At 63.0% G+C, this 55,512-nt stretch carries 55 protein-coding genes and 4 pseudogenes; 46 read left to right on the top strand and 13 right to left on the bottom strand.

Translation table 11 applies throughout. The features are described 5' to 3' along the window. Positions 1–510: M23 family metallopeptidase (locus BM162_RS15880; protein WP_143096172.1), on the top strand; the 510-nt coding region annotated here is incomplete at its 5' end. A 471-nt stretch (positions 511–981) separates the two neighbouring features. On the opposite strand, the gene BM162_RS15870 is transcribed toward BM162_RS15880, so the two are convergent. Continuing rightward, positions 982–1,647 carry a L,D-transpeptidase gene (locus BM162_RS15870; RefSeq protein WP_093424091.1) on the bottom strand — a complete coding sequence of 222 codons (666 nt, stop codon included), beginning with the start codon at positions 1,645–1,647 and terminating at the stop codon, positions 982–984. Positions 1,648–1,898: 251 nt separating this feature from the next. On the opposite strand from BM162_RS15870, the gene BM162_RS15865 reads away from it, so the two are divergent. Genes BM162_RS15865 through BM162_RS15840 form a run of 6 tightly spaced genes read left to right on the top strand, consistent with a single transcriptional unit; the run spans position 1,899 to position 7,856 of the window. Then, the gene (locus tag BM162_RS15865) at positions 1,899–2,681 is read left to right on the top strand and encodes a ZIP family metal transporter (RefSeq protein ID WP_093424088.1); all 783 of its coding nucleotides are present in this window, start codon (positions 1,899–1,901) and stop codon (positions 2,679–2,681) included. 4 nt (positions 2,682–2,685) lie between these two features. Beyond that, a complete protein-coding gene (gene lspA / locus BM162_RS15860; protein ID WP_093424085.1) occupies positions 2,686–3,168 on the top strand; it encodes a signal peptidase II in 483 nt (160 codons plus the stop codon). 32 nt (positions 3,169–3,200) lie between these two features. Continuing rightward, the gene (gene lnt / locus BM162_RS15855; RefSeq protein WP_093424114.1) at positions 3,201–4,748 is read left to right on the top strand and encodes an apolipoprotein N-acyltransferase; all 1,548 of its coding nucleotides are present in this window, start codon (positions 3,201–3,203) and stop codon (positions 4,746–4,748) included. Further along, the gene (locus tag BM162_RS22865; protein ID WP_093424082.1) at positions 4,745–4,912 is read left to right on the top strand and encodes a hypothetical protein; all 168 of its coding nucleotides are present in this window, start codon (positions 4,745–4,747) and stop codon (positions 4,910–4,912) included. The genes lnt and BM162_RS22865 overlap by 4 nt, the downstream gene beginning before the upstream one ends. Positions 4,913–4,932: 20 nt before the next feature. Then, on the top strand, positions 4,933–6,843 hold the full coding sequence (locus BM162_RS15845) for a penicillin acylase family protein (protein ID WP_093424080.1): 1,911 nt from the start codon (positions 4,933–4,935) through the stop codon (positions 6,841–6,843). A 17-nt stretch (positions 6,844–6,860) separates the two neighbouring features. After that, positions 6,861–7,856 carry a cytochrome c oxidase assembly protein gene (locus BM162_RS15840; RefSeq protein ID WP_093424077.1) on the top strand — a complete coding sequence of 332 codons (996 nt, stop codon included), beginning with the start codon at positions 6,861–6,863 and terminating at the stop codon, positions 7,854–7,856. Positions 7,857–7,976: 120 nt separating this feature from the next. Here BM162_RS15840 and BM162_RS15835 read toward each other — a convergent pair whose 3' ends face one another. Together BM162_RS15835 and BM162_RS15830 are read right to left on the bottom strand one after the other, a co-directional pair. Then, positions 7,977–8,450 carry a DUF411 domain-containing protein gene (locus BM162_RS15835; RefSeq protein ID WP_093424074.1) on the bottom strand — a complete coding sequence of 158 codons (474 nt, stop codon included), beginning with the start codon at positions 8,448–8,450 and terminating at the stop codon, positions 7,977–7,979. A 22-nt stretch (positions 8,451–8,472) separates the two neighbouring features. Continuing rightward, positions 8,473–10,779: a heavy metal translocating P-type ATPase gene (locus BM162_RS15830; RefSeq protein WP_093424070.1), complete on the bottom strand. Its 2,307-nt coding sequence runs from the start codon at positions 10,777–10,779 to the stop codon at positions 8,473–8,475. Between the two features lie 216 nt (positions 10,780–10,995). On the opposite strand from BM162_RS15830, the gene BM162_RS15825 reads away from it, so the two are divergent. From BM162_RS15825 to BM162_RS15790, 8 genes are all read left to right on the top strand, one after another. Continuing rightward, entirely contained in the window at positions 10,996–11,424 is a 429-nt protein-coding gene (locus tag BM162_RS15825) for a MerR family transcriptional regulator (protein ID WP_093424068.1), read from the top strand. A 480-nt stretch (positions 11,425–11,904) separates the two neighbouring features. Further along, the gene (locus BM162_RS15820; protein WP_218153105.1) at positions 11,905–12,810 is read left to right on the top strand and encodes a cytochrome c oxidase subunit II; all 906 of its coding nucleotides are present in this window, start codon (positions 11,905–11,907) and stop codon (positions 12,808–12,810) included. Continuing rightward, entirely contained in the window at positions 12,789–15,353 is a 2,565-nt protein-coding gene (gene ctaD, locus BM162_RS15815; protein WP_093424062.1) for a cytochrome c oxidase subunit I, read from the top strand. The genes BM162_RS15820 and ctaD overlap by 22 nt, the downstream gene beginning before the upstream one ends. Before the next feature lie 7 nt (positions 15,354–15,360). Continuing rightward, on the top strand, positions 15,361–15,738 hold the full coding sequence (locus BM162_RS15810) for a hypothetical protein (protein ID WP_093424059.1): 378 nt from the start codon (positions 15,361–15,363) through the stop codon (positions 15,736–15,738). Positions 15,739–15,765: 27 nt separating this feature from the next. Then, positions 15,766–17,151, top strand: a complete 1,386-nt coding sequence (locus BM162_RS15805; RefSeq protein ID WP_093424056.1) for a c-type cytochrome — start codon at positions 15,766–15,768, stop codon at positions 17,149–17,151. A gap of 66 nt (positions 17,152–17,217) precedes the next feature. Further along, positions 17,218–18,030 carry a ZIP family metal transporter gene (locus tag BM162_RS15800; RefSeq protein ID WP_218153104.1) on the top strand — a complete coding sequence of 271 codons (813 nt, stop codon included), beginning with the start codon at positions 17,218–17,220 and terminating at the stop codon, positions 18,028–18,030. Next, positions 18,020–18,964, top strand: a complete 945-nt coding sequence (locus tag BM162_RS15795; protein ID WP_093424053.1) for a cation diffusion facilitator family transporter — start codon at positions 18,020–18,022, stop codon at positions 18,962–18,964. Before BM162_RS15800 ends, BM162_RS15795 begins: the two co-directional genes overlap by 11 nt. Further along, the gene (locus BM162_RS15790) at positions 18,954–19,316 is read left to right on the top strand and encodes a SpoIIAA family protein (protein ID WP_093424051.1); all 363 of its coding nucleotides are present in this window, start codon (positions 18,954–18,956) and stop codon (positions 19,314–19,316) included. The genes BM162_RS15795 and BM162_RS15790 overlap by 11 nt, the downstream gene beginning before the upstream one ends. A gap of 256 nt (positions 19,317–19,572) precedes the next feature. Here the strand turns inward: BM162_RS15790 and BM162_RS15785 are convergent. Continuing rightward, positions 19,573–19,800, bottom strand: a pseudogene (locus BM162_RS15785) (HupE/UreJ family protein); the annotation flags it as partial. A 501-nt stretch (positions 19,801–20,301) separates the two neighbouring features. Here BM162_RS15785 and BM162_RS23555 point away from each other — a divergent pair. Then, positions 20,302–20,622, top strand: a pseudogene (locus BM162_RS23555) (AAA family ATPase); the annotation flags it as partial. Positions 20,623–20,985: 363 nt separating this feature from the next. On the opposite strand, the gene BM162_RS15775 reads toward BM162_RS23555, so the two are convergent. The 5 genes and pseudogenes from BM162_RS15775 to BM162_RS15755 form a co-directional block, all read right to left on the bottom strand. After that, entirely contained in the window at positions 20,986–21,339 is a 354-nt protein-coding gene (locus BM162_RS15775; protein WP_093424048.1) for a TVP38/TMEM64 family protein, read from the bottom strand. A gap of 1 nt (position 21,340) precedes the next feature. Further along, positions 21,341–21,538 (bottom strand): heavy-metal-associated domain-containing protein, encoded by a 198-nt coding sequence (locus BM162_RS15770; protein ID WP_093424044.1) that lies wholly within the window; start codon positions 21,536–21,538, stop codon positions 21,341–21,343. A gap of 93 nt (positions 21,539–21,631) precedes the next feature. After that, on the bottom strand, positions 21,632–21,979 hold the full coding sequence (locus BM162_RS23285) for a DUF302 domain-containing protein (protein ID WP_245759293.1): 348 nt from the start codon (positions 21,977–21,979) through the stop codon (positions 21,632–21,634). Between the two features lie 41 nt (positions 21,980–22,020). Then, positions 22,021–22,353 (bottom strand): MerR family transcriptional regulator, encoded by a 333-nt coding sequence (locus BM162_RS15760; protein WP_093424042.1) that lies wholly within the window; start codon positions 22,351–22,353, stop codon positions 22,021–22,023. A 10-nt stretch (positions 22,354–22,363) separates the two neighbouring features. After that, positions 22,364–24,858, bottom strand: a pseudogene (locus tag BM162_RS15755) (heavy metal translocating P-type ATPase). Between BM162_RS15755 and BM162_RS15750 the strand changes: the two are divergent. From BM162_RS15750 to lgt, 13 genes and pseudogenes are all read left to right on the top strand, one after another. Further along, positions 24,814–25,134 (top strand): annotated as a pseudogene (locus BM162_RS15750) (c-type cytochrome); the annotation flags it as partial. The pseudogenes BM162_RS15755 and BM162_RS15750 sit on opposite strands and share 45 nt — an antisense overlap. Continuing rightward, the gene (locus tag BM162_RS15745; protein WP_177215191.1) at positions 25,131–25,709 is read left to right on the top strand and encodes a DsbE family thiol:disulfide interchange protein; all 579 of its coding nucleotides are present in this window, start codon (positions 25,131–25,133) and stop codon (positions 25,707–25,709) included. The pseudogene BM162_RS15750 and the gene BM162_RS15745, both read left to right, overlap by 4 nt. Further along, positions 25,706–26,233: a TlpA family protein disulfide reductase gene (locus BM162_RS15740; protein ID WP_093424040.1), complete on the top strand. Its 528-nt coding sequence runs from the start codon at positions 25,706–25,708 to the stop codon at positions 26,231–26,233. The genes BM162_RS15745 and BM162_RS15740 overlap by 4 nt, the downstream gene beginning before the upstream one ends. After that, positions 26,230–26,502, top strand: a complete 273-nt coding sequence (locus tag BM162_RS15735) for a hypothetical protein (protein ID WP_093424038.1) — start codon at positions 26,230–26,232, stop codon at positions 26,500–26,502. The genes BM162_RS15740 and BM162_RS15735 overlap by 4 nt, the downstream gene beginning before the upstream one ends. A 23-nt stretch (positions 26,503–26,525) precedes the next feature. Further along, complete coding sequence (locus tag BM162_RS15730) at positions 26,526–26,813, top strand: hypothetical protein (RefSeq protein ID WP_093424036.1); 288 nt, start codon at positions 26,526–26,528, stop codon at positions 26,811–26,813. Positions 26,814–26,871: 58 nt separating this feature from the next. Continuing rightward, positions 26,872–27,519 (top strand): SCO family protein, encoded by a 648-nt coding sequence (locus BM162_RS15725; RefSeq protein ID WP_093424034.1) that lies wholly within the window; start codon positions 26,872–26,874, stop codon positions 27,517–27,519. Further along, complete coding sequence (locus BM162_RS15720) at positions 27,519–27,959, top strand: copper chaperone PCu(A)C (protein WP_177215190.1); 441 nt, start codon at positions 27,519–27,521, stop codon at positions 27,957–27,959. Before BM162_RS15725 ends, BM162_RS15720 begins: the two co-directional genes overlap by 1 nt. Continuing rightward, a complete protein-coding gene (locus tag BM162_RS15715; protein ID WP_093424032.1) occupies positions 27,956–28,573 on the top strand; it encodes an SCO family protein in 618 nt (205 codons plus the stop codon). Before BM162_RS15720 ends, BM162_RS15715 begins: the two co-directional genes overlap by 4 nt. After that, positions 28,570–29,064: a hypothetical protein gene (locus BM162_RS15710; RefSeq protein ID WP_093424029.1), complete on the top strand. Its 495-nt coding sequence runs from the start codon at positions 28,570–28,572 to the stop codon at positions 29,062–29,064. The genes BM162_RS15715 and BM162_RS15710 overlap by 4 nt, the downstream gene beginning before the upstream one ends. Continuing rightward, positions 29,057–29,785 carry a cytochrome c biogenesis CcdA family protein gene (locus BM162_RS15705; RefSeq protein WP_093424027.1) on the top strand — a complete coding sequence of 243 codons (729 nt, stop codon included), beginning with the start codon at positions 29,057–29,059 and terminating at the stop codon, positions 29,783–29,785. Before BM162_RS15710 ends, BM162_RS15705 begins: the two co-directional genes overlap by 8 nt. Positions 29,786–30,257: 472 nt before the next feature. Beyond that, the gene (gene mepK, locus BM162_RS15700) at positions 30,258–30,821 is read left to right on the top strand and encodes a peptidoglycan L,D-endopeptidase MepK (protein ID WP_093424024.1); all 564 of its coding nucleotides are present in this window, start codon (positions 30,258–30,260) and stop codon (positions 30,819–30,821) included. Between the two features lie 102 nt (positions 30,822–30,923). Then, the gene (gene secY / locus BM162_RS15695) at positions 30,924–32,282 is read left to right on the top strand and encodes a preprotein translocase subunit SecY (RefSeq protein WP_093424020.1); all 1,359 of its coding nucleotides are present in this window, start codon (positions 30,924–30,926) and stop codon (positions 32,280–32,282) included. A gap of 304 nt (positions 32,283–32,586) precedes the next feature. Beyond that, entirely contained in the window at positions 32,587–33,519 is a 933-nt protein-coding gene (gene lgt / locus BM162_RS15690; RefSeq protein ID WP_093424017.1) for a prolipoprotein diacylglyceryl transferase, read from the top strand. Positions 33,520–33,673: 154 nt separating this feature from the next. Here lgt and BM162_RS15685 read toward each other — a convergent pair whose 3' ends face one another. Next, positions 33,674–34,213 (bottom strand): recombinase family protein, encoded by a 540-nt coding sequence (locus BM162_RS15685; RefSeq protein ID WP_093424014.1) that lies wholly within the window; start codon positions 34,211–34,213, stop codon positions 33,674–33,676. 505 nt (positions 34,214–34,718) lie between these two features. Between BM162_RS15685 and BM162_RS15680 the strand changes: the two genes are divergently transcribed. Further along, positions 34,719–36,077 (top strand): MATE family Na+-driven efflux transporter, encoded by a 1,359-nt coding sequence (locus tag BM162_RS15680; protein WP_093424011.1) that lies wholly within the window; start codon positions 34,719–34,721, stop codon positions 36,075–36,077. A gap of 304 nt (positions 36,078–36,381) precedes the next feature. On the opposite strand, the gene darG is transcribed toward BM162_RS15680, so the two are convergent. After that, positions 36,382–37,374 carry a type II toxin-antitoxin system antitoxin DNA ADP-ribosyl glycohydrolase DarG gene (gene darG / locus BM162_RS15675; RefSeq protein WP_093424008.1) on the bottom strand — a complete coding sequence of 331 codons (993 nt, stop codon included), beginning with the start codon at positions 37,372–37,374 and terminating at the stop codon, positions 36,382–36,384. 80 nt (positions 37,375–37,454) lie between these two features. Between darG and BM162_RS22860 the strand changes: the two genes are divergently transcribed. The 3 genes from BM162_RS22860 to BM162_RS15660 are packed head-to-tail and all read left to right on the top strand — an operon-like array spanning position 37,455 to position 39,371. Further along, entirely contained in the window at positions 37,455–37,919 is a 465-nt protein-coding gene (locus tag BM162_RS22860; RefSeq protein ID WP_177215189.1) for a hypothetical protein, read from the top strand. Continuing rightward, positions 37,906–38,562 (top strand): hypothetical protein, encoded by a 657-nt coding sequence (locus tag BM162_RS15665; protein WP_093424006.1) that lies wholly within the window; start codon positions 37,906–37,908, stop codon positions 38,560–38,562. Before BM162_RS22860 ends, BM162_RS15665 begins: the two co-directional genes overlap by 14 nt. Next, positions 38,562–39,371 carry a GIY-YIG nuclease family protein gene (locus BM162_RS15660; RefSeq protein ID WP_093424003.1) on the top strand — a complete coding sequence of 270 codons (810 nt, stop codon included), beginning with the start codon at positions 38,562–38,564 and terminating at the stop codon, positions 39,369–39,371. The genes BM162_RS15665 and BM162_RS15660 overlap by 1 nt, the downstream gene beginning before the upstream one ends. 10 nt (positions 39,372–39,381) lie before the next feature. On the opposite strand, the gene BM162_RS15655 is transcribed toward BM162_RS15660, so the two are convergent. Next, positions 39,382–40,056 carry a DUF6998 domain-containing protein gene (locus BM162_RS15655; protein WP_093424000.1) on the bottom strand — a complete coding sequence of 225 codons (675 nt, stop codon included), beginning with the start codon at positions 40,054–40,056 and terminating at the stop codon, positions 39,382–39,384. A 236-nt stretch (positions 40,057–40,292) separates the two neighbouring features. Continuing rightward, positions 40,293–40,961, bottom strand: coding sequence for a GntR family transcriptional regulator (locus BM162_RS15650; protein ID WP_177215187.1), 669 nt, complete (start codon positions 40,959–40,961; stop codon positions 40,293–40,295). Between the two features lie 264 nt (positions 40,962–41,225). Here BM162_RS15650 and BM162_RS15645 point away from each other — a divergent pair, with 264 nt between their 5' ends. The 13 genes from BM162_RS15645 to BM162_RS15585 all read left to right on the top strand — a co-directional run bounded on the left by BM162_RS15645 (position 41,226) and on the right by BM162_RS15585 (position 55,197). After that, positions 41,226–42,065, top strand: coding sequence for a carbon-nitrogen hydrolase family protein (locus tag BM162_RS15645; protein WP_093423995.1), 840 nt, complete (start codon positions 41,226–41,228; stop codon positions 42,063–42,065). Further along, positions 42,062–42,796: an HpcH/HpaI aldolase family protein gene (locus BM162_RS15640; RefSeq protein WP_093423992.1), complete on the top strand. Its 735-nt coding sequence runs from the start codon at positions 42,062–42,064 to the stop codon at positions 42,794–42,796. The genes BM162_RS15645 and BM162_RS15640 overlap by 4 nt, the downstream gene beginning before the upstream one ends. Further along, positions 42,789–43,328, top strand: coding sequence for a TRAP transporter small permease subunit (locus tag BM162_RS15635; protein WP_093423989.1), 540 nt, complete (start codon positions 42,789–42,791; stop codon positions 43,326–43,328). The genes BM162_RS15640 and BM162_RS15635 overlap by 8 nt, the downstream gene beginning before the upstream one ends. A 74-nt stretch (positions 43,329–43,402) precedes the next feature. Then, the gene (locus BM162_RS15630) at positions 43,403–44,686 is read left to right on the top strand and encodes a TRAP transporter large permease (protein ID WP_245759291.1); all 1,284 of its coding nucleotides are present in this window, start codon (positions 43,403–43,405) and stop codon (positions 44,684–44,686) included. 14 nt (positions 44,687–44,700) lie between these two features. Beyond that, entirely contained in the window at positions 44,701–45,681 is a 981-nt protein-coding gene (locus BM162_RS15625) for a TRAP transporter substrate-binding protein (protein WP_093423983.1), read from the top strand. Between the two features lie 271 nt (positions 45,682–45,952). Then, on the top strand, positions 45,953–47,998 hold the full coding sequence (locus tag BM162_RS15620) for a sensor histidine kinase (protein WP_093423980.1): 2,046 nt from the start codon (positions 45,953–45,955) through the stop codon (positions 47,996–47,998). 566 nt (positions 47,999–48,564) lie between these two features. Further along, positions 48,565–49,317: an IclR family transcriptional regulator gene (locus BM162_RS15615; protein WP_093423977.1), complete on the top strand. Its 753-nt coding sequence runs from the start codon at positions 48,565–48,567 to the stop codon at positions 49,315–49,317. Positions 49,318–49,355: 38 nt separating this feature from the next. Beyond that, the gene (locus BM162_RS15610; protein ID WP_245759289.1) at positions 49,356–50,315 is read left to right on the top strand and encodes a Bug family tripartite tricarboxylate transporter substrate binding protein; all 960 of its coding nucleotides are present in this window, start codon (positions 49,356–49,358) and stop codon (positions 50,313–50,315) included. An 80-nt stretch (positions 50,316–50,395) separates the two neighbouring features. Beyond that, positions 50,396–50,839 (top strand): tripartite tricarboxylate transporter TctB family protein, encoded by a 444-nt coding sequence (locus tag BM162_RS15605; RefSeq protein WP_177215186.1) that lies wholly within the window; start codon positions 50,396–50,398, stop codon positions 50,837–50,839. 23 nt (positions 50,840–50,862) lie between these two features. After that, entirely contained in the window at positions 50,863–52,368 is a 1,506-nt protein-coding gene (locus BM162_RS15600) for a tripartite tricarboxylate transporter permease (protein WP_245759288.1), read from the top strand. A 100-nt stretch (positions 52,369–52,468) separates the two neighbouring features. Then, complete coding sequence (locus tag BM162_RS15595; RefSeq protein ID WP_093423965.1) at positions 52,469–53,716, top strand: CaiB/BaiF CoA transferase family protein; 1,248 nt, start codon at positions 52,469–52,471, stop codon at positions 53,714–53,716. Next, the gene (locus tag BM162_RS15590; protein ID WP_093423962.1) at positions 53,713–54,543 is read left to right on the top strand and encodes an HpcH/HpaI aldolase/citrate lyase family protein; all 831 of its coding nucleotides are present in this window, start codon (positions 53,713–53,715) and stop codon (positions 54,541–54,543) included. The genes BM162_RS15595 and BM162_RS15590 overlap by 4 nt, the downstream gene beginning before the upstream one ends. Positions 54,544–54,969: 426 nt before the next feature. Then, positions 54,970–55,197, top strand: a complete 228-nt coding sequence (locus BM162_RS15585; RefSeq protein ID WP_093423960.1) for a DUF6429 family protein — start codon at positions 54,970–54,972, stop codon at positions 55,195–55,197. Positions 55,198–55,512: the final 315 nt, after the last annotated feature.

Here is a 55,512-nt window from a genome sequence, read left to right as displayed (position 1 = left end):
TTCGCCCAGCCGGTCGAGGGTGCGCGGCTGAGTTCGGTATTCGGCCGCCGCAAGCATCCGGTCTACGGCAACGTGCGGATGCATACCGGCGTTGATTTTGCAGCCGCCCGCGGAACCTCCGTTCGCGCAACTGCCCCCGGCCGCATCTCCTTCATCGGGTGGCGGGGCGGCTACGGTCGCGTGGTGGAAATCGCACACGGTGCCGACACGCTGACCCGCTATGCCCATCTCAGTGCCGTTCCGAAGGGACTGGCCAAAGGGCAGCGTGTAATGGCCGGTGACATGATCGGTCGTGTCGGCGCGACGGGGACGGCCACCGGACCGAACCTGCACTACGAAGTGCGTGTGGACGGCCGGCCGACCGACCCACTCTCCGACGAGCGGCTCGCAGAGGCCGCGGAACGCGACGCGCAGGACGATGCAGCACTTGTCCGGCTGAGCGGTGCGCGGTCGCTTCTTGAAGAGCACCTGGCGAGCGACGTTGCCAGCACGACCATGGAAAAACTCTGAACATGCAACGACCGCACCGCATCCGAGCTTCGGCATCGGCCGCCTACCTCTCGTTCCCCCTGAGAGTCGGCGGGAGTCTGTCGGCCGCCCTTGTGGCACTGACCGCTTGTACTGCACCGATCGATCGGCCCGCAGACCCTGAGCAAGGTTTCCTGGAGGAACTGCCGCAAGGACTGGCCGCTCTTGCGGCTCCGGGCCAGAACCTTCAGGCCGTGCGCTTGAGGCCGGAGGATGGATGCTACTGGTACCGCTACGTGGGACCGGTGGAGATCACGATGCTGCCCCTGCGGACCATCGACGGGCAACCGATCTGCAACCGGACCCAAGTTGCGCCGACGGCGGGGAGCTGACTGCATGATCGTCATTTCCGCTGCGCGATGGCCGTCTCTCAGAGGCGGGCGCCGGGACCGCCTGCCCGGACGGGACAGCGGGTACTCCGCCGGTCAGCCCCGCCCGCTTCCGTGCGTCAGATCAGCTCTGCAAGGATGCGCCACGCTCCGCGGGATAGAGGTACGCCGTCACACCGGTCTCGACGTCGTCATAAAGGTCGTTGATGTGCGGCATGACCATGCGGACGCATCCGGAGCTCGCCCGACTGCCGATCGAGCGCGGGTAGGGCGTCCCATGAATGCGCAGATATGTGTCCCGGTCGCCGACATAGAGGTAGAGCGCGCGCGAGCCCAGTGCGTTCTGGGGTCCGGGTTCCATGCCGTCCGCATACTGCGCGTAGACCTCGGGCTCCCGGCGGATCATGGCTTGCGTGGGCGTCCAACTCGGCCATTTCGCTTTCCGGCGGATCGTGTAGGTGCCGGGCTCGTAAAGGCCGCCGCGTCCGATGGCGACGCCGTACCGCATTGCCGTCCCGTCACCTCGGATATGATAAAGATAGCGCGCAACGGCATCCACGTGGATGTCTCCGGGGGTAAGGCCGTCTCGCGCCTCAACGCGGGTCGGCAAGAACCGCGGATGCAGGCCCCACGGGTTCGTCGTCGCGGGATTGTAGTTCGGCGGCGTCACCTGAGCATCCCAAACCGCCCATTGCTCGTGCATGGAGGACGACGCGGCCAACACCGGAGTCGCGATCGGCGGGGAGAAGATCGCGGCTGTCGTCAGAATGAAATGGCGCCTGGTCAACATGAGTGTGCGCTGCTCCGTTCTTTTCTTCGCATTCCGTTGCTCTCTGAGAAGGACTCCAGGATAGGCCGCCACGGGAAGATAAAACGGCAGTATTTTCCAGCAGTTCCCTCTGCGACACTTCAACGCGCAAGCCATGCGTCATGCGCATCGGCGACTTCTACCCGACGCGAACTGACCGGTGAATATCGCCCTGCGACCGCTCCGGCTCTGCAGTATTTCAGGTGGATCTGGCTGCGTCCCGAGGTGCGCTCATGACAAGCCTTTCTCCCCTGGCGCTCGGCTTTCTGGGCAGCCTCGCCGCCGGCTCTCTGACCGCAGTCGGGGCGGCGCCGGTACTGCTTGGACATCTTCCTTCCCGGGCCACGCGAGATCTTTCCCTTGGCTTCGCGGCCGGCGTCATGTTGGCGGCCTCTTTCTTTTCACTGATCATCCCTGCGCTGGATGCGGCGGAGCCCAGGTACGACGCCGGAGCGGCTCCGGCGGCCATCGTCTGTGTTGCCATCCTTCTGGGTATGGGCGCCGTTGCACTGATGAACGAAAAGCTCCCGCACGAGCACTTCAGGACCGGACGCGAGGGACCGGAGGCGGCTTCGCTTCGGCGCGTCTGGCTCTTCATCATCGCGATCACGATCCACAACTTCCCGGAAGGACTTGCTGTTGGTGTGGGATTTGGGGCCGATGGTCTTTCCGGAGGAATGCCGCTCGCGATCGGAATCGGTCTGCAGAACGCGCCCGAAGGACTTGCCGTCGCTGTCGCGCTGCTTGGCGAAGGGTATTCCAGAGGTCGGGCCTGGGGTATCGCCGCCCTGACGGGGCTCGTGGAACCGGCCGGCGGCCTTCTCGGCGCGGGCATCATCGCTCTGTCGCAACCGCTTCTGCCTTGGGGACTGGCCTTCGCGGCCGGCGCGATGCTCTACGTTATCAGCCACGAGATCATTCCCGAGACGCATCGTAGCGGACATCAGAACAAGGCAACGCTCGGCCTCTCGATCGGCCTCGTCCTCATGTTATTTCTCGACGTCTGGCTGGGGTGACAGAATGAAAACGAAGAAACTTTCCGTGACGTTCGGAGCCACCGCTGCTATTGGCGCCTTTCTGGTCGACCAGGCGACGAAATCTTTGATCCTGGCTCACGTAGCCCCCCTGAGCGCCGGTGTGCCGGTTTTTCCGGGATTCAACCTTGTCTTCCTGCGCAACGACGGCGTGACCTTCGGCTTGCTGAGTGGCGCGCCAATGTGGAGCTTGACAGCTCTTGCACTCGCAGTCTGCGGCTGGCTGGTCGTGGCGCTTGTCCGCGCGAACAGCCGGATGGAGGCGCTTGCTTACGGCATGATCATTGGCGGCGCCTTGGGAAATGTTGCCGATCGCCTGCGTCATGGCGCCGTGACCGATTTCCTCGACGTCTATGCAGGCTCCCTGCACTGGCCGGCGTTCAACATGGCCGATGTCTTCGTGGTCTGCGGAGCGATGGCAGTGCTCTTTTCGTCGTCGACGGGTGCGCGACAGCGGCGTGCGGAGTGATCGTGAAAGCCACCTCCGAAGACGACGTCCGGATGCAGAGCACGCGCCTGCCGTTGCGCATGCTGTTGGCGGCCGCCGCCGGTGCGGTGTCGGTTCTCGCCATCCCCCCATTTTCCCTTCTGTTTCTGGTTCCGCTCGCGTTTTCGAGCCTCTTCGTCATGGTCCAGCGCGTCTCCCTCTGGCGCGGCTTTCTCATCGGCTGGAGTTTCGGGCTCGGTCAGTTCGGATTTGGCATCTCCTGGATCGCCGAGAGCTTCTATGTCGATGCCGAACGCTTCGGCATGCTTGCGATCCCCTCCGTGGCAGGGCTCTCCGCCGTGCTTGCGTTCTTTCCGGGCCTCGCCGTCGTTCTCTTCGCTCAGTTCAACCGGCTTACCGCCGACAGGCCGCTCGCGAGCAGCCTGCTGCTCGGGACCTGCTGGGCTGGAGCAGAGTGGCTGCGCGGCCACCTCCTGACTGGCTTTCCCTGGAACCTCGCCGGATACGCCCTCGTCGACTACGACGCCCTGCGGCAGCCCGCCGCCTGGATCGGAAGCTATGGACTGAGCTTCATTGCCGTCTTTGCCGGCGCCTTGCCGGGTGCGGCTTTTCTGGCACAGAGACCGGCGCGACCAAAAAGCCTGGTCATGTTCGGTGGCGTCGTGCTCGCGGCTTGGAGTGCCGGCATGTTCCGGATCGCCTCCGACGCACCAGCCGCGCCCGGAATAGATCTGCGTCTCGTCCAGGGCAATGTTCCTCAAGATGAGAAATGGGTTCCTGGAAGCCGGGAGCGCACGCTCACGCGCTATCTCAACCTCTCGGACCGTCCCGGCAAGTTCGACCTCCTGCTCTGGCCGGAGACGGCATTTCCCGGCTTCCTTGACGAGGATGCCGCGGCAGGCAGGCGCATCGCCGGGGTCCTGCCGGACGGTGCGCTGCTCCTGACGGGGGCGCCGGACCGCGTCGAGACCGACGACGGTACCCTCTACTTCAACGCGTTGCAGGCCTACGACAGCTCGGGCCGCATTCTCGCCGGGTACGCCAAGCACCATCTCGTTCCGTTTGGCGAGTACGTTCCCCTGTCCGGTTGGCTCCCGTTCGAGCGGATGACGGAAGGTCTCGGGGATTTCGCGCCCGGCCCGGGGCCGCGCACGCTCGCCCTTCCCGGCGCGCCGCTGGTTGCGGCGGCGATCTGCTACGAGATCATCTTTCCCGGGCACGTGATCGACGCCGAGGCCCGGCCCGACTGGATCTACAATGCCACGAACGATGCCTGGTTCGGCAACAGCATCGGTCCCGAACAGCATCTGGCTTCGGCCCGAATGCGTGCCGTCGAGGAAGGCCTGCCCGTAGTGCGCGCCGCGAACACTGGCATTTCCGCGGTGATCGACGCCACGGGCGCGGTCCTGGAGCGGCTCGACACCGGTACTACAGGGATCATAGACGCCCCGCTCCCGGGTGCCCGCGCAGCGACGCCCTATTCGCGATTTGGTGACTGGACATTGCTGGTGGTCATCGCGACGTGCTGGATCTTCTTGTGGGGTATAACGGCGGTGGGTGCGCGACCGAAAGCACACGCGAGAAAGGATAAGCGCGGATGATCGTACTTGCCGGCGTCTTCGGAGGCGCAATCAGGGGCGGGCTTCTGGCGAAGCGACGGGGCGGAAAGCGCCTTGACATTCTGCAGTACGCAGCCGCGCATGGCATCGCGTTCGGCCTGCTCGGCTTCTTTGTGACGATCGCCATGGCACGTCTCTTCGGGTGAGCGGGCCGTAGCGGGACGTCATGAACACGGTGTTCGGCGTGACGCTGAGGGTGTTCCTCACGATGGCCGCCGCCGCGGTCGCGGCGACGGCGGTGGTCGGATATCTGCTGCTGGCTTCTGTTCCGGATTATGACGAAGATTTCACCGTGCCGGGCATCCGGGGGCCTGTCGACATCCTCAGGGATGCTTCCGCGATTCCACACATTTCGGCGGCCTCCACCGCCGACGTCTACTTCGCACTTGGCTTCGTTCATGCACAAGACCGGCTTGGCCAGATGCTGAGAGCCCGGCGGTCCGCCGCGGCTGAAGCGATGCGACAGAGGCGCGTGACGTTCGGCCGCCCTGTCTCCGCTGCTCTTGATGCCTACGCAGATGGCGTCAACGCATGGATATCAGAACTTTCCAGAGGAGGCCGGGGCGGCGGAGGGCCGGAGCTGCTCATGCTCGACGCCCCGATCCAGCCGTGGGAGGCTTCCGACAGCTTGGCACTTGTCCGCGCATTCCTGGAAAACCTGCAGATCGCCCATTCTTCGGATGAGGGCAAGATCATGGGAGTGCAGGTTCCGGCAGGTCGACCGAATAATGCGCCGGGACTTCTTTCTCATCGACGGGACGCGGACCTCGACGTGTGGGCGGTCCCTGCAAGCCGGACAGTTTCCGGTGCTCCGATCCTCGCTGCCGATGCCACAGGTCCCCTTGCGCTGCCGTCGCAGTGGTATCTGGCTGATCTTCAGCTTCCCTCGGGCCCGGTCATAGGTGCCACGCTGCCGGGCGTTCCTTTCGTCTTAATCGGCCGATCCGAGAACCTTGCGTGGGGCTTCAGGTCGTCCGAACTTACTGCGACCGCCTTGCCTGACGCCGCCGCCGAAGCATTTCTGGCAGTTCTCGACCGCCTGACCCGGTCGTCCAGCGCAAGCGGCGCGGTAAAGAAGCTCGCCGACCTTCCGCTCACCGGTCTGCAGCTTGTCGCGGCGGATGTGCAGGCTGTCGAAACCTGGCCTCGCTGCGCTCGACCGGCTTGCAAACCTGCTCAAGATTTCCGGGATATTCGCCGCGGCGTCCTTGACGAGCGTCAGACCATCTATTCGATTGAAAGCGCCGTGGCGGTGCAGCAGGATGTCATCAGCGCCGTCGCCCGCATCCTTCTGCCTCTGATGGCGCGGGAAATGTGGTTCGATGCCCCCGCCGCACGCGGAGAAGGCAGTACGTCGAGCACCCTTCGTTCGAGGGTCCTGGATCGGCTCGCAAGCTGGAACGGCGAGATGGAGCGCCTGGCGCCCGAACCGCTTGTGTTCTGGGCTTGGATCCGCGCTTTTCAGCAACGCATTCTGCAGGACGAGTATCCTGCGGCGGATCATCTGTGGAGGCGCCTGAGGCCCGACTTCTTGCACGCCGTCCTCAGCGACCGCGAAGGAAGTGCGATCTGGTGCGACATCCGGCTCTCGGAGCGGAGAGAAACCTGCGACGAGATGCTCCTCGCTTCTTTCGACGACGCGCTGAGCTGGATCACCCGCCGATATGGTGATGACCCGTCCTCGTGGGCCTGGGGATCGGAGCACGTCATGGTCATGAAGTGGTCCGCGATCCGGCCCGGAAGCGCACTGGACGGCTTTGCTGATCTCAAGGCATTCGCAGCGGGAGGTCCGGATACGCAGAAGTCCACGCTCTTTGAGGCGGGAGAAACCGATCCCTTCGAGTTCAGGAGCGGCACGAATTTCCAAGCCGTGATGACACTCGGCGAAGACACGGCATCCTATTTCATCGCACCCGCAGGGCAATCCGGTCACCCGCTTTCGCGTTTCTACGACAATCTCTTTTCAAGGTGGAAGCAGGCCGATTATCTGGACATGTCCTCGGATCTCTCCATCGCGAGAAGCGCTGCGGCGGGACTCTCGCGATTGACGCCACTGCCTCGCACCAATTCCGATTGAAAGGACGCCCCAGCTCGATGATCGATGCCATGATCCCCTACGATCCCTTCGGATACGTCCTCTCGCCCGTCATGATCGCACTCGTCCTTCTGGCTGCAGCGCTCTACTGGCGCGGCCTCTCGCTCCCAAGGCGGCTGGGGCCGCGTCCGGCGCCATGGCGGCAGGCCATGTTCTTCTTGGGCCTCGCCTGCATCCTCGTGGCTACGAACGGACCGCTGGCCCCGCTCGGACACAACCTCTTTTCGGCCCATCAAGGCGAACATCTTCTGCTGCGGTTGCTTGGCCCGTTTCTGATCGCGGTCTCCCGGCCCTGGCGCCAGCTCACTGCCGCCTTGGCGCGTCCGTGGCGGCAGAGGGTTGCGGTGGTTGGTCAAGGGCAGTTCGCTCGATGGCTGGCCCACCCCGCGGTGGCAACCGCGACACTCATAGGCGCGCTCTACATGTGGCAGGTGCCGGGGCTCTATGGGCTTGCCCAGCGAATTGCCATTATCGAAGTTGCAGCGCACCTGATCATGGCAGCGGCGGGCGTCTGGTACTTTGGAGTTCTCCTCGACCTGCGCGACCCGCCCGAGGGCGCCCGGCGTGGCGCACGCCTGATGTCGGGCTTCGTGGTCATCGTGTCGAACATCCTTCTGGGAGCGCTGACGACACTGAAGGAGAGCGTGATCTACGCAGGCTATCAGGCAGGCACATGGCCCGGTCGCTTTAGTGCGCTGGCAGACGAGACCACAGGCGGATACATAATCTGGGTCCCGTCCTCGATGATCATGATCGCGGCGATCATCCTCATTATCCACGGCTGGGACGTATCGGAGGACCGACGCTGGAATGCTCGCTACGCGCGCCCATTTTCCAACTCAGCAGCGTTGGAGTTTCCAGAAACTGCAGAAGAACTGCGTTTGAAAGTGGCTATGCCGAACCAGCGGATGGGCCGCACTCTCGCCTTTGGCGTTCTGTCAATGTTCGCCATCTTGATGGCGACGGCACTTGCCCTCCTGTCGCTGGGGGAATGAGCGGGAGGCGGTGTACTTCTTTGTGCTTTTTTGCCCGCCCGGTCGCCCGTGCCCCGCAGCGAATAGCAGTTTTGCCAGCGGCGTCGCTGTACACCAGCGTCGCGCCGCTCACCTACATGATCAGGCCGCGTCGTACCTCGTAAAGACTTCCGTCGTCCCGTCTGAGAGGATCAAGAACACGGTGAATGCCTCCCGCTCGTCCTCCGGCCCCATCCCGGGGGAGCCGTAGGGCATGCCCGGCACGGCAAGACCGACGGCATCGGGGCGCTCGGCGAGGAGACGACGGATGTCGGCGGGCGGCACGTGGCCCTCAACCATGTAGCCCTCGATTTCGCCGGTATGGCAGGAGTGCATCTCCTGCGGAATGCCGTTCTCCAGCTTGTGACGGATCAGCAGCGTGCCGTAGCTTGCCTCGGTCGTCACCTCGAAGCCGGCGTCGCGCAGGATGTCGACCCAGGCGGTGCAGCATCCGCAGTTCCGGTCCCTCACGACGTGGATCGCGGGCGCGGCGGCTTGTGCCGGAGAGGCAAGCGGGGCGAGTGCGGCGCAGCTTGTGGCCGTGGCGAGCATGTGGCGTCGGGTGATGGTTCTCATCGTGGTGCTCCTCGTGATTTCGTCATACCTGTTCGGGGGCGACACGTGTATCAACGTCGCGAGGCGTCGCTGAAGCCCATCGACCGAGACCGACGCGGCCTTCCCGCTCGGGGCGGAAAGCGAGCAGTCGCAGTGCGTTGAGCGTGACGAGCACGGTTGCCCCGGTATCCGCGAGGATCGCGATCCAGAGGCCGGTGATCCCGAAGATCGTCGTCACGAGGAACACGCTCTTCAGCCCGAGCGCGATCGCGACATTCTGCCGAATGTTGGTCATCGTCGCGCGGGCGAGGCGGATCTTGCCTGGCACATCGCCGACCCGGTCACGCAGAATCGCGGCATGTGCGGTCTCGAGCGCCACGTCGGTGCCCGAGCCCATCGCCACGCCGACATGCGCCGCGGCGAGCGCGGGCGCATCGTTGATCCCGTCGCCCACCATTATCACCCGCGCCTCGCCCGTGAGCGCCCGAACCTCGCGCACCTTATCCTCAGGCAGCAATCCAGCACGGTACTCGATCCCGAGGCCGTCGGAAATCGCCGCGGCCGTGCGCGCGTTGTCACCGGTCAGCATGACGGGCGCGATGCCCATCGCCCGGAGCTGACGCACGGCGTCGGCCGCGTCCGCCCGGGGCTCGTCCCGCAGCGCGATCAGGCCAAGAGGGGTGTTTCCGCGCCAGACCAGCACCACCGTCTTGCCCTCCGCCTCGAGCGAAGCGGCCTGCGCGCGAATGTCCTCGCCGAGGACGCCGGCCTCTTCGGCCAAGCGGGGTGAGCCGACTGTCACAGTTGCGCCGTCGATCGTCGCTTCGGCTCCCTTGCCGGGGATGGCCCGGGCCGAGGTCGAGGTTGGAACGGTCATGCCGCCCGCTTCTGCACGCGCCACAATGGCCTTGCCCAGCGGATGGCTTGCCCCCGTTTCGACGCCTGCCGCCAACGCCAGAACTTCGGGCTCAGAACCGACGAGAGGCACGATGTCTGTCACGCGCGGTCGTCCATGGGTCAGCGTGCCGGTCTTGTCGAAGGCGACATGGGTGACCCGTGCCGCCGCCTCGATCACCGCACCACCCTTCATCAGGAGACCGTTTCGAGCTCCCGCCGAGAGTGCGGAGGCGATGGAGGCGGGAACCGAGATCACCAGTGCACAGGGACAGCCGATCAGAAGAAGTGCCAGCGCCCGATATGTCCATTCGCCCCAGGGTTGCCCGAAGGCGAGCGGCGGGATAAGCGCTACGAGCAGGGCGGCACCCACGACCGCGGGCATGTAGACGCGGCTGAACCGGTCGATAAAGCGCTCGGTCGGCGCGCGGGCGCTCTCAGCCTCCTCCACGAGGCGCACGATGCGCGAGATCGTGTTGTCCTCTGCCGTCTTTTTGACACGTACACGCAGGGCGGCCTCCGTGTTGATGGAGCCCGCGAAAACCTCGCTTCCCGGCTCCTTGAGGATGGGAACGCTCTCACCGGTCACCGGGCTTTCGTCGATGCCGGACGTGCCCTCGATGACCTCGCCGTCGGCCGGTACGCGGTCGCCGGGGCGGACGAGCACGACCTGGTCGACCTTCAGGCTTCGCGCCGGAACCTCGCGTGTCCGGCCGCCGACTTCCAGAAGTGCCGTCTTCGGCACCAGGGCCGCCAGCGCCCGGATGCCGTTGCGCGCATTGTTCGCGGCGAGCCCCTCGAGCATTTCGCCGACGGCGAAGAGGAAAACGACCAGCGCCGCCTCCTCGGCCGCCCCGATCACCAGGGCACCGCCGGCGGCGATTGTCATCAACATCTCGATCGTGAAGGGCATCCCCACGCGCGCCATGGCGAAGGCCCGCCGCGCGATCGGGACGAGGCCGATCAGCGTGGCCAGCACGAAGGCCCACTGCGCGATCTCCTCCGAAAACGTCAGGTGCACCGCCCAGGCCGCCGCCAGCAGAACCCCGGTTCCGAGCAGAAGCCGGCCCTTGGAGGTGTCGTACCAGGCAGGCGTCGCATCCTCCTGATGCCGGGACTGCTGCAGCGGCTCCTCGTCGGGCGGCTGCCGGTCGGCAGACGCGGCGCCTGGGGCCGGGAACGCACCGTCGGGCAGAATGAAGCCGCCTTTCGGCTTTTCTGGCGCAGCCCCCTTTGACGAGATGCCGAAGCCGATCGCCCGCACCGCCTTCTCCACCCGGTCGGGAGGAGTGCGGCTGTCGTCGAGCGTCAGGCGCAGGCGCTCTGCCATGAGCGCGACGTCGACTTCTTCGACGCCCGGCAGCCGCTCGACGGCGCCGCGCACCTTGCCGGCGCAGGCCCCGCAGTCCATGCCGGTCACGCGCCATTCGATCTGCCTCGCTCCGCCGTCCGCCATCTCCGTCCTCCTGCCGACTCGTCTTCCGTTGTGAGTCGCAGAGATAGGACCTCTACCGGCTGTAGGTTCAAGTTCCATGTCCTCAGAAGACATGAAAACAGCCCGCGTGGCTCGGATGGGCGCGGCGGGAGCGGCACGTCGGCTAAGAGATGTTGCTCTTGTCCGGAAGGCGCCAGCATCCTACAGCCGCTATAGGTAAGATAGAGGTGGCCAGTCATGCTCTCCATTGGTGCGCTTGCGAAGAGAACCGGCACGAAGGTGCAGACGATCCGCTACTACGAGCAGATCGGTCTCATGCCCGAGCCCGGCCGGACCATTGGCGGACAGCGCCGCTATGGAGATGGGGAACTCGACCGCCTGGCCTTCATCCGGCACGCCCGGCAGCTCGGCTTCTCGCTCGAAGCGATTCGAGAGCTGATGGAGCTCGCCGACAACCCCGAATGCCCCTGCGCCCAGATAGACGCGGTGGCACAGCGGCAACTGCGAGGGGTCGAAGCGCGGATCGCCCGGCTGGAGGCGCTGCGGACTGAACTGCGCCGGATGGTCAGCGAGTGCGGTCAGGGCAAAGTGGCGGACTGCCGCGTTCTGGAGGTGCTTCGCGACCACGAGGAATGTCTGTCCGATCACGGTCGGGATGGCGCCTGACGCCGGTCGCGCCCGTCTGGCTTCTCGCCCAGGACCGGGTCGGTTTCGCCGCCCACGGCGGCGTCTACATCGCCGCATCAGTGTCGGGGAGATGTCGGCCGGCCGAAGGACCGGGGTCCGACTGATGGGACGCCGGCAGCACGCCGATCTGCCTGCTCGGCGGGGACATGATCCTTTTTTCGCCCAGAGCGTAAAACTCCGCTTGAACCTAAAGCCGCTGTAGAAGCTTCTCCTTGAAGATCAGCAGCTCGCCGGTCTGCTCATGATGTCGGTCGGTTCGATGATGTATGTGGTGGCTGCGGTAATCGTGATCGCCGCCTGGCTGGGTAATTTGGAAAAGGCCCACCCTTCGCAAGGGCAGAACGGAACCGCGGCAACGGTGAAGGGTAGGGCCGAATGACTGCAACGCGACTGGCGCTCTCGACCACGTTCGCGTTGTCGGCCTGCCAAGGCTCACAGACGGCTTTCGATCCGGCAGGGGTGGAGGCGGAGCGCGTCCTCACGCTGTTCTGGATCATGCTGGCGGGGGGGGGCGCGATCTGGGCCGTCGTGGTCGGGCTGGGTTTCTATGCAACGCGGGTCGCGCCTGAGCAGCACTCCGAAAAGGCGGGCCTGAGACTCATCATCTGGGGCGGCTGCGGATTCACGACAATCGTCCTCGCCGCGCTGCTGTTCTGGGGCCTCAAGATGATGCCCGAACTCCGCCGACCCGCCGACGGCCCCACGGTTGCGGTCTCAGGCGAACAATTCTGGTGGCGCGTTGCCTACGGTGTCGAGGGTGATCCAGGCGTGGTGCGCAACCTTCCTATGGGCGGCGTCCCGAGCGCCAATGAGATCCGGATCCCGCTGGGACAGCGTACCGAGATCCTTCTCAGTAGTCCGGACGTGATCCACTCCTTTTGGGTGCCGCAACTCGCCGGGAAAATGGACGCGATTCCCGGACGGGTGAACCGTCTCATACTCGAGCCGACGGAGGCTGGGGTGTTCAATGGGGCCTGCGCGGAATTCTGCGGCACGGCCCATGCGCAGATGGGTTTCCGCGTGGTGGTGGTAAGCGAGAGCGAGTTCGAGGCCTACGTTCAGGCGCAGGCCGAACCGGCAGCGGTTGTCGATAGTGCAGGCCTCGATCTCTTCCTGCAGAACGGGTGTGCGGCGTGCCATTCGGTCCGCGGCACACCGGCCGATGGAGACGTCGGGCCGGACCTCACGCACCTCGCCAGCCGGCGCACAATCGCCGCCGGTCTGCTTCCGACGACGGAGGAGAACATCGCCGCCTTCATCGCCTCTCCCGATCACCTCAAGCCGGGCGTCGAAATGCCCGCCTTCGGCATGCTGCCGAACGAACAGATCGCCCAGATCGCGGCATGGCTCGGGAGCCTCGAGTGACCGATCGCAGGACCAACGCAACCGGAGAGCCAAATCAAGAGGACGAGGAGGTCCGCCGGGGTCAGGAGGAACGGCTCCGAACGGTCTGGGCGGCACCGAGGAGCTGGCGGTACTGGTCCGCTGTCAACAACACGGAGGTCGGTGTCTGGTACACTGCAGCGGCATTCGGCTTCATGCTCTTCGCAGGCGTTCTCGCGTTGATGATGCGGGTGCAGCTTGCTGTTCCGGAAAACGACTTCCTGTCGGCCACGTTCTACAACCAAGTCTACACCCTTCACGGCACGGCAATGATGTTTCTTTTCGCGGTGCCGATCTTCGAAGCCGTTGCGATCATACTCCTGCCGCAGATGCTGGGCGCGCGGGACCTTCCGTTTCCCCGGCTGTCCGCCTTCGGGTTCTGGTGCTTCGTCATCGGCGGCGTCTTCGTCTGCGGTTCGATCTTCTTCGGTGCCGCGCCCAATGCTGGATGGTTCATGTACCCGCCGCTGACCACGAACGAGCAGTACACGCCGGGCTACGGGCCGGACATCTGGCTGCTCGGCCTGTCGTTCATCGAGGTGGCGTCGATTGCCGCGGCGGTGGAGCTGATCGTCGGGACCCTCAAGTGTCGCCCGCCAGGCATGCGGCTGAACCTGATGCCGCTCTACGGCTGGTATGTGCTGGTGGTGGCGGGGATGATCCTTTTTGCCTTCCCGCCGTTGATCGCGGGCGACATCCTGTTCGAGCTGGAGCGGATGTTCGACTGGCCGTTCTTCGATCCGAGCCGTGGCGGAGACCCCCTTCTTTGGCAGCACTTGTTCTGGATTTTCGGCCACCCGGAGGTCTACATCGTGTTCCTGCCCGCCGTTGCGCTCGTTGCGATGATCGTGCCGACGTTCGCGCAGCGCCCGATCCTCGGGTATTCCTGGATCGTGCTCGCGGCGGTGGGTACCGGTTTCATCTCCTTCGGCCTCTGGGTGCACCACATGTATACCACGGGCCTGCCGTCTATTTCGCTCGGCTTTTTCTCGGCGGCCTCCGAGGCGGTGGCAATCCCGACCGGAGTGCAGATATTCGTGTTCCTGGCCACGCTCCTGACCGGACGCGTGATCTATTCGGTGCCGATGCTGTTCGTCTCGGGTGCGTTGGCCATCTTCGTCATCGGCGGCCTGACGGGCGTGATGGTCGCGCTGGTGCCTTTCGACTGGCAGGCGCATGACACCTACTTCGTGGTGGGCCACCTGCATTGCGTGCTGATCGGCGGCATGCTGTTCCCACTGGCGGCGGGGATCTACTACTACTGGCCGATCGTCGGGGGACGGCGCCTTTCGGACAAGCTGGGCCGGGTGGCCTTCTGGCTCATGTTCGCCGGGTTCAACCTCGCCTTCCTGCCGATGCATTATTCCGGACTTGCCGGCATGGCGCGCCGCGTCTGGACCTATTCCGAGGAGCTGGGCGTCGGGATGGCGAATTTCGCCTCCAGCATCGGCGCCTTCGTCTTCGCCGCCGGTTTTCTCGTGATCGTCTGGGACGTGCTACGTCCCCGCGGCAAGGAAGCTCATGCAAGGCGCAACCCCTGGAATGCCGGGACGCTCGAGTGGCTGACCGAGATGCCGGGCGAAAGCTGGGGCGTTCGATCTGTGCCAATCGTAACGACGCGCTACCCGCTCTGGGAGCAGCCGAATTTCATCGACGACGTCGACAAAGGACGCTTCTATCTTCCCGACGCGGAGGAAATGAAGCGCGAGACGATTATAACGTCGGTGCTCGACGGGGAGCCACTGCAGTGTCTTCGCGTGCCGGGGCCGAGCTTCATGCCGATGATCGCCGCAGTGCTGACCGGAGCTGTCTTCATCTTCGCCACCTTCCACTGGTGGGCCGCAACATTTGCCGCGATGGGCCTTTCGGTCGCATCGATCATCGTCTGGCTCTGGCGCGGTACTGCCGAAATCCCTGAAAAAGCGGAGAAGAACGTCGGCCTCGGCCTGAAGCTGCCGCTCTACAAGTCGGGCCCGCACTCGATCGGCTGGTGGGCGATGTTCATCACGATGACCGGGGATGCGATGGCTTTCATCGGCCTGATCTTCGGATACTACTATTTCTTCACGATACACGCCGATTTCCCACCGCCGGCGGCGGTCGGTCCGGGCGTGTTCTGGCCCGGTGTCGCGCTCGCGATGTTCGCGCTCGCCTGGGGCGCAGCGCTCTTCGGTGGCATCTCAAATCGCGCCGAACGGATCGGCACATCACGCGCGCTGATGGCCGCCGGGACGCTGACGTCGCTCGCGGGTAGCGCGGCACTGCTCTGGGGACCCTACGTCACCGGCCTCGATCCCACGGCACACGTCTATCCGGCGACGGTCTGGGTGCTGGCGATCTGGACAGCGGTTCACGGAGGCGTGGGTGGCCTGATGCTCGGCTATTGCCTGGGCCGATCCTTTGCGGGACGGCTGACCCCTGCGCATGACGTCGATATCTCGAACGTCACACTCTACTGGCACTTCATGGGCGGCACGGCGCTCCTGACGGTCACCACGCTCGCGCTCTTCCCCATACTCACATGAGGTCTGGATGCAGGTATTCGGAAAGACGCAGGATAACCTCTGGACCTTGATCGCCGCACCGACGATCTGGGGGGGGCACTTCCTCTTCAGCTATTTACTTGCCGCCTATCGATGCGCGCCCAATGCCGATCCCTTCAGGGGGATCGGTGGCACCCGAATCGCAATTGCGGTGGCGACGCTCGTCTCGCTGGCCCTGATTGCGCTGATCCTGCGCCGGTCGTGGCGCGAGTGGCGCGCCGATGGGGGCGGGTTTCGCAACAGCCAAGACACGCCGGAGGCGCGCGAGCGCTTCCTCGAGTTCTCGACTCTGCTGCTGGCCTGCCTTTCGTTCGCTGCGGTAGCGTTCGAGACCATGCCGATCCTGCTGATCGGTGACTGCCGGTGAGCATCAACTGAATGGGGATCGCGGCAGATGCGGATAAGACTCGTCCTGACCTGGAAGAAGGTCGCCGGTCTGATCGTACTGGGGATAGCAGGTGCTCTACTCGTCGGCTGGTCGGGCTTGGTTTCCATCGCAGCTTCATCTGGCCACTTCGCCATCACGCGCTGGTTCCTCGGCTGGACCATGGAAAATGCAGTCGAAACGCAGTCAATGCTGATCAAGAAGCCTGAGCACATCGAGCTCGACGACCCGGCCCTCATCCGGAGATCCGCCGGACATTATGCGACCGGCTGCGCAGCCTGCCACGGCGCGCCGGGGGTCCCGCAGTCGCCCGTGGTTGAGCAGATGACCCCGAGCCCGCCTCGCCTCGAAGAGAAGGTTGGCGACTGGAGCGACGAGGAACTGTTCTGGATCGTCAAGAACGGGATTAAGTATTCTGGCATGCCGGCCTGGCCCGCACCGGAGCGCGAGGACGAGGTTTGGGCGCAGGTGGCCTTCCTGCGGGCCCTGCCCGGCATGACGCGCGCCGAGTACGCGGAATTGGCCTTGGGCGGCGGACTTGCGGACAGTGATGTCGCAGCGGGGGGAGAGACCACTGCCGCCTTGGACGGCATCGTCGAAAATGCGCTGGCCGACTGTGCCCGTTGTCATGGTCGGGACGGGCTCGGTCGGGGCGCAGGCAAGGCGGGGGACGCCTTTCCCGTCATCGCCGGACAGCCCGCGGCCTATCTTTACGCCACCTTGCGGGCGTTCGCGCTCGGCCGGCGGGAAAGCGGTTTCATGGAGCCCCCCGCAAACCGCTACACGCCTGAGGTGCTCGAGGCGCTGGCGCAGCATTATGCGGCGCGGCCTGGGCGGGAGATCGCGGCGGCCGGGGGCGCGAAACCGGCAGCCACGGCCTCCGGCGCGGCGGGCCATCCATTCGAGGACGCTCCTGTCGCTGGCGAGCCATACAACGGTCGCGCGCCTGAGAACTCTCTCCTGTCATTGGAGAGTTGGCAGGACCAGGCCGGCGTCCTCGAAGGCGAAGGCGAGCTTTCTTATGCCGAGGTTCCCTTGGCAGCGGCTGCAGGGCCGCCGACCAGCCGCGAGGGAATCCTCCGGCTCGGAAGGCGCATAGCCCTTGAAGGCATCGGATTCAGGAAGGTTCCCGCCTGCCAGAGCTGCCATGGTCAGGCGGGATGGGCGAGGAATCCGTACTACCCCTACTTGGCTGGTCAGGCGGAGTGGTACCTCTCGGAGCAGCTCAGCCTCTGGCAGGAGGGGAGGCGCGGGGGCACCGAATATGCGCACGTCATGAACGAGATCGCGCGAAACATGACGGATGAGCAGATCGAGGCGGTCTCTGCCTGGTATTCTGAGCTACCCGAACCGGTTCAAGATGAAAGAGAAACTTCCCCTCCGTCCTCGCGTTGAGCGGCAACCACGGGCTGCGACTCTGCTATCTCGGGCGAGCGGCATTGGCTTCAGGGAGGACGACGCATGAACAATCTGTGGCTGGTTGTCGCTCTGGCATTGCTTCCCGGACTGGGAAATTTTGCTGGCGCGATGGTCGCCGAATTCATCCGAACGACGCCGCGGCTTCTTAATTTTGCGCTCCATACCGCCTCCGGCATCGTCATCGGCGTCGTCGCAATCGAACTCATGCCGGAAGCGCTCAACAACCTCGCCGGCTGGTGGATTGCGCTGTCTTTCGCCGCCGGCGGTGCTGTCTACATCGGCATGGAGACGCTGCTCGAAAAGAAGCAGAGTGCGAAGAGCGGCGGCGGCAGCACCGGCATGTGGATGATCTACGTGGCTGTTGCCGTTGATCTCTCCGGCGATGGCCTGATGATCGGCTCGGGCTCTGCGGTGGGCATCTCACTGGCCATTGTGCTGGCCGCTGGGCAGGTGCTTGCCGATTTTCCCGAAGGCTACTCGGTCGTGGCGAACCTCAGAGAGAACGGTGTTGCCCGGAAGCGGCGGATTGCGGTCTCGTTGTCGTTCCCTCTCTACTGCCTCGGAGCAGCTTTGCTCGCGTGGTTTCTGCTGCGGAGTGCACCGGACGCCGCCAAATACGTCGCCTTGAGTTTCGTTGCCGGACTGCTGTCAGTTGCCGCAGTCGAGGACATGCTTGAGGAGGCGCATGAGGCTGCGAATGACAATCGTTCATCGGCGCTGGCCTTCGTCGGCGGCTTCGTCCTTTTTACCTTGGTCTCATCCGGACTGGAGACAGTCTTGAGCGAAGGTGGCGCTTCGGGTGGGCAGGGCGGCTCAGGAAGCCAGGAAACCGGGGAAGCTTCGAATGCCACATGACCACGGGCACAGCCACATTGATCCCAAGTCCGGAGATCGGCGGGTATCGGTCGCCATCTGGGCGAACGGTCTTCTGACCGTTGCGCAGGTCGTCGGAGGAGTCCTTTCTGGCAGCCTCGCCTTGATCGCAGATGCGTTGCATAATTTCTCCGATATGGCTTCGCTGGTCATTGCCTTCGCCGCGCGGAAGATTGCACGTCGCCCGGCAGACGAGCGCATGACGTTCGGCTACGGCCGGATCGAGATCGTCGCCGCACTCATCAACTACACCACGCTCATCCTCGTCGGCTTCTATCTGATCTATGAGGGGGTGATGCGTATGATTGATCCGCCCGAGGTTGAGGGCTGGACGGTCGTGATCCTCGGTGGCGTTGCCCTGTTCGTAGACGCCCTGACGGCGCTGCTCACCTACTCGATGCAGAAGGGCAGCGTGAACATTCGCGCGCTCTTTCTGCACAACCTGTCGGACGCTTTGGCGTCTGTTGGTGTGATCGTCGGCGGCGCCCTGATCCTCCTCTACGATATGCGGTGGGTCGATCCAGCGATCACGATCGGTATCGCGCTCTATATCCTCTACCTGGCCTTCACGGAAATCGGCGGCCCGATCCGTTCTCTCATGCTCGGCAGCCCGCCCGACATCGACAGCAGGGCCGTCATCGAGACCATGCGTTGCGTCGACGGCGTTGATGACGTCCATCACGTGCACCTTTGGCAGATGCAGGAGCACGAGGCCGCGCTCGACTGCCACGTCGTCCTCACCGAGGAAGGCTGGACCCGCATCGAGACGATCAAGGGCACGATCAAGGACAAGTTGGAAGCCGACTTCGGCATCACCCATTCCAGCCTCGAGTTCGAGAACATCCATCGCGCCCATCGGGACGCCGAGCTCTTCGGCCACGGAGACGGACGGAAGGAGGACAATCATGTTCATTGAGACGCTCAAGGATGATGATGAAGTCGTCGGCATCGTCTGCCGCGGCAAGCTGACCGCAGAGGACATGAAGCGCATGCACGTGCTGCTGCACGAAAAGCTGGTATCGGCGGAGCGGCCGGGCCTGGTCGTCGACCTGACGGAGTTCAAAGGCTACGAAGATGCGGACGCCCTTCGCGAGGACATGAAAATGGATATCTCGCACCGCAACGACTTCTCCCGCATCGCCGTCATTGGGGACAGGAAGTGGATCGAATGGGGAATGTCGCTGGCCGGTGCAATCACCCGCGCCGAAATGCGCTGGTTCGACAGCAGCGAAGCTGAGGCGGCGCAGGTCTGGGCGCGACGACAGTAGAGCCATTTCCCGGATGACGCAGCCAGGCACGAGCAGCTCGTGTCGGACAATTTCAAGCGGGCGCGACGACAGTAGAGCCATTTCCCGGATGACGCAGCCAGGCACGAGCAGCTCGTGTCGGACAATTTCAAGCGGGCGTGACGAAGACCTGCTTCCACGTTACAAGCCGCTCCGAGATTGTGAGAACGGCGATGAGCGCCCCGGCCTCGGCCCCGAGAATCACCCAGAGGGTGTTCCACAGGTGGCCATAGGCCGCCAGGAACAGGATGTGGTCGTACCCGGTCACCATGTGCTTGGCGCCGAGATACATGAAGGGAATGAGGTTCACCCCCCAGATCTCCTGGATGTAGCCCGCGCCACCGGGGGTGACGTTGTGGGCCAGCGCAAGTCCGGCACTCAGCAAAAGCGCGGCCAGCGCAAGAAGGGACAGGGCAGCGGTCCGGCGCATGCCGGGATCGCTCCAGCCCCGATGACTTGTGGTCATGGATTGGACTCCGCTTGGGTCTTTCAGGATCGGTGTGTTGCGCACGCGGCGCAGCCGATTCAGACGCGCGGAGGTCGCTCTACACGGAAGACCCGGTGCGGGCCGTCGACCGACACCGGAAGGCGCGACAGGTCCCGGCAGCCGGGAATCGGCTCGGGAGTTTGCGCAAGCGACAGGACCGCCGGGCTGTGGTCATGGTCGGCGGCGTCATGGCCATGGCCATGCATCGCCCAGTTTCCCCCGCCAACCGCACGGGGAAACCCGCGCGAGATTTTTGGGGGAAGCTACACCCGGGCTTCGCCCGGCTTCCGCTTCCCCCAAAATCACCACCTGCAATGTCGCGCAGTTTCACCAGCGGTGTCGCTGCACAGCAGATGGCACTTTTCAGCGGTCGCTCGAGGGTGGCCCAACTGTGCATATGGGAAGTCCGGCTTTCTGTTGTGCGACATATTTAATAGGTGCATACTAACCCAAAAGTCGTTTTGAGAGGGCGCTGCCAACATGCCATCAATGATCCTCAAGCTGAAGATCCGGAATTTCCGCGGCGTTCAAGAACTTGATTGGCATCCCTCAGCCGGACTGAATTTTATATTAGGGGGCGGGGACACAGGAAAGACCACGGTGTTAGACGCCATAGACCTTCTGTTCTCTCCATCCAGCTCTTTCACTGTTTCTGAAACGGATTACTGGATGAGAGATACCACAAATGGCTTCAGTGTTGAGGCCGTAGTTCGCCTGAGTGAAGATATAGCAATCAATACCCAACCCAATATGGCTTACCCTTGGCATTGGGACGGAAAGGAAGCTGTGCTTCCTAACAATAGTGAAGAGAACGCTGAAAACGATGAGGTGTATCGATTCCGGTTCACAGCAAACGATCAGCAAGAAACCTTGTGGGAAATTGTGCAGCCGGACGGAAACACGATTCGTTTTTCTGTGGGGCTCAGGCGACAGATTGGATTGGTTTCGCTCCCAAGTGATGACCGAAACGATAAGGATCTCAGGTTGGTGCACGGATCTGCTCTGGATCGGCACATAGGCGATCCATCCTTGCGCTACCGCATCGGCAAACAGGTTGCCAGCATAAATCTTCAAGACGAACTGTCGGATGAGGCGCACCTGTTTAACAGTAGAGCCATTTCCCGGATGACGCAGCCAGGCACGAGCAGCTCGTGTCGGACAATTTCAAGCGGGCGTGACGAAGACCTGCTTCCACGTTACAAGCCGCTCCGAGATTGTGAGAACGGCGACGAGCGCCCCGGCCTCGGCCCCGAGAATCACCCAGAGGGTGTTCCACAGGTGGCCATAGGCCGCCCCCGAGGCCATCGCGATCGGCGCGCTCGGGATTGGGCTCGCCACCACGGCGAGGGTTATCAGCCCGACGACCAGCAGAGGGCCGAATACGCCAGCCTCGGCCACCATTCGATCGAGCGCCTTGCGGTCGAAACGGGCGGCGAGATCGGGCGAGCCCCAGAGCAGCCAAGCGCCGACGAGGATGGCGGCGAGCGCCGCGAGAGCAATTGCGGCGCGCCTGTTCACGTCAGGCGGCAGCCGGTTCGTAGCCCGCCTCGCGAATTGCGTTCCGGATGGCGTCGTCGTCCAGCGCGCTGTCGACCTGAACGGTCCGGTCGGACAGGTCGCAGTCCACCTGTGCCGCGGGATCGACGGACCGGATCGACTTTTCGATGGCGGAGGTGCAGTGGCCGCAGCTCATCTTCTCAACCTTGTACTTTGTCATGTCGCGTCTCCTTTCCCGCGTCAGGTGGGAGTTCCCGCGCGGGAAGGTCAAGGCCCCGGCAAGCTTCCGGCGCTTCGGATCCACATGCGTCGGTCAGGCGGCCTCCGCGGCCTCCTTCAACAGACCCCGCACGCTGATCTCGACGCCGCCGGCCACCTGCTGCAAGATGACGTTGCAAGACAGCATTGCGCCCACACGCGGCTCGATCTTGATGGCCTGAGCGACGGCCTTGAAGATCGAGATCGCGCCGACGGCGCCTATAAAGGTGGCCACCGGCGCTGCGATCCAGATCAGCGCGCCAGCGATCATGAGGAAATCCGCCAGCGCCTCAGGGAAGGGGCACAGATAGCCGTAGCGCACCCGGCGCCGCGCCAGGAGGCCGTAGTTCAGGAAGGTGGTTTTCCGGGTCGTCCACGAGACGTCGGACGATCTGCATGCCACGCGGACCTTCCTGACGCTTGAGCAGGAACTCTTTACCTTGTTCAGCCGCCCAAGGCTCGGCTGAGCGCATCCTTCATTGCCTTCAGACTTTCTGTCTTCCGATCTATCTCGCGAATGTGCTCCTTGGCGGCGCACTCAATATCGGCGCGGGTACGGCCGTCGCCCTCATAGAGACCCAAGAGGCTGCGGCATTCTTCGATTGAGAATCCAAGGGAGCGGGCGCGGCCCAGGAAGCATATCTTGTGCAGGTCGGATTCGCTGAAGTGCCGGTAGCCATTGGGCTCGCGCTCTGATCGGACAAGGCCGACCTCCTCGTAATAGCGGATGGTTTTCGCAGGGAGGCCCGAACGAGCAGCCACCTCTCCGATATTCATGTTCCGCTCCTTATTCAGCCGGTTTCAGGGCAGGTGCGTCACGGGACACATCGGCGGTCTCGTCCATCGTCGGACGCAGCCCTCGCAGTCTCAGCGCATTACTCAGAACGAAGACGGAAGAAAGCGCCATCGCTCCAGCGGCCAGGACGGGAGAAAGCAAAAGGCCGAGGGCCGGATATAGAACGCCGGCAGCTACAGGTATCAGCGCCGTGTTGTAGCCAAAGGCCCAGAACAGGTTCTGCCGGATGTTCCGCATGGTGCTGCGCGAGACCTCGAAGGCGTTCACCACACCGCGCAAGTCGCCGGACATCAGCACCACGTCGGCAGACTCGATTGCCACGTCGGCGCCTGTTCCAATGGCGATACCCACGTCCGCATGGGCGAGAGCGGGCGCGTCATTGATCCCGTCGCCGACGAAGGCAATGCTGATGCCATCTTTCCGCAGTTCATCCAGTGCTGCCACCTTTCCATCGGGCAGTACTCCTGCCACGACATGATCGATACCGGTCTCGCGTGCGATAGCTTCGGCCGTCTCACGTTTGTCGCCGGTGATCATCGCGACCTTGAGGCCAAGATCGTGTAGCGCGGCGATGGCGGCACGGCTCGCCGGTTTCACCGGATCGGCCACGGCGATCAGTGCGGCGGCGCGGCCGTCGATGGCAGCGAAAAGCGCTGTTCGTCCTTTTCGGGCGAGCTCCGTTTCCGTCGCGCCGAGAGCAGAGATGTCGACGCCTTCCCTGACCATGAACCGGTCAGCACCCACCAGCACCTCACGCCCCGCCACGCGGGCCTTCACGCCATATCCGGTGACCGAGCTAAAGCTTTCAACTTCAGGCAGCCGGATGCCCTCTGCCCGGGCGGCGCGAACGACGGCCTCGGCAATAGGGTGCTCCGAACGAGCCTCCACGGCGGCGACGAGGGAAAGCACTTCGGCTCGAGCGAAACCCTCGACCGGAGTGAGATCTGTCAGTTCCGGTCGCCCCTGTGTAACCGTGCCGGTCTTATCGAGTGCAACGACCGCGACCCCTGAGAGAGTCTGCAAGGCGTCGCCTTTTCGAAAGAGAACTCCCATTTCAGCCGCGCGTCCGGTACCCACCATGATCGAAGTCGGTGTCGCCAAGCCCATGGCGCAAGGGCAGGCGATGATCATGACGGAAACCCCGGCCACGAGCGCGAAGCTGAGTGCCGGCGCCGGACCGAAGGAGAGCCAGCCGAAGACCGCAAGCAGCGCCACGCCGATCACCGCCGGCACGAACCACAGCGTCACACGGTCCACGAGTCCCTGGATTGGAAGTTTGGCGCCTTGTGCCTCTTCGACCATTCGGATGATCTGGGCGAGCGTCGTATCGGCGCCGACACGTGTCGCGCGGAAGCGGAAGCCGCCCGGTCCGTTTACAGTGCCGCCCGTGACCGGGTCGCCCGGCTTCTTTGCCACGGGGATTGGCTCGCCGGTGATCATGCTTTCATCGACGTGGCTCGTGCCGTCGGCCACCTCACCGTCCACCGCGATGCGCTCTCCGGGCCGGACGACCAGCACGTCGCCCGCGGCGAGCTCTTCGATCGGCACCTCGACCGTGTCTCCGTTTCGTTCGACACGAGCGGTCTTCACCTGCATGCCGAGCAGCTTTCTGATTGCGGCGCCGGTGCGGCCCCTGGCGCGCGCCTCCAACCAGCGTCCGAGCAGGATCAATGTCGCGATGACGGCCGCCGCCTCGTAGTAAACAACACGGGTGCCCTCCGGGAGCAGTCCTGGCGCGAACGTCGCGATGACGGAGAAGAGCCAAGCCGCGGCCGTGCCGAGCGCGACCAAGGAGTTCATGTCGGGCGCCCCCCGCAGGAGGGTGGGAACGCCCTTGATGTAGAAACGCCGACCGGGACCGGCGAGAATGGCAGTGGTCAATACGAACTGCAGCAGCCAGATCGTCTGTTGCCCGACCCTGTGTGCGAGCCAATCGTGGAAGCCGGGAAGCGTATGGCCGCCCATCTCGACGAGGAAGACCGGGAGAGTGAGAATGCTGGCGATCACCACGTCGCGACGAAGAATGCGCGCTTCTTCCTCCTTGCGTGCGGAGTTGTCCTGCGGCGATTCGGCACCTGCCAATTTCGCGGGGTAGCCGGCTTCGGCCGCGGCCGCGACAAGCGCCCGAGGCGTCGTCGCCCCTTCGACATAGGTGACAGTAGCGGTCTCCGTGGCGAAATTGACAGAGGCCTCGAGAACGCCCGGCACTGCCGCCAGCGCCTTGTCCACCCTGCCGACGCATGAGGCGCAGGACATCGACGCGATGGACAAGGTGACCTTTTGCCTGCGAGCCGGGTACCCCGTCTCGCGCAGCACGTCTGCAAGGCTCGAAGGCGTCGCGGGCCCGCTGCCGCAATTTCCGTGGCGAGGTTCACATTCACTTCCTTCACCCCCGGCAATGCGGCCAGCGCCTTGTCCACCCGGCCGACACAGGAGGCGCAGGACATGCCCTCGATGGAAAACCTGATCTGCTGCAGCTCGCTCATGTCGCTCTCCGCATCTCTGAGTGGCACCGGAGATGGGGGCTCCCACACGATGAGACCGGCCACACCTGGCATCATTCGGACGCCGATCTCTTCACCATCACCAAGCATGGCGTCGAAGCGGTGGTGCCGGGCTATGAGAGCGACATGCCCGCCTTCGAAGGCGTGCTGAGCGACGCGGAGATCGAGGCCGTCCTCGCCTACATCAAGAGCACCTGGCCCGAACGTCAGCGCACCTTCCAGGCCGAGGTGACAGCCAACGACGAGAGCGAGCCATGAGCGGGGAAGAGCAGGTCGCCGATAGATCGCGCCGATTGAGCCTCCTGCTGGTGCTCCCGGTGGCCCTGTTCCTGGCGCTCGCCGGAGCCTTCTTCTGGGGGCTCATGAACACCGACGACAAGCTGCCGAGCACCATGATCGGGCGCGCGGTGCCGGAGTTCGACCTGCCGCCGCTCGAGGGGCGTGACAACGGGCTGTCGTCGGAGGATCTGCGCGGGGAGGTCTCGATCGTGAACGTCTGGGCGTCGTGGTGCGCGCCGTGCCGGGTCGAGATGCCGCTCCTCGTCGAACTGGCGGAGGCGGGCACGGTGCCGATCCACGGCATCAACTACAAGGACGACCCCGCGGCCGCGGAGAGGTTCCTGGCCGAGCTGGGCGATCCCTATACCCGCATCGGGGTGGACCGCTCCGGCCGGACCTCGATCGACTGGGGCGTCTATGGCCTGCCCGAGACCTTCGTCATCGATGCCGAGGGACGCATCGCACACAAGCATGTCGGCGCCTTCGACCGGCGCATGCTGGAAGAGGACATCCTTCCCGTGGTTCGCCGCCTTCAGGCGGAGGACGGCGCATGAGACGCCGTGGCTTCCTCGCGGGAGCGCTTGCGATGGGTGCGACGCCGGTCAGCGCGCGGCCGGTCATGCCGCTGCACGAGAGCCCGCGTCAGCTCCTGTCGCCGTCCTTCGTGGACGGTTCGGGGCAGGAGCGGACGCTCGAGGAGTTCCGCGGCCGCACGGTGCTCCTCAATGTCTGGGCCACCTGGTGCGTCCCGTGCCGCGAGGAGATGCCGGCGCTCGACCGCCTGCAGGCCCGGCTGGGCGGGCCCGGCTTCCACGTCCTCGCGCTCTCGATCGACCGGGCCGGCATGGACGCAGTCCGCAGGTTCTACCGGGACATCGGCATCCGGCATCTCGATCTCTACCTCATCGAGGAGATGAAGGGGATGTTGGGCTTCGGCATCATCGGCCTTCCCACCACCATCCTGATCGATCCGCGCGGGCTGGAGATCGCCCGGCGGGTCGGCCCGGCGGAATGGGACAGCGCCGCGGCCCTCTCGTATTTCCAGGACATCATCGCAGAAGGACACAACAGCCGATGACCGATTTCTCTCATACCGATCAGCCGAAGCGGCCCGCTCTTCGCCTGCCGGGCAGGAGGCAAACCCTCATGCTGACCGCATTGGCGGTCGTCGGGGGCGGGGCGGCTCTCAACTGGGGCTGGCTCACGGCGATCGGCGCGGCACCGCTGATCCTCAGTCTCGCTCCATGCGCAGCCATGTGCGCGCTGGGGCTGTGCATGCGCGGGGGCTCGTCCGCCTGCGCCAAGTCCAAGACTCCGGCAGCAAAGCCGGACGACCACATCGACTAACCCTCATACCGAAAGGACACGACATGACCATCACGACCAAGCTCGCCTCCGCCACAGCTCTGGCCCTGCTGCTCGCGGCTCCTGTCGTTCACGCCCAGGACACCGCCCAGGAGACCGGCGGCGGCCAGGCGGAAGGCGGCCACATGAACATGCAAGGCGGCGCCATGGCCGGCATGGAAGGCATGGAGGGCATGATGCCAATGATGAAGATGATGGCGCAGATGGGCCCGATGATGGAGGCGTGCACCGAGATGATGCAGGCGATGAACGCCGAGATGGATGCGCCCGAGGCCGAAGGCGACAACGGCTGACGGTGAGCGTCCGCCCGGACCGCCCGGGCCGGGCGGACGCGCCGAAGAAGGAAATCCCATGAACAAGCCCCGAGCCACATCCGTCCGTCGCTTCCACATCGTCCTGTGGAGCGGCACCATCGCGTTCGCGCTCCTGGCCGCGGGCCTTTTCGCCCTGCGCATGCAGACCGAGCCGGAACCGAAGATCACCTACCAGGGCGAAGCCGACATCCGCTCCGAATTCTCTCTCGTGGATCATACCGGGCGCGCCGTCACCGAGGAGGATTATGCCGATCGCTGGCAGCTCGTCTTCTTCGGCTTCACCTACTGCCCCGACATCTGCCCCACCACGCTGGCCTACATGGGCACCGTGCTGGATCTGCTCGGCGAGAAGGCCGATCGCGTGGCGCCGCTCTTCGTCACCGTCGATCCGGAGCGCGACACGCCGGAGGTGCTTTCGGACTACGTCGCCGCCTTCCATCCCCGCCTCACCGGGCTGACCGGCACCGAAGCCCAGGTGGCCGCGGCCGCCGAAGCGTTCAAGGTCTATTACGAGCGGCTCGAGGACGAGAGCGCGCCGGACGGATACCTCATGGCTCATTCCGGACACATCTACCTGATGCGCCCCGACGGGCGCTTCGAGGCGGTGTTTCTCGAGGGAGATCAGTCCCCGGAGGCTCTCGCCGAAGAGATTTCCAGGCGCATCGCCAAGGAGGATAGATCGTGATGATCCGACCGCTGCTGATCGCAGCCCTGCTCACCGCCTCACCGGCCCTGGCCGAAGTCTCGGTTGCCGCCCCCTGGGCGCGGGCGAGCATCATCGCCGCCCGCCCTGGCGCGGCCTACCTGAGGCTCGCGACGACCGAGGCCGACAGGCTCCTCTCCGTCACCACGCCCATCGCGGACCGCGTCATGATCCACGCGGTCGAGGCGGGGGATGACGGCGTTGCCCGCATGCGTCCGCTCGATGCGCTCGATCTGCAGCCGGACGTGCCGGTGACACTGGAACCGGGCGGCATGCATATCATGCTCATGGGCCTGACCGAGCGACTGGTGGAGGGCACCAGCTTTCCCCTGACCTTGACCTTCGAAATGGCGGGCGAAGTCGTGGTCGATGTCCCGGTGCTCGGCATCGCGGCAACCGGACCCGGGGATGACGCGCGATGAGAACCCTTTTCTTCTCGCTCCTGCTTCTCGGCGCGACGCCGGCCGTCGCCGATCACCCCGGCGACGACCTCAACTTCGTGATGGCCGGAAAGGAGGCGGCGTTCGAGCCGCTCGAGCCGCAGGCAGCGCTCGACCTGGCGCTCGTGGATGCAGAAGGTCGCGCACTCGATGCCGGCGATGTCTCGGGTCGGATCCTCGCGGTTAGCTTCGCGCCGGGAGCATGCGGCGCGCCCTGCGCGGCTCAGCAGGCCCAACTCGCCGAGGTCCTCGCCTCGCTGAACGACACGCCCATGCGCGACATGGTCAGCTTTGTCACCGTGTCCGACAGCGCCGAAACGGCAGAAGGCCGCGCACCCGATAACTGGATCACAGCAAGCCCGGCGGATGGCCGGGCGGTATCCGATCTGAGGGATGCCTTCGGCCAGCGCAGCGAACGGCCGGGCAGCGCGCCGATGATCCACCTGCTCGACCGGGACGGCCGGCAGGTCGGCATCTTCCATGGGTCGGGGTTTCAGCCGATGAACCTGCTGCTCTACATCAACGGCCTGACCAACAGGCATCCCACTCCCGAGCCAGCCGGCCTGCTGGAGCGGATGCTCGGGTGGTTGCGATGATCATGGCATCGTCGAGTTTGGCGGGCGCGCGGCCGGACTGGCTCGCGGCCCTGCGCCGCTTCGCCGTCTTCACTCTGTTCGGGCATCTGCTCTGGGAGATGGCGCACGTCCCGCTTTACACCATCTGGGCTGAGGGCAGCGCAGGCGAGATCGCCTTTGCGGTCGTGCATTGCACCGGTGGCGATCTTCTCATCGCGATGAGCACGCTGCTTCTGGCCCTCTTCACGGTCGGCTCTCGGTCCTGGCCGGATGAGAAGATCGGCACGGTTCTTCTGGCGGCGATCCTCCTCGGTGTCGGCTACACCATCTTCAGCGAGTGGCTGAACATCGTCGTGCGCGAGGCCTGGGCGTACCGGGACATCATGCCGGTCATTCCGGTCATCGACGCGGGCCTCACGCCGGTGCTGCAATGGATCGTGGTGCCCACGCTGGCCTATGCCGCGGCGCTAAGACGGTGGCCGTGGGCTGGGCGGGGAGAGGCTCATGCTTGACGCCACGTCCCTTGGCGCCATCGCGGCTCTCGCCGCCGGCGCGATCTCCTTCGTCTCACCTTGCGTCCTGCCGCTGGTCCCCGGCTACGTCTCCTACATCGCCGGCCGCACCGGGCCCGCAGGGCGAACCGGTCCCCGCTGGGAAGCTGTCTGGCTCAGCTTCTGCTTCGTTCTCGGCTTCTCGACGATCTTCATGGCGCTCGGTGCCTCGGCCACGGCGCTGGGACAGGTTCTGCTGCGCTGGCGCTACGAGTTGAACCTGCTGGGCGGCGCCATCGTGATCCTGTTCGGCCTGTTCATGCTGGGCGCGGCGCGCATCCAGATGATGGAGCGCGACCTGCGCTTCCACCTCGATCTGCCCGGCGGCCGCCCGGTCGCCTCCTACGTCCTCGGTCTCGCCTTCGGCTTCGGCTGGACGCCCTGCATCGGTCCGATCCTGGGCGCCATCCTCACCGCCAGCGCCGCCAGCGCCACGGTCTCCGAGGGGGTTGCTCTGTTGGCAATCTATTCGGCCGGCCTCGGCATTCCGTTCCTGATCGTGGCGGGCTTCACCGATAGGATCGCCGGAAAGATCCGGGCCATCGGCCGCATCGGGCGCCGCCTGCACCAGGGCGCGGGACTGGTGATGATCGTGATGGGATTGGCGATGATGACCGGACAGCTCAGCGCGTTTTCCTGGTGGTTGCTCGAGACCTTTCCGGTTCTGGGGCGGATCGGATGATCGTTCGCCATGACCGGATGACCTATGGCGGGCCCGGAAGCTCGGGGCGCCGAGGAGGCTGCAAAAATCGCCTGGCGCTCCGCAGGGAGCGGAAATCTTCGCTGGAAAGCATCCCCGCCGGGGACGGTCCCCGCGCAAGCGATTCCCCAAGTCCAGAGGCTGGGTCACCAATTCCTATCCCGCTTCCGGGAGGACCATTGGCGCCTGGACCAGGCGCGAGCTTCATCCTCCATTGCCGCGTCCCGGTGGAGGGGCAACAGCGGCGCGCAATAGAAGGGGATCGGGTTCGAGAATTGCCAGCGTCAGAAATGCAGCGTTCCTCGCGGCAGCCATCAGCGAAATTCCGCTGAAAGAGGCGCAGCCCGGTATTGTTGGCGTTAATCCTTTTTTCGCGCCAATCCGATTTGGTAAAAGAAGCCACTGCTCTCGATGAGAGTGAACTGAAAGTAGAAGTGGGACGACTTCCTTGAGGATGTGGAAAAATGGCGGCCTGACCCGCCGGGGATTGATGCGTGCGTTCGCGGCCGCTGCGGTAGTTGCGGCGCCGACCTACGCCAACGCATTCGGATTCCTCCGGGGTGCAGGCGACATACGTGCAATGAAGATGTATTCCGCGCGGACCGGTGAGCAGATCAACATGATCTACTGGGCTGACGGAAAATACATACCGGAAGCGCTTCAAGAAATCAGCCGATTCATGCGAGACTGGCGGAACGGAGAAATCAAAGAGATCGACAAGCAGGCGATCGACATCGTGTCTGCGACGCATGGGCTTCTGGATGTTTCGGAGCCGTACCTCCTGATATCCGGATATCGCTCGCCCGAGACCAACGAAATGCTTCGCAGGCGGTCCAAAGGCGTCGCGAAGAATTCTCTGCATCTTTCCGGTAAAGCGGCGGATCTACGGCTCAAGTCACGAGACGTACAGCAGTTGGCGCGAGCGGCGGCGTCGCTGGGCGCCGGCGGAGTCGGTCGCTATAGCAGATCGAACTTTGTCCATATGGACAGCGGGAACGTCAGAAGCTGGGGTTCATAATAAGGATCACTCGCCCGCGGACATTGAAATGACGTAGGTCCTGATCGCCGACAATATGAGCTGAATTGCCGCTGGTGTGGCACCTGAACGGAAGAGGAAGACATGGCATCAGCAGCCGAACAGATGGCGGCCAACATGAGCTGGAGCGCCTTGGGGAAGGCGGCGGAGTTGCGCAGGCGTATCCTCTTCACGCTGGCGCTTCTCTGCGTCTACCGGCTTGGAACCTATATTCCCGTTCCAGGTATCGACGGAAATGCGCTCCGAGACTTCATGGAGCAGGCCTCCGCCGGAATCGGTGGTATCCTCAACATGTTCACCGGCGGCGCGATCTCGCGAATGGGAATCTTCGCGCTCGGGATCATGCCCTATATTTCAGCCTCCATCATCGTGCAGTTGATGACAGCCATGGTGCCGCAACTCGAGCAGATGAAGAAGGAGGGCGAGGCCGGACGCAAGAAGATCAACCAGTACACACGCTACGGGACCGTTCTTCTGGCGACGGTCCAAGCCTACGGGCTTGCGGTATCCCTTGAGGCCGGTGACCTCGCGACCGACCCAGGGTTCTTCTTCCGCGCGTCCTCCGTCATCACCCTCGTGGGCGGCACGATGTTCCTGATGTGGCTCGGTGAGCAAATCACGCATCGCGGGATCGGTAACGGAATCTCCTTGATCATCTTTGTTGGCATCATCGCCGAGGTCCCGGGGGCGCTGGCGCAGTTTTTCGCTTCCGGCAGATCGGGAGCGATCAGTCCCGCCGTCATTGTCGGCATTGTGGTGATGGTCGTGGTGGTAATCGCGTTCGTCGTCTTCATGGAGCGGTCCTTGCGAAAAATCCACATTCAGTACCCACGGCGGCAGGTGGGAATGAAGGTGTATGACGGGGGCTCCTCGCATCTGCCGATCAAGGTGAATCCGGCAGGTGTGGTTCCGGCGATCTTCGCGTCGTCGCTGCTGTTGTTGCCAACGACCTTCGCGACTTTCTCAGGCGGCCAGGCCGGTCCGGTGATGTCGGCGGTTCTCGCCTACTTCGGGCCCGGCCAGCCGCTGTATCTGTTGTTTTTCGGTGCCATGATCGTCTTCTTCACGTACTTCTACACCTCCAATGTCGCGTTCAAGTCTGAAGACGTCGCCGAGAACTTGAAAAACCAGAATGGCTTCATTCCGGGCATCCGACCAGGCAGTCGCACCAAGGAGTACCTCGACTATGTGGTGGTGCGGCTTCTGGTACTTGGATCGGCTTACCTGGCGGCCGTGGCTCTGCTGCCGGAGATTCTTCGCGCCCAGTACGCCGTCCCATTTTACTTCGGCGGCACAAGCGTGCTTATCGTGGTCAGCGTCTCGATGGACACGATTCAGCAAGTCCAATCGCACCTGCTTGCGCATCAATACGAGGGTCTGATCGAGAAGTCTCAACTCCGCGGTAAAAGTCGCGTACGGAAAACGGGCGGGTCCCGTCGGTGAGAGCCGCCAATGCCACCCAAAGACCTCGTTACCCGCACCAAAAGCCGGACAATCCGCGTCCGAGAAAACGCCCTTTGGTCGGGCGCATTCAAAATGCGCTCGGCTCCGGAACACCTCGCGAAGCCTTTCCTGGTCTGCGGCGAGGGACGGTCGACTTTTATTCGCTCCAGTCCGCCCCACTTTGGCCTACGCCTGGTGCGGTGCGCTTGTCGCAGTCGGCGCTTGCGATACGGGAAACGGATCGTCCAGAACCACACCTATTCGCGCCTAAGCTAACGGCCCTTGGTGCCAGAAAGATCGCTTGATGCTGCCAGAAGCTATTCCGTTCCCTAATCTCGATCCGGAACTCTTCTCGATCCACATCGGGACGTTCACCTTTTCGCTGCGCTGGTACGCTCTTGCGTATATCGCCGGGATTTTGCTCGGCTGGCGCCTCTGCGTCATCGCCCTTCGGGATGCGGATCTGTGGCCGCCGAGTGGACCACCGATGTCGAGGCCACAGTTGGATGATCTCGTGACCTGGGTCATCCTCGGCATCGTGATCGGGGGGCGCTTGGGTTTTGTTCTGTTTTATCAGCCCGAGTATTACCTCCAGCATCCGCTCGAGATCATCAAGGTGTGGCACGGTGGCATGTCGTTCCACGGTGGCTTCCTCGGCGTGGCGCTTGCCGTGCTCGTCTTTTGCACGCGCCAGAACATTCGGCTGCTGAGCACGGCAGATTTGCTTGCATTGGCAACACCTCCGGGCCTGTTGTTCGGTCGTCTGGCGAACTTCATTAACGCCGAACTCTGGGGCCGCCCCACGGAACTTCCGTGGGGTGTGATTTTCCCAGGTGAAGCGGCGCAATCCTGCGCCCAGTTTGCCGGCCCCTGTGCCCGTCATCCCTCGCAGCTCTACGAGGCCTTGCTGGAGGGCGTCGTCCTGGGTGGCGTGATGATCTATCTCGCTTGGCGCCGCGGATGGTTCAGAACACCGGGAGCGATGACGGGTACATTCTTGGCCGCTTACGGCACGGCAAGAAGTCTCGTTGAGCTGGTTCGCCAGCCGGATGCCCAGTTCGTCTCTGAGGGGAATCCGGTTGGTTATGCGCTCCAGTTCGGAAGCTGGGGGCTGACCATGGGGCAAATTCTGTCTCTGCCTATGATCGTCACGGGGATCGGGTTGATCGGGTGGGCGCGCCGCCGGAGTTCCGCATCCTCCAGAGGGGGTGGAGTTTCGAGCCGGTTCGGGCGCTAAGCGTGAGCGCGCCGGGTACTTCATCTCGGTTGCTCAAGCAGCGGCTTAGGTCGCAGGCAGAGGCGCGCATCGGCACCACCAAAGCATGGAGGGTCGACTACAGTGACGACCGACCGCGTTCGGTGCTCAAGAACGTGGCCCAGCAAGCGCTTTTCTACGCCCGTCGGATAGTATTAGGGCTGACCTGGAATAGGCGCGCAAGCTCAGCCACGCTTCGTCCCTCGTGATCGCGCATGCGTTGGACTTCGGCGCGGCGCTCCTTGGAGAGGGCAGGGGGGCGACCGCCAACCCGCCCGCGCCTGCGCGCAGCGGCGAGGCCCTCCTTGGTCCTCTCAGCGATCCTCTCGCGCTCGAACTGAGCAATCGAGGCGAAGACATGAAAGACCAGACGCCCAGAGGGCGTCGTGGTATCGATATCCTCGGCCAAAGATCGGAAGCCCGCGCCCTTGCTCCGGATTGTGTCTACGATCATCAGCAGGTCCTGGAGGGATCGACTGAGCCGATCATATTTCGCGACGACGATGACGTCACCCGGACGGAGCTGATCGAGGAGCCGGTCGAGCTCTGGCCTGACCATCTTCGATCCGGAAATCTTTTCACCATAGATCCGCTCGACGCCGGCCGCCTTGAGCGCCTCGACCTGCGCATCGAGGCTCTGGTCCTCGGTCGAGACACGTGCATAGCCCAGGATCATGTCGGCTGACCTGCCAAAAACCCTCAACAACCGATACGGTTTTGACCCGGGATTTTGGCAGCGTCAACGCCCTGGATTGCCGGGGTGAAAGATTGCCTTCCAAAAACGACCGTTTTCGGGACGCGGCCTGCGAAGTCTAATCAACCTGAGGGCGAAGTGTGTTGCGCACCGAGGGTCCGCTCCGAGCCCACAGTGACCGCGGAGATCCAGTTCCGGTTCGCGTGTGCAGCGAGGCGCGCCCCATCACGGATCGCCCCAGAGCCGCCATTCATCGACCGGTTGGTCGCTGCAGCGCAGCTCGCCGAAGCCGAAGTTGCGGTGCGAGACGCCGGAAACGCTCGGATTCGGCTGTACGGCCGCGGGTGTTCATCATTGCGCTGCTCCGATGCGGACGTTTAGAAGAGCCTTGAAACCAATCGTTTCTGCAGTAGCGAGGGGCGAAGGGTGAAGAGTGAGCCTCTGCCGATCACGTCCGACGTCGAAGCAAATTGGATAGGCACAATAAATGTCAGGCCTTCGCAACATCGATTACCGGCTCTGGTTCGCAATCACGCTTACCACTCTTCTACCGACGCTGTATTCGACAGTCCGCATCTACTTCCTTAACAGCCTCCCGGACACCTCGAACGCAAGCATCGCTGCACAGTCCATGTGGCTCAATTTGTCATATGAGGTGGTGCAAGAGGCGCTTTTACTGCCGCTCTATTACATATTTGGGCGCGTGATCGGCGACCGACAAGCGCTTCGCGAGCGTGTCGGGGACGCACTTCTGGTCGCGCTCATCGCCTACGGAATCTTGACGATCATCATTCTCATCGGCGCGGATTGGTTAACGCGCGCGATGTCACAGCAGCCCGCCCTGCAGGTCCAAACCGCCGGCTACCTTCGCCTTGAGGCGTTCGGAAAGATGATTGGCACCTTGAACGATATCTGTGTCATTGTGGTCGTGGCGCTATCTTGGGAACGTCTCTTGATTGCCCTGGTCGCGCTGCGGACCTTGCTTACAGTCTTACTGGATAGCGCTTTTGTCGGCCAATTCGAAGTCTCGCTGAACTTGGGCATCCAAGGCGTCGCATGGACGAACATTAGCGTGGGGACGCTTCTCCTTGTGCCGTCTGTCGCCATCCTCACGCGTGCACGCGTCCTTGGAGTTCCGCGCTTGGGCAGAATAGTAGGATGGAAGAAGGACTGGTTCCTCGTTGCCGCGCGTTCCGGCCTTGAGTCTGGGGTCCGAAATCTTGCCTTCTCCCTTATGATCTTGCGGCTGGTGAACGAGGTGAGGGAGGCGGGCCTTTATTGGGTTACCAACGGCTTCATCTGGGGATGGTTGCTGTTGCCGGTGCTTTCGCTTGGCACATTGATCCGGCAGGATGTTGGCAATCACCACGGCCGTCTTAACGGCCGCTTGGTCGGATACTTAAAGATAATCTCACTCATCATCGGTGTTTGGATCGTTACGATCCCGGGATGGCGTTGGTTCATCCTACACGCAATGGGCTTCGACGAAGCTGGCCGCGTTGTTTCGCTAACCGTTCTGCTTCTCGCCTTCTATGCCGCGTTTGCCTTTAACCATGTCCTTGACAGCTATCTCTACGGCATGGGGCGCACAGACCTCATCCTCTATCAGTCCCTCTTTGTCAGTGTCGTTTATTATGGTGTCGCGTTCGTCGCGTATTTAACGGGTATCTTCATTCCGGACCTGCGTGGGATAGCGTTGCTCTTCGGGGGCGGTATTCTGGTAGATAGTATCGTAACGCTGTTGCAGTTCTGGCGCACCGGATATTTCGGACGTTCCGAGGCCTCGCGGGTCGGCGCCGGCAATTCAAATGATCCAGGAGCGACATTCCTGCGCGCTGTCGACTGAGCGCGCAGCGTCGCCAATCTTCGTCCGTGCAAAAAACATCCAGCGCAACAGATGGATGCCCCAGTGGGCGCACTCGGCCCTACGCGGAAGTGCGCTCCTTCGACGAACGCCGCGTTGCAGCGCAAGAAAGCAGACGCTCTCGGCTGCTTCAAGCACCACCCTGCTTTTACGATGATCCGATGCGTCGGCGGGTCTTGCCGCCACGTCTTGAGCGCACGCGTCGAAGCAGCCATCGCTTGCAGCGCCTCTCCGAAGCACGATTCGTGGACCAATATCGCTTTGACGCTGAGCATCAGTTCTAAAATTACTGCGAGTGTGAGTTGGGAGTCCCCCATCCACACGCTACAAGACGGTCGAATGCCAGACTAATTTGGCGCTGCGTAAAGCGTCTCTTTCTGTCATTCCAAGAATAGGTTTTCTCAATCGCCTCTTGAGCATTGGTCACCCCCTCACGCTGAATCAACCAATGCACTGTTGCAAGGAGTTCCATACCCACAGGTGACTCAAACCCGTCAACGAGCTGACTGACACGCACGAACCGCTCATTTGTATCTTTATGTTGTTTCAGAAACCGGTCCGCCTCATCTACCGATCCCGGGACTAATTCAATTGTCTTTCCAGGGATGTCTCCCCCGTCTGCATAGCCTGACACAAGATGTCCCTCAATCTGGTTCAATACATGACGAAGGTTTTCAGCATATGGTCCGTAATGGTGCTTCTTGTAATTGAGTCGAAGCGGCTCTCCAGCTTCTTGCATGAAATACATCAGTTTATGCAACTCAATCAGCGTGACAAACGGATCAAGCAATCCTGCGAGATAGCGATGCATCAAGGTGACCAAGGTGGCCCGGCCGGCTGTCATCTTGGGCGGCTCAGTGCTCTTCGTCATAACCTGAGCATCCGGAGAAACCCCAGGCTCAAATACAACAATCTCAATGTTCACGTCACCCAGAACCGACTCGATCTGTGTTCGAACTTCAGACCACTTCAGCCCTCCCAACCCACTCCCCAGCGGGGGAATGGCAATAGATTTTATCCCGCGGACTTCAATTTCTTCCCGCAAGGCAGCCAACCCGCTCTCGATATCCTCTATTCGACTTTTACCCCGCCAGTGCCTCTTGGTTGGAAAGTTGATGATAAATCGCGGAGTAGTCAGCGCATGACGTTCTGTAATGAACATCTTGCCAGGAACAACCTCGCCACGGTCGCAGGCTAATTTGTACGCCTCGAAGTTGCGAGGAAACGCTTTCTTAAACTGGAGAGCGATACCTCGGCCCATGACGCCAACGCAATTCATGGGCGCTCGATCATGATCGCCCTGTCGAGCCCGAAGCCCTGGCTGCGTTCGGCGGTGTGAAGATGCCCCGGATGCGTAATATGCTGTCCGGCAAGAACGCCGTCTTTCACCGAGAGAATGGTCTGGTGCCTGCGCACGAGGCGAAGGCATGGCTGGAAGGGCGGGACAGTTTCTTTCCGTCGATCTGGCAAAGTGCCCGCCCCGTCCAAACGGCCGAAATCCACACCTTCTACTACGAGGACCCAATATTCGTGCCCCAGGCGCGGGACGGCTCGATCTTCCATCCGGGGCTCGAGCGGCGCAACGGCTTCACGATTGGCGAGAAAGGCCGCGAGTTCCAGGTTCCGGACTTCAAAGACGGGCTGCGAGAGTTGCAGGTAATGCCGGTTCCGGCGTGGCGGCGTCCGAGCCCGGGACGCGGGGGCTGGGGCATCGTGAGGGGTATTACCTGGACACGAGTGAACTGGGAGGAGCTGGACCGCCGCGCCCGCTCGGAAATGGAGCTCAGAAAGCTGACGGAAGAAAGCGAGGATGACGATGTCTGATTGGATGAACCGCGACGTATGGGACGCGCGCCTGGAGGAGGCGGAGCGCGCCGGAGGCTTCCAGCAGGGCTACAAGCTGCTCTATTGCCCGTGGGCGACGCTGGAGGGCAGCGACCTTACCTTCCTCTCCTTGAACCCGGGACGCCCTCCGCATGACGCGGAACTCCGGGTCGTTTCCGACGAGCGGGGCAACTCCTACGAGGTCGAGCGCTCAATTACGCGGTCTCCAATCACGGACCAGTTTCTGCGCATGTGCGTCTTTCTGGACGTCGCCCCCTCCAGGGTACTCACCGGCGTCGTCGCGCCGTTCCGCAGTGACGGCTGGGCGTCTTTTTCGCCGGATCAGAAAGCCGCCGCATTGGAAGTTGGTCGGGCGTTCTGGACCGAGGCGCTCGCCTCTTCCATGCGGCGGGGTCCAATCGTCGTCTGCTCCGATCAGGCCGCGCGGATGGTGACGGACATCTTGGGCGCCAAGCATGAAGATGTCCTTCCCGCCGGCTGGGGCAACATCTCCATCCGCGTCTTCCACGGATCCGAGGGGCAACGGATCGTCCAGTTGCCACACCTGTCGCGGTTCAAGCTGTTCGGCCGCCGCCAATCCGATCCTATGCTGGCGCGAGCGTTTGGGCGGGAGCGCGTCTGATGCTCTATCTCAAGGACATCTTCCCGCTGCCCAACCTGTCCGACTACAAGGTTCACTTCGCCCGTCACAACGGCCGGGACCATCCTCTCGACGTCTGGGCGCGGAGCCGCCCGGAGTGGAAGCTCTGGCAACAGACACGCCCTGGGCGGGACGACTTCAACCGCCCGTACATCTTCGCGCTCGCCCAGTTCTACCCAGAGCCGGACGTGTGGATGTTCGGGGGCGTCTTCGAGGTCACCGCACGCCACTCCGACAGGTACGACGTCGAGCAGGTCGATCTGGGGCGCCCGCTCGAAGGACGCCTGAAGCTGCACTACCCGCACCGTGATCGTGTGACGCGCAGCAAGCTCGAGAAGCACTATGACGGCTTCGTCGTGAAGGAGATTCTGCCCGAGACGTATTCCGGGCGACCGTTCCCCGGATACGACAGGATCGACTTGCCCTTCGCCGAACTCGAGGGACTTCTGCGAAACGGTCGTCTCGACTGGCAAGCGGCGCTGGAAAACGTGAAGGGGATCTACCTCATCTCCGATCGGCAGACGGGACGGCTTTATGTCGGCTCTGCATGCGGAGACCAAGGTATCTGGTCCCGCTGGAGCACCTACGCCGCGACAGGCCACGGCGGTAACGTGGAACTGCGCAAGCTGCTCGGCGAGGAGGTCGGCCTTGATTACTGCCGCAGGAACTTTCGCCTCGCGCTCCTTGAAGAGCATCCTGCGCGGACCCCGGACAGCCTCATTCTCGAGCGAGAGAGCTACTACAAGGAGGTCCTCATGAGCCGTGGGCCGGGAGGACTTAACCGCAACTGAGGCCGATAGCTCAGGACCCCGCCGCTTGTCGCTCCTGAAGAAGCCGGATGAGGTCCGCACCCAACTGGCGCGTGTTCTTGGGATTTCCGCTCCCGTTCAGGAGATCGACGCCAATCTCTGCCGCAACAGTTCGAAGGATGGGCTTCGCGCTGGGGGCGCGACGCCCGTCCGTGTCCACAAGAATTGTCCCGTTCTCGTACTGACGGATTGTGTGGGAGGCATAGCTGGCGGCTGCGACGATGCGGAGGTTTTCGATCTGCCGCGCACTGCGGCGCGCTGAGATGGAGAAAACGTACTTTCTGCCGGATTCCCGCATCTGTTGTCGCGCTTCCTCCGCAGGGCAGTCGAGTAATTCCTCGATCGCGGCCTCGCCGTCATCGATGTTGATGCGGAGAACGATCACCCGGTCGACGAGGTCGAACGTGGCCGCGTTGAAATCGACATGGGACGAGCTGGTGACAGTCTTGACCGAGATACGCTCGTTGTCGGCACTGGCCACATCGTAGCCGTGCTGGTTCGTCGCGAGCGCCATCTGACCCCTGGTCGTCATCGCGGCGTAGAGTTCCCCGATCCGCCCCGTGAGGTGTGTCAGTTCGCCTGGCGACACGCCCCACGCCAGTTCCTTCTCGAACCAGGCAAGGGCCTCGGCCAATGACTGGATGATCTGAACCTGCGACAACGGCAAAGTGAAGGCCCTTACTCTTTAACTTCTATGAACGATTTCACGGCGACACAGGATGGGAACACATATCCGAGCGCGCTGGCAACATTCAGAGGCTTGAGCTTCTCAAGGACGGCTCGATCATCTGGTCGGGCCAGCATGCACGTTGGTGCGGAGGTCTCCTCCTTGCGGGCTTTCTCGCGTCTGACGCAGAGAGCGCGTCACGGGCGTTATGTAAAGCAACCTGCCGGATCGGCCCCTCAAACCGGCAAACTGGAAATAACGTCGAACACCGGCCGCAGATGCGCCGAAATCACTTTCACGGCCCTGTCTGCATCGTGCTGTTCCAGGGCCTCGATCAGTTGCCGATGCTCGGCATCGATGGTTTTCGAGCGCTCCGGTCGAGCTTGCATGGCGGCGATCGCAACACGCTGTTGCCTGACCTGAAGCTGGTCGTATAGCTCCACCATCACGTTGTTGTCGATCAACGCCACGATGTTGCGGTGGAGCGCCTGGTCCATCTCCGCACGGCGCAAGAATTCCTGACTACCGCTGGTCTCGACAATCGCTGTCTCCAACTGGCGCAGAATTCCCGGTATCGGCTTTTTCTCCTCGCAGATGCGACGCACGGCGTGGCTCTCTATCAGCCTGCGGGCCTCATAGAGTTCTGAAAGCTCCTGCGCCGTGATCTGCCGGACCACCGCACCCCGATGAGGCACCAGCGAGATGAAATGGTCGCTCTGAAGTCGATGGAAAGCTTCGCGCACCGGCGTCCTTGAGACCCCTACGGCCTCCGAGAGCTCCTTCTCTTCAATGAACTCGCCGCCCTTCACGTCGCCCTGAAGGATCATTCGACGGACATGCCAATAGACACGTTCCTTGGCCGGCGCGCGCGCGCCTAAGGATGCCTCTCGTGCGACTTGGCTCATACTCCAGATTCTTCCACGCTTCTGCTCCTGTACTTCCGAGCTGCCGGCGGAACGCGGCCCTCGATACTTCCTGCCGGTCGGGCTCATCACCCATTGACCCAGAAAGGTAAACCGCCTCTCTCCTGCGACATCACAAGCCGCGCTGAAGGGGCAGCAAGGCCAAAATCGGCCAGCGCGAGGCTCCCGCCAAAAACCCTTGGACAGAGTGTACACCACGTGATACGCGGTGTATACATGAGATATGTTTCAGAGCGGGGAATGATAATGCGCGTTGCGGTCTGCCAGCTAAACTCGCAGGACGACAAAGAGAAAAACGTTACCGAGGCGCTTGAGCTGGTTGATCGCGCATCTCGGGAGCAGCTCGATCTGATCGCTCTGCCCGAATATCTGGATTTCCAGGGGCCGCGGGAGCAAGCGCTTGCGGTTGCTGAAGGCGAAAACGGTGAGACGCTCCAGCGCTTTCAGGCGAAGGCGCGGGAGTTGGGTGTGGCGATCCTGATGGGGTCGGTGCGGGTCCAGGGGGCCAGCGAGGGCAAGGTCCTCAACCGCAGCATTCTCATCGACAAATCCGGTGACGTGGTAGCGCATTACGACAAGACGCACCTCTACGACGTCGATCTTCCTGGCCGTGTCACGTACAAGGAATCCGACACGATCGAGCCCGGCCGGGACATCGTCGTGGCCTCTCTCGAAGGACGCAAGGTCGGGATGTCCATCTGCTACGATGTGCGTTTCCCGGAATTGTACCGGCTTCTGGCGCTCGAAGGCGCTCAGGTGCTCTTCGTTCCGGCGGCCTTCGCCCTCTACACCGGGCGGGACCATTGGGAGGTTCTCCTGCGGGCACGGGCCATTGAAAACCAGTGTTTCGTGGTCGCGCCGGGACAGATCGGACCCTATCCGCCGAGCGGCGCCTGCAACGGACGAAGCATGATCATCGACCCGTGGGGCAATGTCATGGCGCAGGCCCCAGATCGCGTCGGCTATGTCGTCGCGGAACTGGAGTTCGACTTGCTCGACAAAGTACGCGCCGAGATGCCGTCTCTGCAGAACCGCAGGGCGGATGTCTACGCGCTCGCCAAAGCGATGAAGGACAGTGACAAATGACGAAACCCGCCTTCTGGATGTCTTCGCCGAACTTCGCGACGGCCGAGATCGCCGCGATTCTGGGTTACGAGGCCGTGGTGCTGGACATCGAGCACGGGGCGTTCGATCTCTCCGATCTCGAGAAGTACATCCCGTTCCTGAAAAACCTGGGTCTGGAAGTCATGGGGAAGGTTCTGGGACCGGAACGCAGCCCAATCCAGCAGGCCCTGGATTTCGGTGCAGACGCCGTCGTCATTCCTCACGTCCGCGGAGAGGATCACGCGCGCCAGGTTTGCGGATACGGCAAGTTTCCCCCGCGGGGAGATCGAAGCTTCGCCGGAGGAAGAACGTCCTCCTATGTCGGCTTCGACGACGCATGGGTCACTGAGCAAGACACGAAGACCCGGTGTTTCGCGATGATCGAAGGCCAGACGGCGTTCGACGAGGCGGACGCGATCCTGGCCCTGCCCGTGGTCGACGGCATCTTCATCGGCCCCTCTGACCTCTCGCTGAGACGAAACCGGGGCGCCTATACCAGGAAAGCGGCCGATTGGGACGATCTGAAAATCCTGGCGGAGTCCGCCGCCCGCGCCGGCAAGCCCTGGGTGCTTCCGGCCTGGAGCGTGGAGGAGAAGAGCTTCGCCGTGCAGCACGGGGCGAGCCACGCGGTGCTGACGATGGAGCACGGGGCGATCTATGCGGGCTTGGCTGCGGCGATGAAGGACCTCAAGGAGATCGGCGCCGATGGCTGACCCCCGGCGCAGCCCGATCGGAATGCTCGATGCCGCTGTCACCCGGGTCTCCCGGTGGTTCGGCTATCTGGCCGCAGCCCTGATCGTCTACGTCCTGTGCCACATTCTGGTAGAGGTGACGCTGAGGAACGTGTTCAGCACGTCGACCTTCGTTCTCGACGAATATGTCGGGTACGCGCTGGCCGGCATCATCTTCCTTTCCCTCGCCGCCACGCATCAGGCCGGCCACCACATCCGGGTCCGCCTGGTGAGCAACACGGTGCAGGGGCGAGGAAAGGATGCGGCGGAGCTGATCGCCAATATCGCGGCTCTGGTCGTCTGCATCATGCTGTTCGTGTCGCTCTACGGCATCTTCGACCGAAATCTCAGATTTGGCATCACCAGTGCGGGTATGAGCCGGACGCCGCTCTGGATCCCCCAGATCGCCGTCGTCGTGGGGATTGCGTGGTACTGCGTGCGGCTGGCGACGAACGCTCTCGTCTGCGTCGAGGCGCTCGTCCTGGGGCCGAACCGGGAGCGTGAGCCGGCATAGCGCGAGACCGGCACGAGGGAGGAAGAAAATTGGACCCTATACTATCGGCGCTGGCCATCCTGGCGGGCATCCTGGTGTTCCTGGTCTCGGGAATCTGGATTTATGCCAGCCTTATCCTGGTGGCCGTTCTTTCCCTGATGTTCATCGGAGACATGAATTTCGGGCGCGTCACCGACATCTTCGGCTCGATCACGCTGCGCAGCTCTGGCTCCTGGGAACTCTCCGCGATCCCGCTCTTCGTCTGGATGGGGGAGCTCATTCTCCTCACGGACATTTCGAGCCGGATCTTTCGCGGTCTGGCGCCCCTCGTCCGGCGCCTTCCCGGCGGATTGGTGCACTCTAACGTGTTCGGCTGTACACTGTTCTCGGCGATCTGCGGCTCGAGTGCGGCTACGACCGCAACGGTCGGAAAGATCACCATCACCGAGCTTCGCAAGAACTCCTATCACGACAGCCTTATCCTCGGCTCGCTCGCCGGCTCCGGCAGCCTGGGTCTGCTCATTCCGCCCTCGATCGTCATGATCGTCTACGGCGTGCTGGCGGAAGTGCCGGTGGACCGGCTCTTCGCGGCCGGGGTTCTACCGGGCCTGCTTCTGGGCTTTTTATTCTCACTCTATATCGGCGCGAACTCCCTGATCCGCGGGGGGCGCAGCACGCAGGCCGCGCCGCTGGAGACGGTCTCGGAGGATCGGGCCGGCTACACCTTGTTCAACAGCCTTCTCGACCTCCTACCGATCGCGATCATCATCGGCATCGTACTCGGCTCGATCTACACCGGCGTGGCCACGCCATCGGAGGCGGCGGCAATCGGAACCCTCAGCGTCCTCGTGCTCACGGTCGTGACCGGCGCCATGAACTGGAGCGTGTTCCACAAGTCTCTGATGAGCGCACTTTACACGAGCACGATGATCTTCGCGGTCGTGGTGGCGGCATCGCTGATCTCGACGGCGCTGGGATACCTGCACATTCCGATCAATCTGGCCAACATGATCGTCGAATCCAACCTCACTCCGGGCCAATTCATCCTGATCATCTCCGTGTTCTTCATCTTTCTCGGCATGATCCTGGATGGAATATCCATCGTAGTGATGAGTCTGCCGATCCTGTTCCCCATTGTGACGGCTATGGGTATCGACCCTATCTGGTTCGGCATCTACCTCGTCATTATGGTGGAGCTTGGGCAGATCACGCCGCCCGTGGGATTCAATCTGATGATCATCCACGGAATGTCGGGCGCCCCAATCTCCAAGGTGGCGGTTTACGCCCTGCCTTTCTGCGGCCTCATGTGTCTGGGCGTGCTGATCCTATACATGGCGCCAGCCATCGTTCTCTATCTTCCACAATATCTCTTCGGGTAGAAAGGAATCGAACTATGCTAAATCGTACAATTCTCGCAGCGTGCCTCATCGTACCGGCGGCCAGCGTCCATGCGCAGGAATTCCGCTGGGATCTGTCCACCGAGTACGGACCGAATTCGATTAACACCCGGACCAATCAGTTCTTCGCGGAGCGCGTGAGCGAACTGACGGACGGCGAGGTGGACATCACCATCCATCCCGGCGCAGCTCTGGGATATCGTGAAAAGGACCATCTGTTCGCGGTGTCGGACGGCGCGGTTCCGATCGCGACGACGGTGAGCGGGACCCTGGCAGGGGTCGACCCGATCTTTCTTCTGAGCTCGCTTCCGTTCCTGGCGGAGGATTTCGAGGACGTTCGTTCGCTGTTGGAAATCGCCCGCCCGCATTACGAGGACGTGTTCTCCCAGTACGGTCAGCAGTTGATCTACGCCGGATGGGTGGACCCCTCGGGCGTCTGGGCGCAGGATGTCATGGAGTCGACGGAGGATTTCGAAGACCTTCCCATCCGGACCTATGACGCGACAGGCACCCGCGTCCTGCAGGAACTCGGCGCCGCACCGGTGCAGATTTCCTGGTCGGATGTCGTGCCCCAGCTTGCCACCGGGAGCATCGAGGCTGTGCTGACCGGCGTCGACGGTGGTGCCGCATCGGGCTTCTGGGACTACACCGATGCCTTCACCCAGATCAACTACGCGATGCCTCTCACCTTCGTGCACGTGAACCAGGACTCGTATGACGCTCTCCCGGAAGAGTATCAGCAGGCTCTCATGCAGGCTGGACAAGAAGCCCGGGAATGGCAGGCGGAGCAGGTCGTCGCGAACCAGTCGGCGAAATATGACGAGCTGCGCGATCACGGGATGACCGTGGCGGAGAGCGTGTCTCCGGAATTTGCCCGCTCTCTTTCCGAGGCGGCCCAGCCAATCATCGACGAGTGGAAGGAAAGGGTCGGAGATCGCGCCGGCGAGATCCTGAACGAGTTCAACGCCACCGAGTGAACGCGCAGGCGCAACGCGCCTTCAGAAACCTCCACGCGGGCGGGCCGGGAGTTTTCCTCCTGGCCCGTTGCATGCGGAACGGGTCCCAATCGTCCGCCGGCCCCCGTGATACACCGGGTCGGGCGTTATGTGGCATCGTGGGAGGTCACTGCGGCCGCGCCTCGGGCAGACGGTGCACATGAACTGGACGCTTTCGCCGGATTTTTGACCAGATCTTCAATCCTACTGTTGGCAGGAGCCACGAACCGAGCGAGCGACCCAGAGTAGAGCATTGCCCGACTACGTCCGACGTGCACGCCTCATGCTCGCCGCCCGAGCCGCGGAAGCTGTGGGCCTTCTTCTTGTGGTTGGGCTGGGCGTGGTGATCGCGGGCAAGTTCGAGCAGCTCCGCCTGGAAAACCACCTGCAAGGTCTGCGCCTCTCCACGACGCTCGAACTGACCGAGATCCGGGAGGAGATCGAGGAGGAGGTGTTCGAGAAACTCGTGGCGCTCGGAAGCCTGACCACGCTCTTCCGTTCTCAGGCAGAGGTCTCCGAGACCGAGCTGGCGAGGTTCTTCGATGAACTCCCCGAGTCTTACAGCATCGCCCAGGTCCTGCTGTCGCGCGAAGGCGTGGTGACGCGTGCGCATCCGAGCCCGAGCGGGCTGCTGCGGACCGGACATCAATGGGTGTCCGACCCCGAGAGCGCTGAAGCTCTCGATCGGGCGCTGTCGTCGGACGCGCCGGTGACCTCCGGGCCGGTCATGATACCCGGCGTCCAGGAGCCGCTCTTGCTCCTGCACCAGGCGATCAAGCCACTCGGGATCGTGACGCTGGTGGTGCCCTACACGGCGTTCGTCCGCGAGTCCGATTTGGGCCGCACGCGGAACCTCGACTTGCTGATTACGACTGATCGGCAGATCTCGGACGACCGTCAGCCAGTGTGGGGGCAGAGGGACGTGGTGGCGCAGGACCCCATCGTGCTGGACTTCGGTTTTCCGCACGGCGAGTGGCAGATCATGGGGCTGCCGAAGGGCGGCTGGCCGGCCCACAGGCCGGGGTACATCGCGGACCGGTTTATCATGGCGGCCGTGGCGGCAGTTCTTCTCGGCCTGTTCGGCTACGTCCATTACCTCAGCGAGGCGAACCGCGCTGCCCGGAACAGGCTGGAGGACGGGAGCGACGCACTGCGGGACGGTCTCGTGATGTACGATGCCTCTGGCCGTTTGATCATGACGAACTCCCAATACTGCCGGATATATGACAAGGTCACCGACCTGATCGTGCCCGGGAAGCATTTCGACGAATTGAACCGCGAAGCCGCCACGCGCGGTCAGTTCGCGGCAGGCGATACCACCACAGCCCTGCGCTTCGAGAAGAGCATCACAGACGGTGCCGTGAGAGATCAGCGGCTCCATGACGGTCGGCACATCAGGGCGACGGACCACCGCATGCGCGACGGCAACATTGTCGGCTTGCGGGTGGATGTCACGGAACTGGAGCAAGCCAGGGAGAAGGCCGAGGCGGCCAGCCGCGCAAAGAGCGAGTTCATGAACACGCTCAGTCACGAGCTCCGGACGCCACTGACAGTCATTCTGGGCTACGCGCGGCTCTGGAAGAACATCGAGCAGATGCCGGCCGCCCGGAAGCTTTCGGTCCTGGTCGAGGCGGAGGCGCTCGACCGCGACAGCCTTCGGGCCGGTCTCGACGAACTCGTCCGGGCGGTCCGACATGCCATGGAAAAGCTCGACACCTCGGGCAGCCACCTCCTGGCTCTCATCACCGACATCCTCGATTTCTCGAAGATCGAATCGGGGACGCTGGCGCTCGACATTCAGCCGTGCTCCGTGGCGACGATTGTTGACCCAGTCGTGGATGCCATCAGTACCTTGGCCGCCGAGAAGGGCCTGCAGTTCCAGTGCCGCGTCGAGGCAGGGCAGGTCCAGGCGGATCCGAAGCGGTGCAGGCAGATTCTGTTCAATCTGCTCGGCAACGCGATCAAGTTCACCGAGGCAGGGAAAGTCGCTCTGGTGGTCGAGGAGCGGCGGGGTCAGGTGCATTTTCGCGTCACAGACACGGGCGAAGGCATCGCCGAGGAGAACCAAGCGAGGATCTTCGAAGCGTTCCACCAGGTCGACAGCTCCGACTCCCGCAAAGCCGCGGGGACGGGTCTCGGTCTCGCGATCTCGCAGCGATTTGCCGAAGCCCAGGGCGGCGCCATCACCGTCACGAGCAGGACAGGAGAGGGCAGTACCTTTGTCCTGAGCCTGCCGCGGGGACAACACGCGGTGAATGCTGCCAGAGACGTGGAGAGCGCGCCGAGCCTGGTGGGCTGATCGCGTCGCCCCCTTGGCCGGCAGTGCTCGAGGTTGTACCAGCGCACGAAGCCCTGAACCCAGAGCCGAGCCTCGTCGACTGTCGCGAAGCCTCGCGCCGGCCAGCCGGGCATCTCGAAGGTCCGCTACGTGATCTTGGACGACGCCCGGCGCCGGCGGAAGTGCTGCAGCCAGCACAAAAAAGGGTCTGGTGACATCCTCAAAGGTTGATGCTGATTCCTCTTTGCTCGCTCCACAGGCGCCGCCTAATAATTGGGCAAAGTGCCGGACTCGCTTGAAACGTTGATATTCTTGCGCTCTTACAGCGTGTTCTCCTCTCACTTATCCCCAGAATCTGTGAAGAACCTGCGACGGCAGATCAGGTGCGATAGAGAGCACCTGCCGCTCAATTCTGAATCCCAAATGGAACACCTCGACCTGGACGGGCACGACACTCCTCTGCGTGCCGGTGCCGAGCAGCGCATTCGCTCTCCCAAAGGATTTCTTGACTCCCTCCAGTCCGGCGGTTAATTGTTTATCATGCTGCACGCGTTCAAAATAGTGAACGGCGGGGCGAGGGGGATAGCATGAGCTCTGGCCGAGGATCGGAGAGGGTACTGCTTCTGCTGGAATGGCTGGCGGGAAAAACCCGCGCCGTGACACTGGCCGAGGCCACCGACGCACTCGCTGCGCCGAAGTCGAGCGTGCTGAACCTTCTGCGGATGCTGGTCGAGATGGGCTATGTCGAAAAAGAAGGCGACAGCGGCTATCGGCTGATCCGGCTGCCCGGCGAGGTCGGAGCCGGTCACTCGATGCACGGCACTCTGCTGCGGCGGTGCGACGGCGCAGTGCGCACTGCCGTGGAGCGTTCGAAGGAGAGCGGTTTCATCGCCGTGAGAGAGGGCGACTATATCCGCTATCTCTGCAAGATCCTGCCCGACCGTGAGATCCGTTACGACCGCAACATCGAGGTGCAGCGTCGGACTGTGCAGGTCAGCAGCGGCATCGCCATCCTGACCGGCCTCGACGATGCCGCGCTCGCCGAAGTCCTGAACGATGCCGAGGCCGACGGTCTGGATGAGGCGGAAGTGCTCCGTGCGCGCGTGAACAAGGCCCGTATGGACGGATATGCTGTCACTCATCGTGGTGTCGTGGAAGGCGCGGCTGGTGTCGCCGCGCCGATTTCCGATGCCAGTGGCGTGGTGGTTGCCGCGCTGAACATTGCCGGACCTGCCGCAAGGCTGAACGACAACCTCGACAACATCATCGAGATCGTGAGGGACGGCGCCATCCAAGCGTCCGAGGCCCTCGGATGGAGGAACCCCAACCACGACGCCTGACCGGCGTCTTCCACCAAACCCAAGGGAGGAAACTTACCATGACATTTCTTAGCAAGGCTGCGGGTCTCGCAGCCATCGGGATTTCCGTAGTCGGGCTGCAAGCAGCAGCGCAGGACTTTCCCGAACGTCCGCTGGAGTTTGTCGCTGGTTATGGGCCCGGCGGCGGCCATGACACGATGCTGCGCACCATGGCGCGCCTGATGGAGGAAAACGATCTTTCGCCAGTGCCGATCAACGTGGTGAACAAGGAAGGCGGCAGTTCCGCGGTCGCCATGGGCTACCTGAACGCCCGGGAGGGCGATCCGCACTACCTGATGTCGATCACGTCGTCGCACATCGCCACGCCGCTAACCTCCAATATCGGCCTCGACTACTCCAGCTTTACGCCTATCGCCCGCATCGGGATCGATCCGGAGCTTCTGGTGGTCAACTCCACGAAGGGCTACGAGTCGCTCGACGATCTGGAGGCCGAGGACCGGATGCTCAACGTCGGCGGCACGGCGACCGGCAGCATCGAACACATCGTGACCATGCAGCTCGCCGACGAGACCGGAATGGAACTGAATTTCATTCCGTTCCAGGGAGACGGCGAGGTGGTGACCGCCCTGCTGTCGAACCAGATCGATTTCGCCATCACCAATCCCGGGCCCGTGGCCGATTACCTCGACAGCGGGAAGTTCAATGCGCTGGCCATCAGCACCGAAGAGCGCGTCGAGAGCCTTCCTGACGTGCCGACGTTCATCGAGCAGGGGGCAGACATCAAGATCTCGCTGTTCCGCGGTCTGACCGCTGCACCAGGGATCTCCGAAGAGGACCGTCAGGCACTCACTGACATGGTGACCAAGCTCTTCGAGACGGAAGCTTGGCGCGAAGAATACATCGAACCCAATGCTGTCGTCCCTCTGGTCGTGACCGGCGAAGAATTCGCCGACTACCTCGGAGAGACCGAGGCTGCCTACCGCGAGACCCTCGGCAAGCTCGACATGCTGAGCAACTGACCTAAGCTGGGCACGCCGCAGCGACCTTGCGGCGTGCGCCTTCGCATCCCCCCAATCCAGAGCCTATGCCGGAGACTGCCATGCGGGCTTCCGAACTGATCTTTATTGCCGGTATCGCGGTTTTTGCGGCGGTGCTGTGCGTGCAGAGCACTGACTTCAGGTACTTCTCCAACCAAGGCTTCGGGCCGGGCTTCGTGCCGCTGAACTTCGCCGCGCTGACGCTCTTGCTGGCGTTCTACCTTCTGGTGAAGGCCCGCCTGAATGCCGAGGGGCCGTTCCTGCCAGAGCACTTCCGCGAGCGTGCGAAGGCCGCCCTACCGGCCGTAATTGCGGCGTTTCTTCTGTTCGCCGGCACCTACGCGATGGAGTGGGGATCGGTTCTCGCGCCACTCTTCGTGGTGATGATCGTAATATCGGTGGCTTTCGTTGGTCACACGCTGGTGCAGGCGCTGGTCCTGAACGCGGTCACGCTGGCGGCGATCTACGGAATCTTCCGTCTCTGGCTGAACATCCCCGTCACCTGACCCAAGGGCACGACATGGACGCAATGAGCAACCTGCTGATGGGGTTCGGTGACATCCTTACCCCGTTCAACATCGCAATCATCTTTGCCGCCGGTTTGATCGGCACCGTCGTTGGTGCGCTACCCGGCCTCGGCCCCTCTGCCGGCATCGCCCTGATGCTGCCCCTGACATTCGGCATGCCCGAAGCCTCGGGGCTCTGCCTTCTGACCGGTGTCTACATGGGCACCATGTATGGCGGACGGATCACCTCGATCCTGATCAACGCTCCCGGCGACGCCCCGGCCATCATCACCGCCTACGACGGCTACCCGATGATGCAGCAGGGACGTGGCGCCATGGCGCTCGGCATCTCCGCGTTCTCGTCCTTCATCGGCGGCCTCTTCGGTCTACTGGTGCTGATCTTCCTGGCGCCGATCATCGCGTCCTACGCGATCTATCTCGGCGCCCCGGAATACTTCCTGCTGATGGCCACCGGCCTTGCCACAGTGATGCTTCTGGCAGGAAAGCACCTCGCCAAGGCGCTTCTGGTGACATGTTTCGGGGTGCTGGTGAGCAGCTTTGGAAGCGACTACGTTTCCGGCCAGATTCGGTTCGCCTTTGTTCCGGAGCTGATCGAGGGGATCGATTTCGTCGCGATTATCATCGGGCTCTACGGTCTCGGCGAAGTCTTCTACAATCTTGAGAAGAAGGTGAAGCTGAACCTGGGAAAGCCTGGGTTCCGCATGAGGGAATTCATTCCCGGCAGGTCAGAGCTCGGCGAGGCCGCTGCGCCCACCCTGCGCGGGTCGGTTCTGGGTACGCTTATCGGCATTGTGCCGGGCGCAGGCGCCACCGTTGCAACCTTTCTCGACTATGCTCTGGAAAAGCGGCTCTCCAAGAAGCCGGAGACTTTCGGCAAAGGCGCCATCGCTGGCCTTGCGGGTCCAGAAGCGACAAATAATGCGGCCGTGCCCGGATCGCTCATCCCGCTGATCACCTTGGGGATCCCTGGTTCGGGCGGCACCGCGATCATGCTCGGCGCTTTGATCATGTTCGGGATGCGTCCTGGTCCGCTCCTGATGACCACGTCGGGCGATATCGTCTGGGCGATGATTGCGGGGCTTGTGCTGGCCAACGTCTTCCTGCTGCTGTCCAACGTGCTGCTCATCCCGGTCTTCGTGAATCTGCTGCGCACCGTACAGGGGAACCTGTCGAATGTGGTGATCGCTCTCTGCGTCGTGGGGGCCTTCTCGCTCAGCTACAGCCCGTTCAACATATGGATCATGCTAATCTTCGGCGTCGTCGGCTATCTGATGAAAAAGAACGACTACCCGACGGGGCCGTTCATCCTCGCCGTCGTCCTGGCTCCGCTTGCCGAGAACTACTTCCGTCAGTCGATCATGATGGGGCAAGGCAGCGCGGGTATCTTCCTCGATCGGCCGATCTCTTTGACGATCCTGATCATCATGGCGCTCATTGTCGGCCTCTCCGTCGTCGGCCGGTTGCGCCCCAAGCGCCGCGCGCTCGCGGCTGCCGAGGAGGGGGAATGATCATTCGTACTTCCGTCCTTTCGCGTCCTCGCTCTCGACGACGAGAGAACGGGCAATCGGCAAGCAGTAACATCTCGACGCAGGAAAGGAGCACCGGTCAATGACAGCTCAGCATTGGCACAGAAAGAGCTTCGACGAGTCTGCCACCGGGCCGATGTCGGGGGTGCGGGTGCTGGACCTCTCGCGGCTTGTGGCCGGCAACATGTGTTCCCTGCAGTTAGCCGATTTTGGCGCCGATGTCGTGAAGGTCGAGCCTCAGCCTTTGGGTGATCCGTTGCGTGCGTGGAAGCTGAAGGGCGAAAGCACCTTCTGGAAAACCTACGGTCGGAACAAGCGTTCGATCGCCTTGGATTTCCGCGCTGACGGGGGCCTGGCGGTTCTTGAGCGGCTTATGTCGCAGGCCGACATCATGATTGAAAGTTTCAGACCCGGTACGCTGGAGAAGATGGGGCTGGGGCCCGCCGTCCTGGCCGAGCGGTTTCCGGAACTGATCCTGTTGCGCGTGTCCGGCTTCGGCCAGACCGGCCCCTATGCACCCCGTCCCGGGTTCGGAACACTGGTCGAGGGCATGTCCGGCTTTGCGCATCGAAACGGCGAGGAAGGTGGCGATCCTCTGCTTCCGCCGCTTGCCCTGGCCGATATGATCGCCGGCCTCTATGGGTCCAATGCACTGCTGATGGCGCTGCGATCGCGCGAGCAGACGGGACTCGGGCAGGTCGTCGACTTGTCCCTGCTCGAGGCGATGGTGTCGGTCCTCGGCCCCGAGCCGCTCGATTACCGCATGACGGGACTGCCGAAACCGCGCGTAGGTAACGGTTCCAACACGTCCAGCCCCCGGAACGTCTATCGCAGCAGTGATGGGCACTTCATCGCGGTATCCGCCTCGGTCCAGAACGCGGCGACGCGCCTGTTCAACACGATCGGGAGGCCCGACATGAACAGCGACCCCCGCTTCGCCACCAACGAGGCGCGCATCAAGCGCCGGGAAGAGGTTGATCGGATCGTGGGCGAGTGGATCGGAGCACGTAGTCGCGACGAGTTGATGGAGGTCTTCGAGCGTGAGGGGATCACAGCCGCTCCGCTTTATTCTGTAGAGGACATCGTGGAGGATCGACATTTCGTCGATCGTGAAGTCTTCGTCGAGGTGCCGGACACGGATCTCGGTAGCATACCCACCCACGCTCCGTTGCCGCGCCTGTCAGCCACGCCAGGCAGGTTACGACGTCCCGCGCCCAGCGTCGGCCAGCATGGCCGCGACATACTCGCGGAGGCGGGCTTCGCCCTCGAGGAGATCGACGCCATGATCTGCTCCGGGCTCATCGCCGTTCCGGAAGAGGCAGAGGCATGAGGCTCCGTTCGCTTCTCTATGTTCCTGCCGACAGGGATCGTTTCGTCGCTAAGGCGCACGAGCGCGGTGCGGACGCCGTGATCCTGGACCTCGAGGATGCCGTGGCAGAAGACGCGAAGGACGCAGCTCGCGACGCGCTCTCCGAGGCGGTGCCTTGCCTGCGGCAGAGAGGAGCTCGCGTGCTGGTCCGCGTGAATTCCGGGCCGCGCCAGGGCCCAGATGCCCGAGCGGCAACACGAGCCGGAGTGGAAGGCATCGTTTTGCCCAAGGCCGACGGTCCCGCTGCGGTCGACGAACTGCTGGCCGAGATCCCCGGAGAGGATCGGATGCCTGTGCTGGCAATCGTCGAAGATGCCGCCGGAATGATGGACGCTCGCGCCATCGCTGCGCACCGAGCGGTGGTGGCTGTCAGTCTCGGCGCGGAGGATTTCGCCACGGCAACCGGTGGCCAGCCTACGCCCGAGGTTCTGCGTCTGCCCAAGCTTCTGGTTCACTACGCCGCGAAGGCAGAAGGCAAATTGTCCTTGGGCATGCTTCGCTCGACCGTGGATTTCACCGATACCGAAGCAATCGCAGATGCCGCTGCACAGGCAGCTCGGTTCGGGTTCGACGGAGCAACCTGCATCCACCCGAAGATCGTGCCTGTTCTCAACGCTGCCTTCGCACCCTCCGACGCCGAGATCGAGAGGGCCCGCCGTATAGTCGCTGCAGCGGAAGATGCCGCCAAGAGCGGGCGAGGGGCCTTCATGGTGGATGATGAGTTCGTGGATTTGCCCGTGCTGAATCGCGCCAAGCTGGTCCTGGAGAAGGCTGGAGAGGCGTCTTAATGGGCGCCGCTCCGACGCGGAGATATCTTCGCGTTCCTGCGACGTGGCCAAGGGTCCCGACAGATCCCGTACCACCCTCAGGGGCGCGATAAGCAGGGCAAGCTGCGAGGGGCCGGACCGTCGGTTTTAAGCTGGCAGATGTCTTGAGCGACTGCCTGACATCACTGCCTCACAGGTGCCAACCCTGCTTCCGTGGAATTAGCAACCCTTGAAGCGGCACCGCCAGGCGATCAGCAGCGGTACCGAGCCTCCGGCCGACCCTCAACTTTGAGGACTGCGTGTTCCACGGGATGATGGGCGCCCATTCCAGATGATCGTGGGCAGCGATTCCACGCGATCGTGGGCAGCCGTTCCACGCGATCGTGGGCGGGTTTGGCCGACAGTCTGAAGCTACGGTGCTCTTCGTTTTTGAACGAGGGGACCGAGATGCCAATCGACGCGGCCGTGCTGGCGCTCCTGCGCCTGACCCTCCACGACGGCCGGCGCGCCTGGAAGGGGTTCGACTGGGATATCATGGACCGATTGCACCGGAAGGGGTGGATCACGGATCCGGTGGGAAAGGCGAAATCGTTCGCCTTCACCGACGAAGGCTTGGAGCGATCCGAGCAGCTCCTGCAGCAGTTGTTCGGCAAGGGGGACGAGCCGGAGACGTGAGCGAACTCAAGTCGAGCAGCCTCGATCTTAGCGTAGGATTTCGCACTCTCCTGCAAATGACCCCGTGTGGCAAATCTTTAAGCGGGGGCCGCAGGGCCGAGGCACGGTCAGACAGGCCACCAATATCCTGGCCGAACAGACGTCGAAAATCGAAAATGGTAGGCAAGGCCGAGGGCTATGCAGTTCGCTCTGAACAACGCGTAGACCTCTGATTTTTCGAAAGAACCTCCCGCTTCGCATGGCTTCTGGTCGCAGGATTTCGTAAGATCTGAACAAGAACCCTGCGATTTCCGGATGGACCGATGAAGCCGAAAT

It is taken from the genome of Tranquillimonas alkanivorans, assembly GCF_900115595.1.
In the GTDB taxonomy this organism is placed as follows: domain Bacteria; phylum Pseudomonadota; class Alphaproteobacteria; order Rhodobacterales; family Rhodobacteraceae; genus Tranquillimonas; species Tranquillimonas alkanivorans.
This window is presented reverse-complemented; position numbering and strand designations above follow the sequence as displayed.

Coding starts and splice junctions, on each gene's coding strand:
- BM162_RS15870 (WP_093424091.1), bottom strand. CDS start 1,647: ATGTTGACCAGGCGCCATTTCATTCTGACGACAGCCGCGATCTTCTCC.
- BM162_RS15865 (WP_093424088.1), top strand. CDS start 1,899: ATGACAAGCCTTTCTCCCCTGGCGCTCGGCTTTCTGGGCAGCCTCGCC.
- lspA (WP_093424085.1), top strand. CDS start 2,686: ATGAAAACGAAGAAACTTTCCGTGACGTTCGGAGCCACCGCTGCTATT.
- lnt (WP_093424114.1), top strand. CDS start 3,201: ATGCAGAGCACGCGCCTGCCGTTGCGCATGCTGTTGGCGGCCGCCGCC.
- BM162_RS22865 (WP_093424082.1), top strand. CDS start 4,745: ATGATCGTACTTGCCGGCGTCTTCGGAGGCGCAATCAGGGGCGGGCTT.
- BM162_RS15845 (WP_093424080.1), top strand. CDS start 4,933: ATGAACACGGTGTTCGGCGTGACGCTGAGGGTGTTCCTCACGATGGCC.
- BM162_RS15840 (WP_093424077.1), top strand. CDS start 6,861: ATGATCGATGCCATGATCCCCTACGATCCCTTCGGATACGTCCTCTCG.
- BM162_RS15835 (WP_093424074.1), bottom strand. CDS start 8,450: ATGAGAACCATCACCCGACGCCACATGCTCGCCACGGCCACAAGCTGC.
- BM162_RS15830 (WP_093424070.1), bottom strand. CDS start 10,779: ATGGCGGACGGCGGAGCGAGGCAGATCGAATGGCGCGTGACCGGCATG.
- BM162_RS15825 (WP_093424068.1), top strand. CDS start 10,996: ATGCTCTCCATTGGTGCGCTTGCGAAGAGAACCGGCACGAAGGTGCAG.
- ctaD (WP_093424062.1), top strand. CDS start 12,789: ATGGCTCGGGAGCCTCGAGTGACCGATCGCAGGACCAACGCAACCGGA.
- BM162_RS15810 (WP_093424059.1), top strand. CDS start 15,361: ATGCAGGTATTCGGAAAGACGCAGGATAACCTCTGGACCTTGATCGCC.
- BM162_RS15805 (WP_093424056.1), top strand. CDS start 15,766: ATGCGGATAAGACTCGTCCTGACCTGGAAGAAGGTCGCCGGTCTGATC.
- BM162_RS15800 (WP_218153104.1), top strand. CDS start 17,218: ATGAACAATCTGTGGCTGGTTGTCGCTCTGGCATTGCTTCCCGGACTG.
- BM162_RS15795 (WP_093424053.1), top strand. CDS start 18,020: ATGCCACATGACCACGGGCACAGCCACATTGATCCCAAGTCCGGAGAT.
- BM162_RS15790 (WP_093424051.1), top strand. CDS start 18,954: ATGTTCATTGAGACGCTCAAGGATGATGATGAAGTCGTCGGCATCGTC.
- BM162_RS15770 (WP_093424044.1), bottom strand. CDS start 21,538: ATGACAAAGTACAAGGTTGAGAAGATGAGCTGCGGCCACTGCACCTCC.
- BM162_RS15760 (WP_093424042.1), bottom strand. CDS start 22,353: ATGAATATCGGAGAGGTGGCTGCTCGTTCGGGCCTCCCTGCGAAAACC.
- BM162_RS15745 (WP_177215191.1), top strand. CDS start 25,131: ATGAGCGGGGAAGAGCAGGTCGCCGATAGATCGCGCCGATTGAGCCTC.
- BM162_RS15740 (WP_093424040.1), top strand. CDS start 25,706: ATGAGACGCCGTGGCTTCCTCGCGGGAGCGCTTGCGATGGGTGCGACG.
- BM162_RS15735 (WP_093424038.1), top strand. CDS start 26,230: ATGACCGATTTCTCTCATACCGATCAGCCGAAGCGGCCCGCTCTTCGC.
- BM162_RS15730 (WP_093424036.1), top strand. CDS start 26,526: ATGACCATCACGACCAAGCTCGCCTCCGCCACAGCTCTGGCCCTGCTG.
- BM162_RS15725 (WP_093424034.1), top strand. CDS start 26,872: ATGAACAAGCCCCGAGCCACATCCGTCCGTCGCTTCCACATCGTCCTG.
- BM162_RS15720 (WP_177215190.1), top strand. CDS start 27,519: ATGATCCGACCGCTGCTGATCGCAGCCCTGCTCACCGCCTCACCGGCC.
- BM162_RS15715 (WP_093424032.1), top strand. CDS start 27,956: ATGAGAACCCTTTTCTTCTCGCTCCTGCTTCTCGGCGCGACGCCGGCC.
- BM162_RS15710 (WP_093424029.1), top strand. CDS start 28,570: ATGATCATGGCATCGTCGAGTTTGGCGGGCGCGCGGCCGGACTGGCTC.
- BM162_RS15705 (WP_093424027.1), top strand. CDS start 29,057: ATGCTTGACGCCACGTCCCTTGGCGCCATCGCGGCTCTCGCCGCCGGC.
- mepK (WP_093424024.1), top strand. CDS start 30,258: ATGTGGAAAAATGGCGGCCTGACCCGCCGGGGATTGATGCGTGCGTTC.
- secY (WP_093424020.1), top strand. CDS start 30,924: ATGGCATCAGCAGCCGAACAGATGGCGGCCAACATGAGCTGGAGCGCC.
- lgt (WP_093424017.1), top strand. CDS start 32,587: ATGCTGCCAGAAGCTATTCCGTTCCCTAATCTCGATCCGGAACTCTTC.
- BM162_RS15685 (WP_093424014.1), bottom strand. CDS start 34,213: ATGATCCTGGGCTATGCACGTGTCTCGACCGAGGACCAGAGCCTCGAT.
- BM162_RS15680 (WP_093424011.1), top strand. CDS start 34,719: ATGTCAGGCCTTCGCAACATCGATTACCGGCTCTGGTTCGCAATCACG.
- darG (WP_093424008.1), bottom strand. CDS start 37,374: ATGAATTGCGTTGGCGTCATGGGCCGAGGTATCGCTCTCCAGTTTAAG.
- BM162_RS22860 (WP_177215189.1), top strand. CDS start 37,455: ATGCTGTCCGGCAAGAACGCCGTCTTTCACCGAGAGAATGGTCTGGTG.
- BM162_RS15665 (WP_093424006.1), top strand. CDS start 37,906: ATGACGATGTCTGATTGGATGAACCGCGACGTATGGGACGCGCGCCTG.
- BM162_RS15660 (WP_093424003.1), top strand. CDS start 38,562: ATGCTCTATCTCAAGGACATCTTCCCGCTGCCCAACCTGTCCGACTAC.
- BM162_RS15650 (WP_177215187.1), bottom strand. CDS start 40,961: ATGAGCCAAGTCGCACGAGAGGCATCCTTAGGCGCGCGCGCGCCGGCC.
- BM162_RS15645 (WP_093423995.1), top strand. CDS start 41,226: ATGCGCGTTGCGGTCTGCCAGCTAAACTCGCAGGACGACAAAGAGAAA.
- BM162_RS15640 (WP_093423992.1), top strand. CDS start 42,062: ATGACGAAACCCGCCTTCTGGATGTCTTCGCCGAACTTCGCGACGGCC.
- BM162_RS15635 (WP_093423989.1), top strand. CDS start 42,789: ATGGCTGACCCCCGGCGCAGCCCGATCGGAATGCTCGATGCCGCTGTC.
- BM162_RS15625 (WP_093423983.1), top strand. CDS start 44,701: ATGCTAAATCGTACAATTCTCGCAGCGTGCCTCATCGTACCGGCGGCC.
- BM162_RS15615 (WP_093423977.1), top strand. CDS start 48,565: ATGAGCTCTGGCCGAGGATCGGAGAGGGTACTGCTTCTGCTGGAATGG.
- BM162_RS15610 (WP_245759289.1), top strand. CDS start 49,356: ATGACATTTCTTAGCAAGGCTGCGGGTCTCGCAGCCATCGGGATTTCC.
- BM162_RS15605 (WP_177215186.1), top strand. CDS start 50,396: ATGCGGGCTTCCGAACTGATCTTTATTGCCGGTATCGCGGTTTTTGCG.
- BM162_RS15600 (WP_245759288.1), top strand. CDS start 50,863: ATGAGCAACCTGCTGATGGGGTTCGGTGACATCCTTACCCCGTTCAAC.
- BM162_RS15595 (WP_093423965.1), top strand. CDS start 52,469: ATGACAGCTCAGCATTGGCACAGAAAGAGCTTCGACGAGTCTGCCACC.
- BM162_RS15590 (WP_093423962.1), top strand. CDS start 53,713: ATGAGGCTCCGTTCGCTTCTCTATGTTCCTGCCGACAGGGATCGTTTC.
- BM162_RS15585 (WP_093423960.1), top strand. CDS start 54,970: ATGCCAATCGACGCGGCCGTGCTGGCGCTCCTGCGCCTGACCCTCCAC.